The sequence below is a fragment of the Streptomyces sp. NPDC107562 genome (genome assembly GCF_055657325.1).
In genome coordinates, this window is record NZ_JBVKBE010000020.1 from 55,842 (window position 1) to 107,700 (window position 51,859).

48 protein-coding genes (1 of these 48 running past the window's edge) are annotated in these 51,859 nt (G+C 72.6%); 20 read left to right on the forward strand and 28 right to left on the reverse strand.

The genetic code is table 11. The annotated features are described in order from the left end of the window. The 3 genes from ACZ7LV_RS35750 to ACZ7LV_RS35760 all read right to left on the reverse strand — a co-directional run. Positions 1–65: the 5' end (the start) of a ClpP family protease gene (locus ACZ7LV_RS35750; protein WP_471945521.1), read on the reverse strand. 538 nt of this gene lie to the left of the window's left edge; 65 of the gene's 603 nt are visible here — the first part of the coding sequence; its start codon is at positions 63–65; its stop codon lies beyond the left edge, outside the window. 2 nt (positions 66–67) lie between these two features. Then, the gene (locus ACZ7LV_RS35755) at positions 68–709 is read right to left on the reverse strand and encodes an ATP-dependent Clp protease proteolytic subunit (RefSeq protein WP_471945522.1); all 642 of its coding nucleotides are present in this window, start codon (positions 707–709) and stop codon (positions 68–70) included. Between the two features lie 196 nt (positions 710–905). Next, positions 906–2,120, reverse strand: a complete 1,215-nt coding sequence (locus tag ACZ7LV_RS35760; RefSeq protein ID WP_471945523.1) for an epoxide hydrolase family protein — start codon at positions 2,118–2,120, stop codon at positions 906–908. Positions 2,121–2,242: 122 nt separating this feature from the next. On the opposite strand from ACZ7LV_RS35760, the gene ACZ7LV_RS35765 reads away from it, so the two are divergent. Continuing rightward, positions 2,243–2,725 carry a VOC family protein gene (locus tag ACZ7LV_RS35765; RefSeq protein ID WP_471945524.1) on the forward strand — a complete coding sequence of 161 codons (483 nt, stop codon included), beginning with the start codon at positions 2,243–2,245 and terminating at the stop codon, positions 2,723–2,725. Between the two features lie 64 nt (positions 2,726–2,789). Here ACZ7LV_RS35765 and ACZ7LV_RS35770 read toward each other — a convergent pair whose 3' ends face one another. Both ACZ7LV_RS35770 and ACZ7LV_RS35775 read right to left on the reverse strand, forming a co-directional pair. Further along, positions 2,790–3,680 (reverse strand): aminoglycoside phosphotransferase family protein, encoded by an 891-nt coding sequence (locus ACZ7LV_RS35770; RefSeq protein ID WP_471945525.1) that lies wholly within the window; start codon positions 3,678–3,680, stop codon positions 2,790–2,792. A 97-nt stretch (positions 3,681–3,777) separates the two neighbouring features. After that, positions 3,778–4,719 (reverse strand): SGNH/GDSL hydrolase family protein, encoded by a 942-nt coding sequence (locus ACZ7LV_RS35775; RefSeq protein WP_471945526.1) that lies wholly within the window; start codon positions 4,717–4,719, stop codon positions 3,778–3,780. Between the two features lie 161 nt (positions 4,720–4,880). Here ACZ7LV_RS35775 and ACZ7LV_RS35780 point away from each other — a divergent pair, with 161 nt between their 5' ends. After that, positions 4,881–6,080: an esterase-like activity of phytase family protein gene (locus tag ACZ7LV_RS35780; protein ID WP_471945527.1), complete on the forward strand. Its 1,200-nt coding sequence runs from the start codon at positions 4,881–4,883 to the stop codon at positions 6,078–6,080. A gap of 42 nt (positions 6,081–6,122) precedes the next feature. Here ACZ7LV_RS35780 and ACZ7LV_RS35785 read toward each other — a convergent pair whose 3' ends face one another. Further along, positions 6,123–7,127 (reverse strand): zinc-binding alcohol dehydrogenase family protein, encoded by a 1,005-nt coding sequence (locus ACZ7LV_RS35785; protein ID WP_471945579.1) that lies wholly within the window; start codon positions 7,125–7,127, stop codon positions 6,123–6,125. A 187-nt stretch (positions 7,128–7,314) separates the two neighbouring features. On the opposite strand from ACZ7LV_RS35785, the gene ACZ7LV_RS35790 reads away from it, so the two are divergent. Together ACZ7LV_RS35790 and ACZ7LV_RS35795 are read left to right on the forward strand one after the other, a co-directional pair. After that, positions 7,315–8,115: a VOC family protein gene (locus tag ACZ7LV_RS35790; RefSeq protein ID WP_471945528.1), complete on the forward strand. Its 801-nt coding sequence runs from the start codon at positions 7,315–7,317 to the stop codon at positions 8,113–8,115. A gap of 36 nt (positions 8,116–8,151) precedes the next feature. Beyond that, on the forward strand, positions 8,152–8,853 hold the full coding sequence (locus tag ACZ7LV_RS35795; RefSeq protein WP_471945529.1) for a ribonuclease H family protein: 702 nt from the start codon (positions 8,152–8,154) through the stop codon (positions 8,851–8,853). Between the two features lie 66 nt (positions 8,854–8,919). On the opposite strand, the gene ACZ7LV_RS35800 is transcribed toward ACZ7LV_RS35795, so the two are convergent. Together ACZ7LV_RS35800 and ACZ7LV_RS35805 are read right to left on the reverse strand one after the other, a co-directional pair. Then, positions 8,920–9,342: a hypothetical protein gene (locus tag ACZ7LV_RS35800; protein WP_471945530.1), complete on the reverse strand. Its 423-nt coding sequence runs from the start codon at positions 9,340–9,342 to the stop codon at positions 8,920–8,922. A 412-nt stretch (positions 9,343–9,754) separates the two neighbouring features. Next, a complete protein-coding gene (locus tag ACZ7LV_RS35805; protein ID WP_471945531.1) occupies positions 9,755–10,471 on the reverse strand; it encodes a CAP domain-containing protein in 717 nt (238 codons plus the stop codon). A 549-nt stretch (positions 10,472–11,020) separates the two neighbouring features. Here ACZ7LV_RS35805 and ACZ7LV_RS35810 point away from each other — a divergent pair. Together ACZ7LV_RS35810 and ACZ7LV_RS35815 are read left to right on the forward strand one after the other, a co-directional pair. Then, complete coding sequence (locus tag ACZ7LV_RS35810) at positions 11,021–12,589, forward strand: M1 family metallopeptidase (RefSeq protein WP_471945532.1); 1,569 nt, start codon at positions 11,021–11,023, stop codon at positions 12,587–12,589. 226 nt (positions 12,590–12,815) lie between these two features. Then, positions 12,816–14,801 (forward strand): N-acetylmuramoyl-L-alanine amidase, encoded by a 1,986-nt coding sequence (locus tag ACZ7LV_RS35815; RefSeq protein WP_471945533.1) that lies wholly within the window; start codon positions 12,816–12,818, stop codon positions 14,799–14,801. A 49-nt stretch (positions 14,802–14,850) separates the two neighbouring features. On the opposite strand, the gene melC2 is transcribed toward ACZ7LV_RS35815, so the two are convergent. Next, on the reverse strand, positions 14,851–15,678 hold the full coding sequence (gene melC2, locus ACZ7LV_RS35820; protein ID WP_471945534.1) for a tyrosinase MelC2: 828 nt from the start codon (positions 15,676–15,678) through the stop codon (positions 14,851–14,853). Positions 15,679–15,710: 32 nt separating this feature from the next. After that, entirely contained in the window at positions 15,711–16,130 is a 420-nt protein-coding gene (gene melC1, locus ACZ7LV_RS35825; protein ID WP_471945535.1) for an apotyrosinase chaperone MelC1, read from the reverse strand. A 362-nt stretch (positions 16,131–16,492) separates the two neighbouring features. On the opposite strand from melC1, the gene ACZ7LV_RS35830 reads away from it, so the two are divergent. Next, positions 16,493–17,701 (forward strand): FAD-dependent monooxygenase, encoded by a 1,209-nt coding sequence (locus ACZ7LV_RS35830; RefSeq protein WP_471945536.1) that lies wholly within the window; start codon positions 16,493–16,495, stop codon positions 17,699–17,701. A 6-nt stretch (positions 17,702–17,707) separates the two neighbouring features. On the opposite strand, the gene ACZ7LV_RS35835 is transcribed toward ACZ7LV_RS35830, so the two are convergent. Continuing rightward, positions 17,708–19,432 carry a cholesterol oxidase substrate-binding domain-containing protein gene (locus ACZ7LV_RS35835; protein ID WP_471945537.1) on the reverse strand — a complete coding sequence of 575 codons (1,725 nt, stop codon included), beginning with the start codon at positions 19,430–19,432 and terminating at the stop codon, positions 17,708–17,710. Between the two features lie 138 nt (positions 19,433–19,570). Between ACZ7LV_RS35835 and ACZ7LV_RS35840 the strand changes: the two genes are divergently transcribed. Together ACZ7LV_RS35840 and ACZ7LV_RS35845 are read left to right on the forward strand one after the other, a co-directional pair. Next, positions 19,571–20,554 (forward strand): aldo/keto reductase, encoded by a 984-nt coding sequence (locus tag ACZ7LV_RS35840; protein WP_471945538.1) that lies wholly within the window; start codon positions 19,571–19,573, stop codon positions 20,552–20,554. A 63-nt stretch (positions 20,555–20,617) separates the two neighbouring features. Then, positions 20,618–21,124 carry a DUF6328 family protein gene (locus ACZ7LV_RS35845; RefSeq protein WP_471945539.1) on the forward strand — a complete coding sequence of 169 codons (507 nt, stop codon included), beginning with the start codon at positions 20,618–20,620 and terminating at the stop codon, positions 21,122–21,124. 12 nt (positions 21,125–21,136) lie between these two features. Here ACZ7LV_RS35845 and ACZ7LV_RS35850 read toward each other — a convergent pair whose 3' ends face one another. The 6 genes from ACZ7LV_RS35850 to ACZ7LV_RS35875 form a co-directional block, all read right to left on the reverse strand. Further along, positions 21,137–21,802 carry a DUF2238 domain-containing protein gene (locus ACZ7LV_RS35850; RefSeq protein WP_471945540.1) on the reverse strand — a complete coding sequence of 222 codons (666 nt, stop codon included), beginning with the start codon at positions 21,800–21,802 and terminating at the stop codon, positions 21,137–21,139. An 81-nt stretch (positions 21,803–21,883) separates the two neighbouring features. Further along, complete coding sequence (locus ACZ7LV_RS35855; protein WP_471945541.1) at positions 21,884–22,309, reverse strand: SsgA family sporulation/cell division regulator; 426 nt, start codon at positions 22,307–22,309, stop codon at positions 21,884–21,886. A gap of 122 nt (positions 22,310–22,431) precedes the next feature. Next, positions 22,432–23,403 carry an LLM class F420-dependent oxidoreductase gene (locus ACZ7LV_RS35860; RefSeq protein WP_471945542.1) on the reverse strand — a complete coding sequence of 324 codons (972 nt, stop codon included), beginning with the start codon at positions 23,401–23,403 and terminating at the stop codon, positions 22,432–22,434. Between the two features lie 68 nt (positions 23,404–23,471). Then, complete coding sequence (locus ACZ7LV_RS35865; protein WP_471945543.1) at positions 23,472–25,088, reverse strand: serine/threonine protein kinase; 1,617 nt, start codon at positions 25,086–25,088, stop codon at positions 23,472–23,474. A 195-nt stretch (positions 25,089–25,283) separates the two neighbouring features. Continuing rightward, entirely contained in the window at positions 25,284–25,961 is a 678-nt protein-coding gene (locus ACZ7LV_RS35870; protein WP_471945544.1) for an AIM24 family protein, read from the reverse strand. 54 nt (positions 25,962–26,015) lie between these two features. Next, a complete protein-coding gene (locus tag ACZ7LV_RS35875) occupies positions 26,016–27,371 on the reverse strand; it encodes a CAP domain-containing protein (RefSeq protein ID WP_471945545.1) in 1,356 nt (451 codons plus the stop codon). A 225-nt stretch (positions 27,372–27,596) separates the two neighbouring features. Here ACZ7LV_RS35875 and ACZ7LV_RS35880 point away from each other — a divergent pair, with 225 nt between their 5' ends. Genes ACZ7LV_RS35880 through ACZ7LV_RS35895 form a run of 4 tightly spaced genes read left to right on the forward strand, consistent with a single transcriptional unit; the run spans position 27,597 to position 34,315 of the window. Then, positions 27,597–28,778: an ROK family protein gene (locus ACZ7LV_RS35880; protein WP_471945546.1), complete on the forward strand. Its 1,182-nt coding sequence runs from the start codon at positions 27,597–27,599 to the stop codon at positions 28,776–28,778. Between the two features lie 43 nt (positions 28,779–28,821). After that, on the forward strand, positions 28,822–30,660 hold the full coding sequence (locus ACZ7LV_RS35885; protein ID WP_471945547.1) for an alpha-galactosidase D: 1,839 nt from the start codon (positions 28,822–28,824) through the stop codon (positions 30,658–30,660). A 59-nt stretch (positions 30,661–30,719) separates the two neighbouring features. Continuing rightward, on the forward strand, positions 30,720–33,083 hold the full coding sequence (locus ACZ7LV_RS35890) for a glycosyl hydrolase family 95 catalytic domain-containing protein (RefSeq protein WP_471945548.1): 2,364 nt from the start codon (positions 30,720–30,722) through the stop codon (positions 33,081–33,083). Continuing rightward, positions 33,080–34,315, forward strand: a complete 1,236-nt coding sequence (locus ACZ7LV_RS35895) for an SGNH/GDSL hydrolase family protein (RefSeq protein ID WP_471945549.1) — start codon at positions 33,080–33,082, stop codon at positions 34,313–34,315. Before ACZ7LV_RS35890 ends, ACZ7LV_RS35895 begins: the two co-directional genes overlap by 4 nt. Positions 34,316–34,330: 15 nt before the next feature. Here ACZ7LV_RS35895 and ACZ7LV_RS35900 read toward each other — a convergent pair whose 3' ends face one another. From ACZ7LV_RS35900 to ACZ7LV_RS35910, 3 genes are read right to left on the reverse strand one after another with little or no spacing between them, the layout of a single operon-like run. Then, positions 34,331–34,687, reverse strand: coding sequence for a UBP-type zinc finger domain-containing protein (locus ACZ7LV_RS35900; RefSeq protein WP_471945550.1), 357 nt, complete (start codon positions 34,685–34,687; stop codon positions 34,331–34,333). After that, complete coding sequence (locus ACZ7LV_RS35905) at positions 34,684–36,144, reverse strand: ATP-binding protein (protein WP_471945551.1); 1,461 nt, start codon at positions 36,142–36,144, stop codon at positions 34,684–34,686. Before ACZ7LV_RS35905 ends, ACZ7LV_RS35900 begins: the two co-directional genes overlap by 4 nt. Beyond that, positions 36,141–37,817: an NAD(P)/FAD-dependent oxidoreductase gene (locus ACZ7LV_RS35910; protein WP_471945552.1), complete on the reverse strand. Its 1,677-nt coding sequence runs from the start codon at positions 37,815–37,817 to the stop codon at positions 36,141–36,143. Before ACZ7LV_RS35910 ends, ACZ7LV_RS35905 begins: the two co-directional genes overlap by 4 nt. Positions 37,818–38,041: 224 nt before the next feature. On the opposite strand from ACZ7LV_RS35910, the gene ACZ7LV_RS35915 reads away from it, so the two are divergent. After that, entirely contained in the window at positions 38,042–38,911 is an 870-nt protein-coding gene (locus ACZ7LV_RS35915; RefSeq protein WP_471945553.1) for a universal stress protein, read from the forward strand. Between the two features lies 1 nt (position 38,912). Here the strand turns inward: ACZ7LV_RS35915 and ACZ7LV_RS35920 are convergent, their stop codons facing one another. Genes ACZ7LV_RS35920 through ACZ7LV_RS35930 form a run of 3 tightly spaced genes read right to left on the reverse strand, consistent with a single transcriptional unit; the run spans position 38,913 to position 41,588 of the window. Continuing rightward, the gene (locus tag ACZ7LV_RS35920; RefSeq protein WP_471945554.1) at positions 38,913–40,148 is read right to left on the reverse strand and encodes a DUF4032 domain-containing protein; all 1,236 of its coding nucleotides are present in this window, start codon (positions 40,146–40,148) and stop codon (positions 38,913–38,915) included. 9 nt (positions 40,149–40,157) lie between these two features. Further along, positions 40,158–40,904, reverse strand: a complete 747-nt coding sequence (locus ACZ7LV_RS35925; protein ID WP_471945555.1) for an MBL fold metallo-hydrolase — start codon at positions 40,902–40,904, stop codon at positions 40,158–40,160. 54 nt (positions 40,905–40,958) lie between these two features. Further along, positions 40,959–41,588: an alpha-ketoglutarate-dependent dioxygenase AlkB gene (locus ACZ7LV_RS35930; RefSeq protein WP_471945556.1), complete on the reverse strand. Its 630-nt coding sequence runs from the start codon at positions 41,586–41,588 to the stop codon at positions 40,959–40,961. A gap of 135 nt (positions 41,589–41,723) precedes the next feature. On the opposite strand from ACZ7LV_RS35930, the gene ACZ7LV_RS35935 reads away from it, so the two are divergent. Next, on the forward strand, positions 41,724–42,398 hold the full coding sequence (locus ACZ7LV_RS35935) for a TetR/AcrR family transcriptional regulator (RefSeq protein ID WP_471945557.1): 675 nt from the start codon (positions 41,724–41,726) through the stop codon (positions 42,396–42,398). Continuing rightward, positions 42,374–44,047 carry an FAD-binding dehydrogenase gene (locus tag ACZ7LV_RS35940; protein ID WP_471945558.1) on the forward strand — a complete coding sequence of 558 codons (1,674 nt, stop codon included), beginning with the start codon at positions 42,374–42,376 and terminating at the stop codon, positions 44,045–44,047. The genes ACZ7LV_RS35935 and ACZ7LV_RS35940 overlap by 25 nt, the downstream gene beginning before the upstream one ends. Before the next feature lie 23 nt (positions 44,048–44,070). On the opposite strand, the gene ACZ7LV_RS35945 is transcribed toward ACZ7LV_RS35940, so the two are convergent. Both ACZ7LV_RS35945 and ACZ7LV_RS35950 read right to left on the reverse strand, forming a co-directional pair. After that, positions 44,071–44,421, reverse strand: coding sequence for a DUF488 domain-containing protein (locus tag ACZ7LV_RS35945; RefSeq protein ID WP_471945559.1), 351 nt, complete (start codon positions 44,419–44,421; stop codon positions 44,071–44,073). Between the two features lie 146 nt (positions 44,422–44,567). Continuing rightward, positions 44,568–45,464, reverse strand: coding sequence for a LysR family transcriptional regulator ArgP (locus ACZ7LV_RS35950; protein ID WP_471945560.1), 897 nt, complete (start codon positions 45,462–45,464; stop codon positions 44,568–44,570). A 98-nt stretch (positions 45,465–45,562) separates the two neighbouring features. On the opposite strand from ACZ7LV_RS35950, the gene ACZ7LV_RS35955 reads away from it, so the two are divergent. Further along, a complete protein-coding gene (locus tag ACZ7LV_RS35955; RefSeq protein ID WP_471945561.1) occupies positions 45,563–46,180 on the forward strand; it encodes a LysE/ArgO family amino acid transporter in 618 nt (205 codons plus the stop codon). 127 nt (positions 46,181–46,307) lie between these two features. Next, complete coding sequence (locus tag ACZ7LV_RS35960; protein ID WP_471945562.1) at positions 46,308–47,606, forward strand: MFS transporter; 1,299 nt, start codon at positions 46,308–46,310, stop codon at positions 47,604–47,606. 26 nt (positions 47,607–47,632) lie between these two features. Here ACZ7LV_RS35960 and ACZ7LV_RS35965 read toward each other — a convergent pair whose 3' ends face one another. The 3 genes from ACZ7LV_RS35965 to ACZ7LV_RS35975 all read right to left on the reverse strand — a co-directional run bounded on the left by ACZ7LV_RS35965 (position 47,633) and on the right by ACZ7LV_RS35975 (position 50,082). Beyond that, positions 47,633–48,088, reverse strand: coding sequence for a cyclic nucleotide-binding domain-containing protein (locus ACZ7LV_RS35965; RefSeq protein WP_471945563.1), 456 nt, complete (start codon positions 48,086–48,088; stop codon positions 47,633–47,635). Positions 48,089–48,335: 247 nt separating this feature from the next. Next, positions 48,336–49,808, reverse strand: a complete 1,473-nt coding sequence (locus ACZ7LV_RS35970) for an aminotransferase class I/II-fold pyridoxal phosphate-dependent enzyme (protein ID WP_471945564.1) — start codon at positions 49,806–49,808, stop codon at positions 48,336–48,338. 52 nt (positions 49,809–49,860) lie between these two features. Continuing rightward, entirely contained in the window at positions 49,861–50,082 is a 222-nt protein-coding gene (locus ACZ7LV_RS35975; RefSeq protein WP_365449305.1) for a hypothetical protein, read from the reverse strand. A 156-nt stretch (positions 50,083–50,238) separates the two neighbouring features. Between ACZ7LV_RS35975 and ACZ7LV_RS35980 the strand changes: the two genes are divergently transcribed. After that, positions 50,239–50,682 (forward strand): ATP-binding protein, encoded by a 444-nt coding sequence (locus ACZ7LV_RS35980; RefSeq protein WP_471945565.1) that lies wholly within the window; start codon positions 50,239–50,241, stop codon positions 50,680–50,682. Between the two features lie 186 nt (positions 50,683–50,868). After that, complete coding sequence (locus ACZ7LV_RS35985) at positions 50,869–51,726, forward strand: SigB/SigF/SigG family RNA polymerase sigma factor (protein ID WP_471945566.1); 858 nt, start codon at positions 50,869–50,871, stop codon at positions 51,724–51,726. The last annotated feature ends 133 nt before the right edge of the window (positions 51,727–51,859 follow it).

Consider the following 51,859-nt stretch of genomic DNA (forward strand, 5'->3'; position numbering starts at 1 on the left):
ACGTCGTAGGACCGCTCGCCCCGCGGGGTGCGCTCGACCACGTTCGGAATCGTGTACGTCCCCATGACTACAGCCCCGTCCGTCGCCGTGCGTCGGCCGGGCGGATGTCGGCGAACGACTCCACGACCCGGTCCACGAGGCCGTACTCCCGTGCCTGCTCGGCCGTGAACCAGCGGTCCCGGTCGCCGTCGCGCGAGATGGTCTCGGGGCTCTGCCCGGTGTGCTCGGCGGTGATCCGTTCGATGGTCCGCTTGGTGAACTCCAGGTTGTCCGCCTGGATCTCGATGTCGGCGGTGGTGCCGCCGATCCCCGCCGACGGCTGGTGCATCATGATGCGCGCGTTCGGGAGCGCGAACCGCTTGCCCGGCGTGCCGACGCCGAGCAGGAACTGCCCCATGCTGGCGGCGAACCCCATCGCCAGCGTCGAGACGTCGTTGGGGATCATCCGCATGGTGTCGTAGATGGCGAGTCCGGCGTGCACCGAGCCGCCGGGACTGTTGACGAACAGGCTGATGTCGGTGCGCGGGTCCTCGGCCGACAGGATGAGCAGCTGGGTGCAGACCCGGTTGGCCGAGACCTCGTCGACCTGGGTGCCCAGCAGCACGATCCGCTGGCCCAGGAGCTGGGCGGCGAGGTGGTCGTCGAACCGGGTGGGCTGCGTCCCGTCCTCCTCGGCGCGGGGCAGTGACGGGGCGGTACGTGGAGACATGCGCGCTCCTCGGGTCGTGGGAGTGGAAGCGGGTGGTGCGTTCTCCACTCTCGGCCCGCGGCCCCGCCCGTGGTGGTCCGCTCTGCCCGCGGCAGATCGGCCCACGGCAGAGGCGCACGCACCGGGCACGGGCGCGGAGCGCCTTCGAGCGCGCGCGGCCCCCGCCGCGGCCCCGTCGCGGCGGCGCCGCCCCGGCTCAGCCGCCCTGCTTGTCCCGCAGCTGCCGGAAGCACGCCCGGACGTCGTCCACCAACAGGTCCGGCTGCTCCATCGCCGCGAAGTGCCCACCTCGGTCGAACGTCGTCCAGCGCACGACGTTCTCGGTGCGGGCGGCCCGGTGGCGCAGCGGGATCTGGATCTCGGCCGGGAACACGGCGACGGCGGTCGGCGCGGTGGACGGCTGCCGTGGCTCGGCCCTGCGCGCACCCTCGGCCGCGTGGGCCCGCTCGTAGTAGATGCGGGCCGACGAACCGGCCGTCCCGGTCAGCCAGTACAGCATCACGTCGGTGAGCAGCCTGTCCCGGTCGACGGCCTCCTCGGGCAGCTCCCGGGAGTCCGTCCACTCCCGGAACTTCTCCACGATCCAGGCGAGCTGACCGACGGGCGAATCGCTCAACGCGTACGACAGGGTCTGCGGCCGGGTGGACTGCAACGCGGCGTACCCCGTGCCCTCCCGCGACCACACGCTCCAGCGGCGCCACGAGGCGAGCGTCTGCTCGCGCTCCTCGGCGCTCAGCCCGGCCAGCTCCTCACCCGTCGGCTCGGTCGCCGCCGAGGCGCCCGGCAGCAGGTTGAGGTGGACTCCGAGCACCCGCCCGGGATGGGCACGGCCCAGTTCGCGGGAGATCGCCGCGCCCCAGTCACCGCCCTGTGCCCCGAACCGCTCGTAGCCGAGCCGGCTCATCAGTTCGGCCCATGCGTCGGCGACCCGGCCCGCCTCCCAGCCGGTGTCCCGCGTCGGCCCGGACAGCCCGAAGCCGGGGATGCTCGGGAGCACGACGTGGAAGGCGTCGGCGGGATCCCCGCCGTGCGCGGCCGGGTCGGTCAACGGCCCCACCACGTCCGAGAACTCCACGATGGAGCCGGGCCAGCCGTGCGTCACGATCAGCGGCGTGGCGTCCGGCTCCGGGGAGCGGACGTGCGCGAAGTGGACGTTCGCGCCGTCGATCGTGGTGGTGAACTGCGGCCACTCGTTGAGTCGTGCCTCCGCCGCACGCCAGTCGTAGGTGTGCCGCCAGTACCCGGCGAGCTCGCGCAGGTAGTCCCCGGGCACGCCGTACGCCCAGCCGACGCCGGGCAGCTCCTCGGGCCACCGGGTGCGGTCGAGGCGGTCGTGCAGGTCGTCGAGCTCACGCTGCGGGATGTCGAGGCGGAAGGGCCGGATGCCGTCGGCGGGCGAGGACGTGGTCATGGTCGCGATGCTAGGCCTGCCGTCCGGATCAGGCTCCCGCAAGCAGCCCGGACGCGACCGATGAGTTTCGCGGTCCCCGCCGGTCGATAGAGCTGACCGCGTTCCCCGCACAGGAGGTGCCCATGGCCACCGACGGATTCACCACATGTCTCTGGTTCGAGGACCAGGCCGAGGAGGCCGCCCACTTCTACGTCTCGGTCTTCAAGAACTCCAGCATCGGCTCCCTCGCCCGCTACGGCGAGGGAGCCTTCCAGCCCGCCGGCTCGGTGATGACCGTGGAGTTCACGGCGAACGGCCAGAAGTTCGTCGCGCTCAACGGCGGCCCGCAGTTCACGTTCAGCGAGGCGGTCTCCTTCCAGATCCTCTGCGCGGACCAGGCGGAGGTCGACCACTACTGGGCCAAGCTCACCGAGAACGGCGGCGAGCCCGGCCCCTGCGGCTGGCTGAAGGACAGGTACGGCCTGTCCTGGCAGGTGATCCCGGAGGGACTGACGGAGCTGATCACCGACGCGGACCCGCAGAAGGCCGCCCGTGCCACCCAGGCCATGATGGCGATGGGCAAGCTCGACATCGCCGCCCTGCGCAAGGCCCACGCGGGCGAGTGATCGCGGTGTCGGGGCAGGCGCCCTCGCCGGCAGCGCGGCGGGGGCCCCGCGCGAGGGCGCTCTCTCACACCGCCTCGGCCAGGACCTCCTTGATCACATGCCGTGAGCTCGCGGCGAGCGGCGGATTGGTCTCCCAGTAGTACGGCAGCTGGATCAGCGAGATCGACAACGCCCAGCCCCGCCCGCGCGCCCACTCGGCGTCGTCCGCGCCCACCAGGGCGCGGAAGGTCTCCCGCGCCCTCGGGGGCAACAGGTTCCACGCCACGATCAGATCGACGGCGGGGTCCCCCACCCCGGCGAGTCCGAAGTCGATCACACCGCTGAGCCGTCCTTCGCGGACCAGCACGTTCCCGGGGGAGAGGTCACCGTGCGCCCACACGGGCGGGCCGGTGTACTCCGGCGCCCGCAGGGCCTCCTCCCACAGCGTGGTCATCGCGTCCGTGTCCACCCGGCCCGCCAGCTGTCCGACGGCCGCCCGCGTCGGCTCGTCCCGGGCGGCCAGCGGCACGCCCCGGCGGTTCGGCGGCCCGTCCCCGGCGTCGACCCGGCGCAGCGCGGTGACGAACTCCGCCAGGTCCGCGGCGAGCAGGTCCGGCTCGTCGAGCGCCCCGGCGACGGGATTGCGCCCCTCCAGCCAGCGGTACACCGACCAGGGGAACGGGAACCCGGCACCCGGCTCGCCCCGCCCGGCCGGCCGAGGGGTGTCCACCGGAACGTGCGGTCCCAGTGCGGGCAGCCAGGTCAGCTCGTGCCGGACGTCCCCCACGGTCCCGGGCCGGCGGGGCAGTCGTACGACCAGCTCGTCGCCCAGCCGGAACATCGCGTTGTCGGTTCCGGACGACTCCAGCCGGCGCAGCGGCAGCTCCGCCCAGCGCGGGAACTGGCCGGCGATCAGCCGCCGGACCAGGGGCACGTCCAGGTCGACCTCGTCCGCATGCATTCTCACGGCACACATGGCGGCCATCCCACCGGAGCGGGCCGGGCCGTGTCGACGGGTTTTGCGGGCCGGCGACCGTCGGACGACGAGGGGCGGCGGGGCCCAGGGCGGGACGTCAGCGCGAGCGGGCCGCTTCCCCGACCACCCGCGTGATCTCCCGGGCGATCCGCGCGACGCCCGGGGACCGCACCGGACAAGGCTTCGGGGTGGACGTCGTGGGGGCCAGACAGAAGTGCAGGTGGTCGTCGTCGCGGTGGAGCGCGGTGCGGTCGCTGCCGGGCTGGGTGCAGTAGTCGGGACGGGCACGTTCGTAGGGGGTGCAGGGCAGGTACTGCGTCCAGGAGTAGCGGGCCCCGGCGGCGCTCACCGCCCGGCCCGCGTCGGCGACCAGGTCGCCGGTGGCGGCGGCCCGTTCCTGGTACACGGCATTCACGCGCCGGACCCGGTCCGGAGTGATCGGGTCCGGGCCCTGCAGCACCCAGACGACGCGTGGCCGGCGGTCGCGGCCGGCCGCGTCGATCTGCTCGGCCAGCCGCCGCGCGTCGGCGGCGTACCGCTCCAGATAGCGGCCGCGGGAGGCGTCGTACGTGATGCCGTCCATGCATGGCGTGTAGCCCCAGGAGTTGCCCCAGAACTGCAGCACCACGAAGTCGGGCCGCACGGCGCGCACCAAGGCCGCCGCCTTGTCCGCGTCCGGCACCAGGGACCGCTCGCCGGTGCCCTCCAGGTAGTCGCACAGCGTGGTGCCGGAGTAGGGGGCGCTGGTGTAGTGCGCCCGCAGGTCCCGGCGGAGTTCCTGGCCGAGCACCCGCTGGTTCTCGGTCGCCAGCGAGTCCCCGAGATACAGCACGGTCGGCGCCTTGGCGGGGGCGCGCGGCGCGCTGTGCCGGGTGGCGCCCGGCGTCCCGGGCGCCGAGGGCCCCGGTGGCGAGGCCTGCGACTGTCCGGGCGCCGAGGGCGCGGGCCGCGCCGCCTGCGGTCCGGACGCCGGATCGCCACAGGCGCCGAGCAGCACGGCACCTGCCAGCAGCACCCCCGTCACCCACCGTCCGCCCATCCGGCACCCCCGCCCCGCCGCCGACAAGGCCACCCAGGCAAGCACAGCCCGGCGGCAGGGGGAAGGCACGCGCCGGACAGCGGAACCGCGACCGCACACGTGTCCGGATTCGTCTCTCCGTGTTGGCGCACCGGTCATTCGGTGTCCCTACGGTGCCCGCCATGAGAAGACCTTCGATCTTGCTCAGCGCCGCCCTTCTGACCGCGGCGCTTGCCTCCCCTGCGGTGGCCGGGAACGGCCCCGCGCACGCCGACTTCGGGCGTGCCACCCTCACCGGGTTCGCCTCGCTGCCCGCCGAGACCTTCGTCCCGGGCAGCGAGCCGTCCGGCGCGCTCATCGGTGCGGGCCCCATCAACGGCGTCGCGGCGCCGTTCGCCCACCAGCCGGTCCAGGGTTTCAGCGGTGTCGTCGACCGGCACGACGGCACCTTCGACGTCCTGTCCGACAACGGCTACGGCAACAAGGCCAACAGCGCCGACTACCTGCTGCGCGTCCACCGCATCAAGCCGGACGTGCGGACCGGGAAGGTGCGGGTGCTGGGCGGCTTCGACCTGAGCGACCCGTACCGCAAGGTGCCGTTCGGGCTCACCCGTGCCGACCGGAAGCTGACCGGCGCCGACTTCGACGTCGAGTCGATCGTGCGGGTCGCCGACGGCACCTACTGGATGGGCGACGAGTTCGGCCCGTTCCTGCTGCACTTCGACGCCAAGGGCCGGCTCCTCCAGGCACCCGTCGCGCTGGACGGCGTACAGGCCCCGGAGAACCCCTACCTCGGCGGCGCGCAGCCGACCGTCGGCAGCAGCAAGGGCTTCGAGGGCCTGGTCCGCTCCGTCGACGGCCGGCGTCTCTACCCGCTGCTGGAAGGGACCGTCACCGGCGACACGCCCGGCGACCTGCGGTTCAGCGAGTTCGACCTGCGCGAGCGCGCCTACACCGGCAAGCGGTTCGTCTACCGTCTGGAGTCGACCGCGAACGCGATCGGCGACGCCGTCGCCGTGGACCGGCACCGTTTCCTGGTCATCGAGCGCGACGGCGGCCAGGGCGACGACGCGAAGTTCAAGCGGATCTACCTCGCCGACACCCGGGACCGCGACCACGACGGCGTGATGGACAAGACGCTCGTCGCCGACCTGCTGGACATCGCCAACCCGAAGGGGCTCGGCGGCTTCGGCGAGACGTTCCGCTTCCCGTTCACCACGATCGAGGACGTCGTCCTGCTCGACGACCGCACGCTGGCCGTCCTGAACGACAACAACTTCCCGTTCTCGACCGGCCGCACGCCGGGCAAGGCCGACGACAACGAGTTCATCACCATCCGGCTGACGGACCGCCTGCACGCCGACCGGCGCGCGTTCCGCTGACCCACCCGCGCCCGGCCAGGACCGGCCGCCCCGTGCGGCCGGTCACCCGTCCTCCACCAGCACCGCCGCCCCGTCGAAACGGCCCGCCTTCAGATCGGCCAGCGCCTGGTCGGCCCGCGCCATGGGGTAGGCGTGCGTGGTCGCCCGCACGCCGTGCCGCACCGCCAGCGCCAGGAACTCGCGTGCGTCCTCGCGCGTGTTGGAGGTGACGCTGCGCAGTTCCTTCTCGTAGAACAGCTCGCTCTCGTAGCGCAGCGGCGGGATGTCCGACAGATGGATCCCGGCGACGGACAGCACCCCGCCCCGGTCCAGCGCCCGCAGCGCGACCGGGACCAGATTGCCGACCGGGGCGAACAGGATCGCGCCGTCCAGCGGCTCCGGCGGGGCCTCGCGCACGTCCCGCGCCGACGCCGCCCCCAGCTCCAGCGCCAGCCGCCGCGCCGCCGCACCCCGGGTGAGGACATGCACCCGGGCGCCCTGCGCGATCGCGATCTGCGCGCACAGATGGGCGCTGCCGCCGAAGCCGTACAGACCGAGCCGGCCGCCCGGCGGCAGCGACACCCGCCGCAGGGCACGGTGGCCGATGATGCCGGCGCAGAGCAGCGGCGCCGCCGCCACGTCGTCCAGGCCGGGCGGCAGCCGGTGCGCGAACGCCGCCGGTACGGTCGTGTACCCGGCGTATCCGCCGTCCGCGTCCCAGCCCGTGTACCGCGAGGCCGGGCACAGGTTCTCGGCGCCGCGCGCGCAGTAGGCGCAGGTGCCGTCGGTGCGGCGCAGCCAGGCCACGCCCACCCGGTCCCCGGCCGCGAAGCCGCGCACCGCGGCACCGGCGCCGGCCACCACCCCGGCCACCTCGTGGCCCGGCACGACCCCGGGCCGGTGCACGGGCAGGTCTCCCTCGGCGACGTGCAGGTCGGTGCGGCACACCCCGCAGGCCCGCACCCGCACGAGCAACTCGTCCTCCGCGGGGACCGGCACCGGCCGGTCGAGGCGCCGCAGTCCGCCCGTTCCCACCGGCCCCGCAGTCACCACGGACCACGCCCGCATCGTCGTGTCCACCACCGTCATGGCGCGCCCCGCCTTCCGCAACGTCCCCGCGTCCCCGGCCCGAGGCCCCGTGCACCGGGAGCCCCCTCCAGTCTGGGACGGAAGCCCACGTTCGGCGCGCAGGCGAACTTTCCGATGACTAGCGTGAGGAATCGGACAACCCCATCGAACCGGAAGGGCCGCAGCCATGGCCGGAAAACCCGAGGGAACCCCCATCTGGGCCGACGCGATGTTCAGCGACGTCGAGGGGGCGAAGACCTTCTACGCCGACGTCCTCGGCTGGACCTTCGGCGAGGAGTCGTCGGAGTTCGGCAACTACACGCAGGCCTACTCCGGCGGGAAGGCGGTCGCCGCCGTCGTGCCCCCGATGCCCGGCCAGGAGGGCCAGTCGCAGTGGTGCCTGTACTTCGCCTCGCCCGACGCGGCCGCGACGGCCGGGCGCATCCGGGAGAACGGCGGTCAGGTGCTGATGGATCCGATGGGGGTCGGCGACTTCGGCAGCATGTGCCTGGCCCGTGACCCGAGCGGTGTCGTCTTCGGTGTGTGGCAACCGGGCACGCACGAGGGGTTCGAGGCGCCGATGGACCAGCCGGGCGCGTACTGCTGGGCGGAGGTGTTCACCCGGGAGCCCGAGAAGTCGGACACCTTCTTCTGCGCCGTCTTCCCGTACACGGCACAGCAGCTGGAGGACGACGGCGTCGACTTCCGGATTTTCAACCTGGAGGGCGGGCCCGTCCTCGGCCGGATGAGGATGACCGAGGAGTTCCCGCCCGAGGTGCCGCACTACATCAACGTCTACTTCGCCGTCGCCGACTGCGACGACGCCGTCGCCCGGGCCGCCCAGCTCGGCGGAGTGCTGCGGTACGGGCCGACGGACAGTCCGTTCGGCCGGTTCGCCGCCCTCAGCGATCCGCAGGGCGCGAACTTCTCGGTGATCGACACCAAGACGACCGTGGGGGAGATGCCGGACCTGAGCGACCCGTCCTGAGCGACTCCCCGATCAAGGGCCCCGCCCGCTCGTGGCATGATCGGACGCATGCGTGAACGAGTGGTGGCCGCGTGCGACGGGGCTTCCAAGGGAAACCCCGGACCGGCGGGCTGGGCCTGGGTCGTGGCCGACGAGAGCGAGTCCCCCACGCGCTGGGAGGCGGGACCCCTGGGCAGGGCCACGAACAACGTCGCCGAACTGACCGCGCTGGAGCGCCTGCTGACGGCGACGGACCCGGGCGTACCGCTGGAGATCCGGATGGACTCCCAGTACGCCATGAAGGCCGTCACCACCTGGCTGCCCGGCTGGAAGCGCAACGGCTGGAAGACCTCCGCCGGCAAGCCGGTCGCCAACCAGGACCTCGTGATGCGCATCGACGCACTCCTCGAAGGCCGTGCCGTCGAGTTCCGCTACGTCCCGGCGCACCAGGTCGACGGCGACCCGCTGAACGACTTCGCCGACCGGGCCGCGAGCCAGGCCGCGTCCGCGCAGGAGGCCGCGGGCAGCGAGCTCGGCTCACCGGAGCCGCCGGCCTCGCCGGACACCCCGCCGACCGGCGCGCGCCGCCGGCCGGCGGCGGCCAAGGCGGGCCGGAAGGGCGGCGGTTCCGCCCGCACGATCAAGGCGAAGTTCCCCGGCCGCTGCGTCTGCGGACGCCCCTACGCGGCCGGCGAGCAGATCGCCAAGAACGCCCAGGGCTGGGGCCACCCGGAGTGCCGGACGGCGGACTCGGCGTGACACCGCGGTGACGCCGCGATGCGCGACCCCCGAAGGGAGCCGCGCATCGCCTGGACAGTACGACTGTCAGTGGCCGCCTCCGCCGCCACCGCCGCCGCCGTGGCCACCGCCACCGCCGCCGCCGTGACCGCCGCCGCCACCGTGACCGCCGCCGCCATGACCGCCGCCGCCGTGACCGCCGCCACCGTAGCCACCGCCGTCGCCGTGACCGCCGCCGCCGTAGCCACCGCCATTGCCGTAGCCGTCGCCGTCGCCGTTGCCCCAGCCGCCGTTGCCCCAGTCGTCGTCGTTGTCGTAGCCGCGGTATCCGCCGCCCCACCCGTCATCGTCGTCGTCGTCCCACGAGTCGTTGCCGTAGGAGTTGCTGTACGTGTGCCCGGTCGGGACAGCGGCCGAAGCCGTGCCCGCTGCGCCGATCGCTGCGCCGCCCGCCATCAGAACGGTGGTGGCAGACGCCGCGATGAGACGCCTCGCGCGAAGTGATCGCATGGTTGTACCTTTCCTTCCATCGTCTCGCGCAGTACCCAGCACGAGATGGATGGCCGCACCCAGCAGTGAAGCGAGCGGCACGGTCATGTGCGTTGCCGCAAGAATGGAGAAGCACCTCTCGGCCGCCGGCGCCGCTGTCAGCTTCCGCACTGTGTCAGGCGGGTGGCGCTACGGTCGCGGTCCTCATTGTGCAGGAACCTAGCCGACCGGGGTGTGCCCCGGTTTGCGGCTTTCATGAGAGACGTTAGTCCCGCGCGCCTACCGCGGCATCTTGAAACGGGCTATTTTTTGAAATCGTTCAAATAGGGCGCATAGCCGTGCAAGTACCCGTATGGGACTGCAGGGATGGGCTTGTTCCGGACACGGCGACGCCGCCCCGGGAACAGTCCCGGGGCGGCATCCGGCGGGTGCGTCAGCGGGCGGTGCCGAAGTCCTGCGTCCAGTAGTTGCCGGGCTGCGCGAGCCCGACCCCTATCTCCTTGAAGGCGCAGTTCAGAATGTTCTTCTTGTGCCCGGGGCTGGACATCCAGCCGTCCATGACCTGCTCGGGGGAGCTGTAGCCGTAGGCAACGTTCTCGCCGTACGTCCGCCAGTCGTACCCGGCCGCGGTGATGCGCCGGCCCGGGTCCGAGCCGTCCGAGCCGGTGTGCGACATGTTCCGGTGACTCGCCATGTCGGCGCTGTGGTCCTGTGCCGCGTCGGTGAGCTTGGCGTTCAGCTTCACCGCGGAGCAACCGGCCTTGCCGCGCTCGCTGTTCACCAGGGTCACGATGCGCTTCACGGCGCTGGACGCCGTGGCCGGTGCGCCGGAGTCGCCGGACGGTGTGGCGGCGGGGGTGCCACCCTCGGGCGCCGTCGTGCCCGGCGTCGTGGTGCCCGGCGTCGTGGTGCCCTGGGGTGCGCTGCTGCCGCGCCAGGGCGAGGCGCCGCCTTGGGAGGCGCTCCCTCCCTGCCAATGGGCCGCGTTCCTCCAGTGCTGCCACTGCCCGTCGGGGCGGGGGGTCTCCCCGGCCTGGGCGCTGCCGTCGTTCAGGCAGGCCATGGCGGCGGACGGCACTGCCAGTGCGGTGAGGGCGACGGCGGCGACGGCTATGTGCCGATGGCGCGTCTTCCTGCGGTGCTTCCTCATGGGACCTCGCTCGGTCGTCGTCGCTGGTCGCCTCCGCGGCAGGCACGGCGTGGGCGCTGTGTCTGACCTGCGGTGACGCCTTGTCGGGCCGTCATTGTTAAAAGGGGCGTGAGGAGGGGGCAACGAGCATGACTACTACCCGGCCTCGTAGGCGCCGAAGGCCCTTGAACACGGCGCGCGGGTGTGCACACCCGGCTCAGGGCGCGGACGGCCGTCCCTGACGCGCCGTCAAGGCCGTGCGTGCGCCGGGCAGGTGGTGCGAAAGGGGCGAGTCGGTCCCGTCCGACGCTCTCGCGGGTGCTGTATGTCTGTTTCCGGCTGGCAAGTCCGCGTATATCGCCCGAGGGTCATGTACTACCGCGCCACGTGGATACGGCACGGCCACGTGAGGGATGTCACTGTGTGCCGCTGCAACCATTTCCGAGGAGCCTTGTAGCCCGCACGGATGGAAGGCGCGCGCATATCAACAGATTTGCTGACATCTTGCTGGCATAGTGCGCCCATGACGATCACGACTGCCGGTTGGCGCGACGTCCGACGGTTGCACCCGTGAAGGGGCCGTTCGCGCACCCTCGGGCGGAACCGGCCGGGAGGCGCCGGCGCCGCGGGGCGCTCGCCCTCGCGGTCACCGGAGCCGTCGGCATCACCGCCGTCGCCGCCCTCACGGGCACCTTCCCCTTCGGTGATCAGTCACCCACAGGCCGGCGCGACACCCCGGCGGCCGGTCCGGCCGGCGCCTCGTCGGGCCCCGCCCCCGCTCCCGGGGCGCCGGGAGCGGGCGATCCGCTGCTGCCGCTCGACGGCAACGGCGGCTACACGGTGCGCCGCTACACACTCGACCTCGACTGGCGCGCTCCGCGCACCCCCTTCGCCGCCGGGACCACCATCAGCGCCACCGCCACCCAGGCACTGTCCCGCTTCAACCTCGACTTCGCGGGCAACACACTGCACACGGTCACCGTCGACGGCGTGGCGGCCGGAACCGAACGCGACGGCGACGAACTCGTCGTGACCCCGGCGAAGCCGATCCCGAAGGGAGCCGCCTTCACCGTGCGGGTCGGCTACACCGCCGATCCCACCCAGCAACGGGAGCGCGGCGACGCCATCCAGACGTACGGCTGGGTGCCCACGCCGGACGGCACCGTGGTCTGCGCGCAGCCCAACGGCGCCAAGATGATCTTCCCGGTGAACGACCACCCCAGCCTGCGGGCCCCGGTCACCTTCCGCATCACCACCCCGCCGGGCCTCAGCGCCGTGGCCAACGGCCGGCTCGTCGAGCGCGTCCGGCGTCCGGACGGCCGGACCCGGTGGACGTACGACTCCGAGCATCCGCTCGCGGCCCAGCTGATCCAGCTGGCGATCGGGAAGTTCTCCTTCGTCGACCGCACCGGCCCGCGGGGGCTGCCCGTGCGGGACGTGGTCCCCGAGGGCCTGGTGACCGACACCGAGGAACATCGCGCACTGACGTCCGACCATCTGACCTGGCTGGAGGAGCGCCTCGGCCGCTACCCCTTCCGTCGCTACGGCGTCCTGGTGGGCGACACCGATCTGCCGGTGGCGCTGGAGACGCAGTCGCTGTCCGTGGTGCCCAAGGCCGCCCTGCTGGGCGACCGGATCGACGCCGAACGCGATCTCGTGCACGAGCTGGCCCACCAGTGGACCGGCAACAGCGTCGCCATCCGGCGCTGGTCCGACCTGTGGCTGAGCGAAGGGCACGCCCGCTTCTACGAGCGGCTCTACTCCGACGCGCACGGCGGCGTCGCCCTCGAGGACGCGATGCGGGCGGCGTACGCACAGCACGACCAGTGGCGGCACGACGACGGGGCCCCCGCCGAACCCACCGAAGAGACCCTGTTCAAGGTGATGCGCTACGACGGCTCGGCACTGGTGCTCCACGCCCTGCGGGAGAAGGTCGGCGAGGAGACCTTCGACAGGATCGAGCGGGCCTGGGTGACGAAGTACCGCGGCCGGGTCGCCGGCACCCGCGACTTCGTCGCGCTCGCGTCCGAGGTGGCCGGCGAGGATCTGACGGCGTTTCTGACGTCCTGGCTCTACGGGGACCGCACCCCGCCGATGCCGGGGCACCCCGACTGGGAGGTGGACCCGGTCCAGGACTGAGCGGGGTGCGTGGGCGCCGGGCGGTACCCGTCGGTAGGGGGAGCCCGGGGCTTCCGCCGCCCGGACGGGCGGACTGCCGCTGACCGGGTGGCCTGTGACGGGCGGCTGGTCCAGCTCGGTGACCCTTGGCGCGACGTGGCGCTCCGGGCACGGAAGCGTACGAGGGGTGACGTGGAGAGCGACTCCGCTGTCGTGGTAGCGCCGAGCATCACCGGAGGCCCTTGCAATGACAGATCCCGCCACCCCCCGTGTCCCCGACGCAGTACGGCGGCGCCGCCGACGGGTCGTCTGCGTGACCGCGTCGGTGGCGCTGCAGGTTCCGCTGCTGGTCACGCTGCTGAGCCTGCCGCATTCCGACAGTGGCCCGGAGGTCGAGAACAGCGCGACGAAGCACCGCCGTCTGCAGGACGTCTTCACGGCCGCGGCGGCCGAGTACGGCGTGCCGCCCAGTGTGCTGATGGGCGTGTCCTACCAGCAGTCCCGGTGGGACTCCCACCTCGGCGCGCCCAGCGTCGCCGGCGGCTACGGCCCGATGCACCTGGTGGACCGGCCCCACGTCCAGGGCGCGCTGCCGGGAACGGGCGGCCTCGCGGGTCCGCAGTCCGGGCCGGGCAAGCAGACCGGCCGGGGCAGCCGCTCCCTGCAGCCCGCGGACCTGCAACGCGCCGCCCGCCTCATCGGGGTGCCGGTGGAGCAGCTGCGCACCGACCCGGCCGCCAACGTGCGAGGCGGCGCGGCACTGCTGGCGGCGATGCAGCGCGAGCTCGGCAAGCCGCTCAGCGCCGACCCGTCGGACTGGTGGGAGGCGGTGGCGCGCTACCCCGGCATGGGCGACTCCGTGTCGGCGAACACGTTCGCGAGCGACGTCTTCACCGTGATCCGGCGCGGCGCGCGCCGCACCACCGACGCGGGACAGCAGATCACCCTCCCCGCGAGCCCCGGCGTGAAGGCCCCGCCCCAGGACCCGAAACGGCCCAAGGACATCGAGTGCCCGCCGGAGCTGTCCTGCTCCTGGGTCCGGGCGCCGCACGTGGAGATCGGGGACGGCGAGTACGGGAACTTCGACCCCGCCGACCGGCCCAACGACCAGAAGGTCGAGTACATCGTCATCCATGACACCGAGGGCCCGCTGCCGGCCATGCTCCAGACGGTCCAGGACCCGACCGAGGTGTCGTGGCACTATTCCGTCCGCTCCAGCGACGGCCATGTCGTCCAGCACGTGAAGACCAAGGACGCGGCACGCCATTCCGGCAGCCAGTATGTCAACGCCCGCTCGATCGGCATCGAGCACGAGGGGATCCTCGCCCAGCCGGACACCTGGTACACCGAGCAGATGTACCAGGCCTCGGCCCGCCTGGTGCGCTACCTGGCCAAGAAGTACGACGTCCCGCTCGACCGGCAGCACATCTTCGGTCACGACAACGTGCCCTCCCCGATGGGCGTGACCATCCCCGACATGCACGACGACCCGGGCCCCTACTGGGACTGGGAGCACTACTTCGACCTGCTCGGCGCCCCGCTGCGCGGCCGGGCGGGACGGGACAGCGACATGGTGGTCATGCTGCCCGACTACGACACACACAAGCCGCTGTTCACGGGGTGCAAGGCCAGCGGCGTGCCGTGCGCGCCGCACGGTTCCAGCGCCGTCCGGCTGCACACCGAGCCGCGCGACGACGCCCCGCTCATCCAGGACCCCGGCCGCCGCCCGGAGGGCGACCCCTCGACCGAGGACGTCAACGACCTGGGGTCGCGGGTCTCCACGGGCCAGGTCTTCGCGGTCGCCGGACGCAAGGGCGACTGGACGGCGATCTGGTACCAGGGCAACCAGGCCTGGTTCAAGAACCCCAGGACCCGCCCGACGGCCATCGGCACGACCGGCCGGATGGTGACCCCGAAGGCGGGGCTGAGCGAGATCCCGGTGTACGGGCGCGCCTACCCGGAGCCGGACGCCTATCCCGACGACGTGCCGGTGTCGGACGACGCGCCACTTCCCTACAGCCTCCTCGCCGGTCAGCGCTACGTGACCCAGGACCGCGTCGCCGGTACCTATGTCGACAAGTCGGGTTCCGACAGCGCCTTCCGGGTCGTCAAGGGCGACGACGAGTACTACGAGATCCAGTTCGGTCACCGGCTGGCCTACGTCCGCGCGAGCGACGTGGACGTGGTGAACGGGTCGGCCACGGCGGGAGCGCCGTCCGGGTCGGGCAACTGACCGCTGCCCGGCGCGGCGCTCCCCGTCCGCCGGGGCCCCCGGACAGGCCTTAGGCGTCCGTGTCGAACGTGTAGTGGGCGGTGTGGTCCAGCAGGTCCGCCGGGGTGACGTCGTTCCACGGCTTCATGGGCTCGTCGAGGTCGATCACGTTCGGCGTCCCGGCCGCCGGGAGGTAGCCGGACGCCGGGTGCCTGCGCCGCCACTCGGCCCAGAGCTTGTCCACGAAGGCGTGGTGCAGCCAGAACACCGGGTCGTTCGGGGAGACGCCGGTGCCCATCTGACCGCCGACCCAGACGTGCACCCGGTTGTGCAGATTGACCCCCCGCCAGCCCTCCAGGTGGTTGCGGAACCCGTCCGAGGCGCTGTTCCACGGCGCCATGTCGTACGTCGCCATGGCGAGGACCGAGTCCACCTCGGCCCGGGTGGGCAGCTCCCGGACCGCGCTGCCGAGCGACCGGCGCAGGAACGTCCGGCCGTCGACGCGCACGTTGATCGGCCAGTTGCCGCTCGCCTCGGAGAACGGCCCGTCCGACACGCGGCCGTCCCGGGCCCGCCCGGTGCCGCCGAGGAAGTCCGGACCCCACAGCGAGGAGCGCACGGAGCGGTCGGCGGTCCAGTCCCAGTAGGGCAGCGCCACCGACGCGTCCACCGACTGCAGCGCCCGCTCGAACTCGAGCAGGAATCTGCGGTGCCAGGGCAGGAAGGACGGTGAACGGTGCCCGGTGCGCTCGCCGTTGTCGGTGTCACCGAGGATGAAGGCGTTGTGCGTCGTGACGAACTCGTCGTAGCGGCCGCTGCGCTTGAGTTCCACGAGGGCGGCGACGAAGCGCCGCTTCTCGTCGGTGGACAGGCTCGCCTGGTTCTTGCGGACGGTCATGTGCGAAGACTCCAGATGTGGTGCGGGGAAGGTCAGTTGGCGGGGAACGGAACGAGCCGGGCGCCCTGGAGCTCGTCGACCGCGGCGCGCGCGGCGGCACGCGGGGTCGCCACCGGGTCGTAGTGGCTGACCACGCTGATCCAGGTGCCGTCGGCGTTCGGCATCACATGCAGTTCCGCGCCGTCGACGAACACGGCGTAGCCGCCGCCGTGATGTGCGTGACCGCCCCCGGCGACCGGGTGGCCCTGTATGCGGCGACCCTTGTAGACCTCGTCGAAGGGCGCGGGGGAGTGGTGGCCGTGCTCGTGCCCGGCCGCTCGCGGCGGCCCGGGCGTGGGGGTGGCGGTGGCGGCGTCGGCCGCCGCGCCGGAGGTGACGGCCGCGGTGGCGCCGGCGGTCGCGGCGAGTGCGGCCGCGGCGGTGAGCGCGCGGCGACGGCTGAGTTCCGGCATGCGGACCTCCAGGGTTCGATGAGGCTGATTCGGCAGGTCGTTCGATCGACGACCCCGCATGCCTACCGGCCGGTGGGAGAGCGGGAGAAATCGCCCGGGTGTGGTTGGCTCCGATCCGGACAAGCAGCCATATCTCGTGCAAGGTTGAAGCAAGCTGATCTTGCCGACATGGCTGCCGGGACAGCCCGGAAGGGGGAATTCCTTCCCCTTGTCGCGATCTTGGCGGCGATCCTTCGCGGGCCGCCGCACCCCGCGTGGCCTGGCTCACTCCCGGAAGATGACGCGTTTACGAGAGGCGGCCCGGACCGCGACCCGCCTGCTACCCTGCGTCGCGAAATGATCGCTTTGAGTAATTCCTAGGGGTGTGCGTGAAGGTCGCCTGTGTCGGTGGCGGGCCCGCCGGCCTGTATCTCTCGATCCTGCTCAAGAGGCAGGACCCGTCCCATGACATCACCGTGCACGAACGCGACCCGGAGGGTTCGACCTACGGCTGGGGAGTCACCTACTGGCGCGGGCTGCTCGACACCCTCCACGCGCACGACCCCGAGTCGGCCCGTGCTCTCGACGCGCACTCCGTCCGCTGGGACGAGGGCGTCGCGCACGTACGGGACCTGACCACCCGGCACCCCGGCGACCAGGGCTTCGGCATCGGCCGGCACCGGTTCCTGGAGATCCTCGCCGACCGGGCCCGAACCCTGGGCGTCCGCGTCGAGTACGAGCGTGAGACCACCCCGGACCTGCTGCCCGACGCCGACCTGGTCGTGGCCGCCGACGGTGTCGGCAGCGCCCTGCGCACCCGGCACGCGGGTCACTTCGGCACGGAGGTGACGACGGGCCGGAACTCCTACATCTGGCTCGGCACCACCAAGGTCTTCGACTCCTTCACCTTCGCCTTCGTCGAGACCCCGCACGGCTGGATCTGGTGCTACGGCTACCCGTTCGACGACCGGCGCAGCACCTGCGTCGTGGAGTGCGCCCCCGAGACCTTCCACGGCCTCGGTCTCGACGGCGCCGACGAGGCGGACGGACTGGCACTGCTGGAGAAGCTCTTCGCCGTCGTCCTCGACGGCCACCGGCTCATCTCGCGCTCCTGCGCCCGCCCCGGCGCCCAGTGGCTGAACTTCCGCACCCTCACCAACCGCACCTGGTACCGCGACAACCTCGTCCTCGTCGGCGACGCCGCCCACACCACGCACTACTCCATCGGCGCCGGCACCACGCTCGCCCTGGAGGACGCCATCGCGCTGGCGGCGGCGCTCCGCGAGCACGCCCGTCTGCCCGAGGCCCTCGCCCGCTACGAGCGCGAACGCAAGGCGGCCCTGCTGTCCACGCAGAGCGCCGCACGCTACAGCGCCCAGTGGTACGAGAACCTGCCCCGCTACATCCACCTGCCGCCGGAGCGCATGTTCGCCCTGCTGGGCCAGCGCCACTCGCCCCTGCTGCCCTACGTCCCGCCGCAGTTGTACTACCGGCTCGACCGCGCGGCCGGGCAACTGGAGGCGCTGCGCCGGCTCAAGCGCTGGCTGGGCCCGCGGCTCGCCCGCACGGCGCACGGCCGCACCCTGAAGTAGTCCCCCTCAGCCCAGCAGCCGCCGCAGGAAGGCGTTGCTGAACACGTGGTGCGGGTCGAGCCGGTCCAGCACGCCGGCCGCCCGCCCCCACACACCCTCCCCGAACGACGCGGGCACCGCGGTGCCGATGACGTCCTCGTCCTGCCACGCGCCGGAGTCCGCGTACGCCCAGCCCTTGGACCACTCGACCCGCGCGAGCGCGTACCCGCCGCCGCTCCGGCCGTCGTAGCCGCCGAGCAGGAACCGCTCCAGCTCGCGCAGGAACGACTCCGCGTGCGGCGTACCCGGCAGCGTGAGCACGTCCAGCCAGACCGCGCAGTCCCACTCGGGACGGTCCTCGTCCGGCCGCACCGCGGACAGCGACGGGGCGCGGGCGCCCGCCAGTTCGGCGTCGGCAGGGTCGTCGAGGCCGGTCACGCGGATCTCCACCGAGCCGTTGACCGGGAAGCGGCCCCGGGACGCGTAGGACGCGAGCAGCTCCCGGTAGAAACCGGTGAACTCGTGGATCACCCGCTGCACCTGCCCCCGTGAGGTGAGCACGGCGTAGCCGTCGGCGTGCACCCGCAGGGTGGTCGGACGCAGATACAGCAGCGTGTTCTTGGAAGGCCCCCAGATGTCCCCGGACAGCGTCGCCGCCAGCCCGAGCGCGGCCACGTCGTACTGGAGGTTCCCCAGCACCGGAGCCAGCGACCAGGCGCCCTCCGCCACGATCCGCCCGACCAGATCCGCCACCGGTCGCGGAACGCTGTCCGAGAACGGGTAGTTGTACGGCCCCGAGACCCGCCGTGAGGCCGGCGGCCGCGTCGGGGCCACGCTCCACACCTTCAGCCAGGGACGCTCCGTGAAGGCGAACCAGATCGCCTCCACCCGCCCGGAGGCGTCGAGGAAGCTCTCGAAGGTGCGCCCGCCCGAACCCGGCGCGGCGAACAGCTCACCCGCGGGGATGTCGACGCGGCTGACGCACCGCAGCGGGGTGTCGGCCCCCACCCGCAGCACCACCTCCGTCACCAGTGCCCGCCCCAGATGGGTGAGCAGCGCGGCGCAGTCGGGCTCGTCGCGCCGGAAGGTGCGCAGCACGTAGGCGTCGCTGCCCTCGTCCCACACCACGGCGGTGAGCGACAGCACCAGATTGCTCAGCGAGCCGTACGTGTGCCCGGGCAGCCGCCGCTCGCCCCGGGCCGGCACGGCCGTGCCGTGTCCGTCGACGGCCAGGACGCCGCCCAGGGTGAGGTCGCCGGGCGCCGGTACGGCGGTGAGGCCGAGCCCGTGCCGCTCCAGAAAGGTCAGCAGCGCCTCCATAGTGACGCCGGTGCCGGCGCGCACGGCGGTCCGTCCGTCGACGGCGAGGCCCGTGAGGTGCCGGGCCATGTCGACGAGCAGGACGGGAGCTTCGGGGCGCGTCCCCTCCGGGATCGTCAGCGGGGACCAGCCGTGCGAGGCGCCCCGGGCGCGGACAGTCCAGCCCTCGCGCCGGGCCCAGTTGACGACGGCGACCACCTGTAGCGGCCCGTCCGGGGCACAGGCCCACAGGCCGGTGGCGGTGATCTCGCCGGTCCAGTTCCGGTACGCCGTCCGGTACAGGTCGACGTCTTCGGGGAATCCGGGCAGCTCCCGCGCGGCGGCTGCCGGATCGGGCACCAGCACGGCCGGTACGGCGGACAGGGCGGCGGCGGTACGCAGGAAGCCGCGCCGGGTGGGGAAAGGGGGCTCTTCGGTCAAACCGTCGGTCACGTGTGCACGCTAGGGCGGTTCGGGCGTGCACCGTCCGCCCGCCCGTGTTCCCTCACTCGTGTGAGTGAGGGATGCGCGGGTGGGCGCCCGGGACGACCGCCTCCGTGCGCGCCACCGGCAGGTGACAGACTGATCCCCATGGAAGAACGTGAATTCGGCAGGTCGGGTCAGCACGCGTCGGTCGTCGGTCTGGGCACCTGGCAACTGGGCGCCGACTGGGGAGACGTCGACGACAAGGAAGCCCTCACGGTGCTGGAGGCGGCGGCCGAGTCGGGGGTGACGTTCTTCGACACCGCCGACGTCTACGGCGACGGGCGCAGCGAGCAGACCATCGCCACGTTCCTGAGCAGCCGGCCGGACCTGCACGTGCTGGTCGCGACCAAGATGGGCCGCCGGGTCGAGCAGATCCCCGAGAACTACGTCCTGGACAACTTCCGGGCCTGGAACGACCGCTCCCGCCGCAACCTCGGTGTCGACCGCGTCGACCTGGTGCAGCTGCACTGCCCGCCCACCCCCGTCTACTCCTTGGACGAGGTCTTCGACGCCCTCGACACCCTGGTCGAGGAGGAGCGCGTCGCCGCGTACGGGGTGAGCGTGGAGACCTGTGCCGAGGCCCTCACCGCGATCGCCCGGCCGAACGTGGCGAGCGTGCAGATCATCCTCAACCCGTTCCGGATGAAGCCGCTGCGTGAGGTGCTGCCCGCCGCCCGGGAGGCCGGCGTCGGCATCATCGCCCGGGTGCCGCTCGCTTCGGGCCTGCTGTCCGGCAAGTACACGAAGGACACCGTCTTCCCGGAGAACGACCACCGCACGTACAACCGGCACGGCGAGTCCTTCGACCAGGGCGAGACCTTCTCCGGCGTCGACTACGCCACCGGCGTCGAGGCCGCGGCCGAGTTCGCCGCCCTCGCCCCCGAGGGGTGCACCCCGGCCCAGCTCGCCCTGCGCTGGATCGTCCAGCAGCCCGGCGTGACCACGGTGATCCCCGGCGCCCGCTCCGCCGAACAGGCCCGCGCCAACGCCGCCTCGGCGCACCTTCCGGACCTGTCCGAGGACACCCTCGGCGCGATCCAGGACCTCTACACCGCGCGCATCAAGGGGCAGGTCGAATCTCGCTGGTAGCGGCGCCGTTCCCGGGGAACCCGGTGGGGAAGAGTTTTCGGACGTTCTCGACCAGGAGGAACCGTGACGACCGCGGAAGGCAGTGTGCAGCGGCACAGAGGGCGGGACGAGACCGAGGAGGAGCGGGCCGACCGGATGTGGGGCGAGCTCATCCAGGAGGTCCGGATCGCCCAGATGGGCGTCCAGATCCTGTTCGGCTTCCTGCTGACCGTGGTCTTCACCCCGACCTTCGCGGACCTCTCGGACCTGGACCGCAGGATCTACATCGTGACCGTGGTCGTCGGCGCGGCGGCGACCGGCGCGCTGATAGGCCCGGTGTCGCTGCACCGGCTGGTCGCCGGCCGCCGGGTGAAGCCGCAGGCGGTCGCCTGGGCCTCGCGGCTCACCTTCGTCGGCCTGATCCTGCTGCTCGTCACCATGGTGTGCGCGCTGCTGCTGATCCTGCGCGTGGCGACCCACGACCCCTACGTCCCGTGGATCGTGGCCGGCATCGCCCTCTGGTACGCGCTGTGCTGGTTCGCCCTGCCGCTGTGGACCCGGCATCGCCACACGAACAACTCCAGCCACTGAGGCCCGCAAGGGTCACTGACGGGTCAGTGCGCCCAGCTGCCGGTCGTGGAACCGGCTGAGCAGGAGCAGCGAGGCGGTGGCGCCCACCAGGGCGCAGAACATGTCCCACTGCGTGTCCCACACATCGCCCTGTGTGGCCAGGAACGCGTCCGCCGCCTCGCCCCCGGTCACGGCCGCCGCCCACTCCAGCATCTCGAAGACCGCGCTGAAGGCCACGCACGCGCACACGACGAGCGGCGCCAGCCAGCGGCTGCCGCGCAGGGGCGAGGTGCGGACGAGCAACTCCCGTACCAGGACGGCCGGTACGAAGCCCTGCATGAGGTGACCGAAGCGGTCGTAGGGGTTGCGGTCCAGGCCGAAGGTGTCGCGCACCCAGTCGCCGAGCGGGACCTGCGCGTAGGTGTAGTGGCCGCCCACGATCAGGACCAGCGCGTGCGCGGCCAGCAGGCAGCACAGCAGGCCCGTCATCGGGAACCGCCGCCAGGTCAGGAACAGCACCGGCAGTCCGACGATCACCCACACCGTCTCCAGGAACCAGGTCGCCCGGTCGTGCGGCTCCCAGGCGGACACCGCGAGGGCCACGGTCACCAGTCCGGCGAGCAGCAGGGGCAGGCGCCGGCCGGTGCGGGCGGCGGACAGCGGGGAGATCCGGCGGGGGTCGGGACTGACAGCGGACATGGGCGCACTCCTCTTCGTGGGAGCCCCATCGTGTCGGCGCCGCCGGACCCGGTCATGAGTACGGCTACTCACGGCGGCTACTCAGCCGTCGGCGATGACCTCGGCCAGGAAGTCGTCCACCTCGAACTGCTCCTGCCCGGGCGGGACGATCTCGTGGGTGCGGCGCAGGAAGGAGTCGACGGCGGCGGCCCAGGCGAACACCACCGCGTGATGGCGTTCCCCGTCCGACCGGGCGTCGCCGAAGAACTCCATGCGCAGTTCGTCCCACATGCCCGTGGACACCGGGCGGAAGCGCACGTCGCCGAGGCCGACGGGCCGCCGCAGCCCGTCGAGGACCATCTCGCGGTCCAGCCGCCACCGGGCAAGGACATGGCCGTCATGGCTGAACACCATGGTGACGGCGAAGGGGTCGTCGGCCTCGTAGCCGAGGTGGGCGAGCACGGGAAAGCGGTCCGCGGTGCCCGCCTGGAGCTGCATGACCAGGGTCTTGTGCACATTGGTGTTCACCAGAGGGCCTCCGAGGAGAACGGTCGTGGAGACCCTCTAGTACCCCCGTCGTGCGTCTGATGCTCAGTCCTGAGGGTGATTCTCCGGCGCGCCGTGCGACGCGGAGAGCGGCGGAAGCACGTTCAGCCGAGGGCGTCGCGCAGCGCCGGCAGCAGGGTCTTCGCCGACCACTCCAGGTACTCCGGCTGCGAGTCGCCGCCGATCTGCACCAGCGCGATCTCCGTGAAGCCGGCCTCGGCGTACGGGCGCACCGCCGCAACGAAGTCCTCCGGGTCGGAGCCGCACGGGATCGACGCGGCGACGTCGTCCTGGGTGACGAACTGGGTCGCCGACTCGAAGGAGTCCGGGTGCGGCAGCTCGGCGTTGACCTTCCAGCCGCCGCCGAACCAGCGGAACTGCGCGTGCGCCCGCTTCACCGCCGTGTCGCGGTCGGGGTCGTAGCAGACCGGCAGCTGGCCCACGCGCGGCTTGCCGGTGCCGCCGTGCCGGTCGAAGGCCTCCAGCAGCCCTTTCTCCGGTTCCGTGGCGATGACGAGGTCGGCGAGCCGCCCCGCCAGCGCGCAGGACTGTTCACCGGAGACGGCGATGCCTATCGGCGGCGGCTCGTCGGGCAGGTCCCACAGCCGGGCCGACTCCACGTCGAAGTGCGTGCCGTGATGGTTCACATGACCGCCCGCGAACAGCGCGCGGATGATCTCGACGGCCTCCTCCAGCATCTCGTGCCGCACGTCGGCGGACGGCCAGCCGCCCCCCACGACATGCTCGTTGAGGTTCTCGCCCGACCCGAGCCCCAGCCGGAAACGGCCCTGGGCCAGCAACTGCATGGTCGCCGCCTTCTGCGCCACCACCGCCGGGTGGTAGCGGACGGTCGGGCAGGTCACGTAGGTCATCAGCGGGATGCGCTCGGTCGCCTGCGCGGCCGCGCCGAGCACGCTCCACGCGTACGGCGAGTGACCCTGGGAGCGGAGCCACGGAAAGTAGTGGTCCGAGGTCACGGAGAAGTCGAAACCGGCTGCCTCGGCCCGCACCACGTGGTCCACGAGATCGCGGGGACCGGCCTGTTCGGTCATCATCGTGTATCCGATTTGCACCATAGGGGGCGAGTTTCCGTGACCGGCCGGGGGAAACGGGGCAGGGCCCCGTGGATCTCGGCCGGCGGCGTTCAGCCCCCGCCCGGCCGGAAGGTGCGCAGGAACGTCTCCAGGGCGCGGCGGTTGCTCGCGTCGTCCCACACGTCGGCCGGGGTCGTCCAGCGCAGTGAGTAGCCGCGTCCGCCGCCGATGAGGAAGCCCCGGCCGAGGGTGCGGACCCGGCTGCCGTCGGCGTCGGCCAGCCACTCCATGTCGGCGGCGGCCTGCCCCTGGTAGGTCGTCGCGCGGATGTCGCCGATCCGCCGGTAGTCCCCGGCGGTCTGCCGCAGGTCCGGTTCGACGTCGTCGCGCCAGACCGCGACCGGGTCCGGTCCGACGCGCGCGCTGTACGTCACCGCCAGCGTGCGCGTGTCGCCGGGCGCGCCCAGCACCACGCGGTAGGCGAGATCGGACGCGCGTGTCGTGCTCAGGGGTTTCCAGCCCTCCGGGAGGGCGACGGAGAAGCCCTCGGGGGAGCGATAGGTGCGAAAGCCCGGTGGCAGGGCGGGGGCCGAGGGTGACGGGGCGACATCGGCGGGCGGCTCGGCCGGCGTGCTCGGCGCCGGGGCGGTCGGCGGGGGCGCGGGGGTGGACGGCCGGTTCGGGTCCGGGGCCCCGGCGGAGGCCGGCGGGCGGGTCTCGCCGCCGGAGGCGGACGTGTCCGTGCCGGACGGGTCACGGATCACCGCGAGCACCGCGACCGCCACCGTGACGAGGGCCAGTGCCGTTCCGGCGACCATGGTCCGTCTGCTCCATCCCGGGTCGGTGACGTGCAGGGCGGTGGCGTAGGCGCGGCGCAGCCGGGGGACGGGAGCGGGGGAGGGGGCCGCGTCGGCGGACTCGCCGACCACCCTGGTGAGCGCCTCGCGCACCACGGGCCGGGTGAGGCGCTCCCGGCCGTCCTTGCGCAACAGGCCCTGCACCACCTGGGCGAGGGGCCCGGCACGCAGCGGTGTGCGCAGCGGAAGCCGGTCCACGCCCTTCAGCGTGGCCTCGGGCCGCTCCCGCTCCCGGAACGGCGGGCGGCCCTCGACCATGGTGTAGAGGATCGCGCCCAGCGCCCACAGGTCGGCGGCGGGTCCGATGCGCTCGTCGCGGGCCTGCTCCGGCGAGGCGTACGACAGCGCCGTGAGCCGGGGGGCCAGCGTCGCGCCCGCCAGCCCGAAGCCCGCGACGACCGCCGGCCCGTCGTCGCGGACGAGGATCTGCCCCGGGCTCAGCTCGCCGTGCGTGATGCCCTCGCCGTGCGCGACCTCCAGCACGTCGAGCAGTTCCAGCCCGATGCGGGCCGCCCGCACGTAGTTGAACGAGCCGTTCCCGGCGAGGAGTTCCCCGAGCGGTGTACCGCCGAGCCACTCCGTCACCGTCCACAGCGCGCCCTCCTCCGCGACCGCGTCGATCACGCCCGCGACCCGGCCGGGACACAGCCGTCCCATCGTCTCGGACGTGCGCATGATGCGGCCGACGGTCCGGCGCGCGGCATCCCCGTCGGGCTCGCCCGGCAGCCCGACCCGGGTCAGCAGGCAGGGGCGGGCGGCCTCGACGTCCTCGCCGTACCAGCACACGCGGTTCGACTCGCGATGGACGGTCTCCAGGAGCCGGTACCTCCCGGCGACCAAGTGGTGTGCGGAGACGTACGCCTTGCTCATGGTCATCCCTCTGAACGCCTGGCTGTCACCTTTCCCAGAGGTACGCGGGGCGCCACGGAGTGTGTTCAACGTCCGGGGCGCCTATTCGCCCGGCGGACCAGTTTTGACGTCGCGTCAGTGCGGGACGGCTTGTCCCGGCGCACCGGACGCCCTGGCCCAGGGGCCAGGGCGTCACTCGTGCGGGACCCGGTCCGCTCAGTGCTGCTGGGCCTTGTGGGGCGAGGCCTCGCTGGGCCGCACGACGACGTACCCCTCGCCCTGCAGCATCAGCTGGACGGCCTCACCCGAACCGCCGCGCAGCATCGAGCCGATGGACTGCGAGCGGTGCAGGGAGGTCTGCAGCCCGGCGGTCCAGCCGACCACCGCGTCCGTGTCGACGTACACCGGGTACTGCCCCGAGACCGGGATGACGAGCGGACTGCCGTCACAGACCAGGCCGAGCCTGCCCTGCCCGCTGAAGACGCTGTTGAACAGGCCGCCGCCGGTCATGCCCGCGCCCTTCACCGTGGCGATCCGGTACGACAACGTGGCGTCGAAGCACAGGACGTTACGGCCGTTGACCGTGAACTCGTCGCCCGGCTCTACGTCGACGACGAAGCAGTTCTGCGCCTCGTTCGCGAACCAGGCCTCGCCCTGGCCGCGCACCGCCATGAGGGGCAGCCCCTCACCCGTGACCGCGCGCTTGAGCATGCCGCCCATGCCCTGGCCCTTGCGCTCGAAGGCGAGGTTGCCCCGGTAGGCGATCATCGCACCCTGCCGGGCCAGCATCTCGCCGTTGACGGCGTATCTGATGCACTTGGCGTTCTCGACGGTCATGCCCGGCGCCTGCGCGGGCTGGACCATGTGCTCACTGGAAAAGAGGTCACCCTTCATGCGGGCATCCTGTCCGGTGTATGCCGTTCTGCCAACATCGGCCGCCGAACCGGTTCAGCCGCCGAACAACTGCGTCCAGTACGTGCCCGACCGGCCGCCGCCCGTGAACCCGACGCCGATGTGCGTGAAGCCCGGTGCCAGGATGTTGGCGCGGTGCCCGGGGCTGTTCATCCACCCGGTCACCACCTCGGCGGGGGAGCGCTGGCCGCAGGCGATGTTCTCGCCGATCGAGCGGCGGGCGGAGCCCGCGGCGGCGGCCCGGTCCCAGGGGCGACTGCCGTCCGGCGCGGTGTGGGAGTAGAAGCCGCGGGCCACCATGTCGTCGCTGTGCGCCTGCGCGGCCCTGGTCAGCACCGGGTCGGGGGTCAGTTGCGGCAGGCCGGCGCGGGCGCGCTCGTGGTTGGTGAGGCCGATGACGTCGGCCCTCGCGCGGATGAGACCGGCCGACGTGAGAGGCGTCGCCCACAGCGCGGTCCAGAACGTGTCCCCGGACGGGCCGCCCACGGCAAAGGCGAGCCCGGCGTGGGTGAAGGCAGGCTCGTGCAGGGTGCGGCGCAGGCTCTCGGTGCGCAGGCAGTGGTCGACGAACTCGGCGAGGGTGCGCGGGCCGGAGACCAGGTGTTCGCCGACCGTGAGGTACGCGAATCCGGCGGCGGTCACGCGCTGGTGGACCGCGACACCGTCGCCGCCCTCCACGCCGAGCCGGCCGGCGGCGGCCATGGCGAGGGCATGGCGCCGGGCCGCGTCGGCCAGGCGCGCGTCGAGCGAGACGGGCGGCGAACCGGCGCGAGCACGGGCGGAGTTGACGAGGGGGAGGAAGCCCGGCGCCTCCGCGTCGGACGGCGGGCCGGGCGGGGCGGCCCGACGCCCGGCGCTCGGTGCCCCGGCCGGGACGGGTGCCGAGGGGGCCGAAGGGGCCGACGGCGCGCCGTCGTCCGCGACGTCGACGCCGAAGTCGCGCGCCAGGCCCGCCAGTCCGTCGGCGTACCCCTGCCCGAGTGCCCGCACCTTCCAGTCCGCGCCGCGCCGGTACAGCTCGGCGAGCAGCAGCACCGTCTCCTGTCCCGGGCGTGGGGGAGTGAACCGGGCCACGTGACGGCCGTGCGTGTCGGTGACGAAGAGCGTGGGGACCGGCAGGCGGCCCAGCGGCACGCTGGGGTCGGCGGGGCTGACGACGACCGTCACGCGCGTGGCCCCGGCACGCAGCCGCCGCGGGTCGACCGTGAGCGTGTCGCCCCGCAGCACGGCTCCTGGGGCGGCGGGCTGGTTGAAGAAGACGAAATCGCCGTCGCCGCGCACCTTGCGACCGTCGTCGGTGACGAGTGCGGACAGGTCGAAGGGACCCGGCACGCGCACGGTCACGGCACCGCCCGGGAGCGGTGCGTTGCCTCCGGGGACCAACTCGCTCATGCTGCCGCCCTGTCGGTGTCCGTCGCGATGGAGGGTCCAGGGGTGTCGTTGCCGAAGAACGCACGCCGACGGCCGGCGGTTCCCGGACCGGAGGACGCCTTTGATAGACCCGCAAGAAGCCCTATCCGGCTTTGAATTGAAACCCTGATGGCTACTCAGCTCGACCTTCTGTTGATTCCTGCTTCTTTCATTGACAGCGGAAAATAAGCCGCCTAGGTTCCCGCCATGCCCTCGACCACCCCTGCCGAGGTGTTCCCGGTCCCCACGCCGGCCGCCTCGCAGATCTTCACCACCGTCCTGTCCCACGGCCCCCTCACGCGTTCCGAGATGGCCGAGCGGACCGGGCTGTCCGCAGCCGCGGTGACCAAGGCGGTCCGGCCCCTCATCGAGGCCGGCTATCTGGTGGAGGACGTGGACGAGGAGGCCGAGGCCCGCCGCGCGCTGGGCCGGCCGGCGAACCCGGTGCGGGTCGACGGCGGCCGGGCGCTGTTCATCGGGGTCAAGGTGACCGGCGACGAGCTCATCGGCGTCCTCACCGACCTGTGCTGCCGCATCCGGGTGGCACGCCACCTCCCGCTGCCCGCCCGTGACCCCGAGCCGGTCCTGGCGCAGTTCGCGGAACTGGTGCGCGAGTTGCTCACGGAGGCGGACGGCTTCGGCGTCCCGGTGCGGGGCATCGGACTCGCGGTCTCCGGCGACGTCGACCGCGCGGCGGGTGCCGTGCGGTACTCGCCGTTCCTGGAGTGGCACGACGTTCCGCTCGCCGAACTCGCCGCCATGACCACCGGGTTGCCGGTGACCGTCGACAACGACGTCCGCGCCCTGACCGTCGCCGAGCAGTGGTTCGGCGCGGGGGTGGGCCTGTCCGACTTCGCCGTGGTCACCGTCGGCGCGGGTATCGGCTGCGGTCTCGTCGTGCACGGGCGGGTCGTCGCCGGGGCGCACGGCGTGGCCGGCGAGATCGGGCACGTGGCGATCGACCCGGCCGGCCCGCCCTGCCACTGCGGCAACCGGGGCTGCGTCGAGGCCATCGCCGGGGAGGAGGCCATCGTCGCGGGGGTCAGGGAGGCGACGGGCGTCCAGGTCGCCGACGCCGCCGCGGCCCTGGCCCTCGCCCACGCGGGCGACGCCGGGGCCCGGGCGGTGTACGCGCGCGCCGGCGAGGCCATCGGCCGCGGCATCGCCACCGTGGCCAACCTCTTCGGACCCGAGCTGGTGACCATCTCCGGCGAAGGACTGGCGGCCTACGACCTGTTCGCCGAACAGATCCGCGACACCTTCGCGGCCGCCGCCTTCGGCTCGGCCGCCCGATGCACCGTACGGACCCGCCCGCTGCCCTTCGAGGAATGGGCACGCGGCGCGGCCGCGACGGCGATCCAGAGCTTCATCACCACGGACCAGAACTAGCCCGACCCACCCGCTGTTGTACCGAGCCCAGGAGATACGACCCATGCGGTCACCCTCGCATTCCGTCCTGCCCGCACGCGGCCTGAGAGCCGTCGTCGTCCTCGCCCTCACGGCGGGCCTGGCCACGGCCGTCCCCGCGGCCCAGGCCCAGTCACCGGCCAGGACCACCGCCCCGGACCGGGCCGCGGCGGCCACCACCGCCCCGGCTCTCGCCGCCAAGCCCTACATGGGCTGGTCGAGCTGGAGCATGCAGTCGTCGAAGTACCCGGGCCTCAACCCGGACGGCGACTACAGCTATCTCACCGAGGCGAACGTCCTGAAGCAGACGGACGCCATGGCCTCGAAGCTGAAGCGGTACGGCTACGAGTACGTCAACATCGACGCCGGCTGGTGGCGTGACAAGGCGTGGAAGCCCTGGTTCGACGACTACGGCCGCCAGAAGGCCGACCCGGACCGCTTCCCCCGCGGCATGAAGGCCGTCGCCGACCACATCCACGCCAAGGGGCTCAAGGCCGGTATCTACCTCCCCGTCGGCCTGGAGAAGGAGGCGTACGGCGAGGGCAAGGTGCCGATCTGGAACGCCGAGGGCTGCACCACCGCCGACATCGTCCACGACGACCTGCGCACCACCAACGGCTGGGACAGCGCCTACAAGATCGACTTCTCCGATCCCTGCGCGCAGAAGTACATCGACTCCCAGGCACAGCTCTTCGCCGACTGGGGCTACGACTTCCTCAAGCTCGACGGCGTCGGCCCCGGCTCCTTCAAGAGCGGCGAGAACTACGACAACGTCGCCGACGTCGCCGCCTGGCAGAAGGCCATCGCCGCCGCCGGCCGGCCGATCCACCTCGAACTGTCCTGGTCCCTGGACATCGGGCACGTCGCGGACTGGAAGAAGTACTCCAACGGCTGGCGCATCGACACCGATGTCGAGTGCTACTGCAACACCCTCGCGACCTGGGAGAACAGCGTCGTCGACCGCTGGTACGACGCCCCCGCGTGGTCCCGGCACGCGGGCCCCGGCGGCTGGAACGACCTCGACGCGCTGGTCGTCGGCAACGGCGAGATGGGCGGCCTGACGAAGGCCGAACGGCAGAGCCAGGCCACCCTGTGGGCCATCGCCAAGTCCCCGCTGTTCAGCGGCGACGACCTGACCCGGCTCGACTCCTACGGTCTCTCCCTGCTGACCAACCGCGAGGTCATCGCCGTCAACCAGGCCGACGCGCCGGCCGCGAAGCTCCTCACGCCGTCCGACCCGCAGCAGGTGTGGGCGGCGAAGAACCCCGACGGCACCTACACCGTGGCCCTGTTCAACCTCGGCGACGCGCCGGCCGCCGTCACCGCCGACTGGGGCATGCTCGGCTTCACCGGCAAGGCCGACGTGCGCGACCTGTGGAACCGCGAGAACCTGGGCGCGCACCGGGGCGGCATCACCGAGGCCCTGCCCGCCCACGGCTCCCGGCTGTTCACCGTCACCCCGCGCGGCACCGCCGTCACGACGACCGCCTACGAGGCCGAGTCCGAGGCCAACACCCTCGGTGGCAACGCCTCCGTCGCCGACTGCTCCGCCTGCTCCGGCGAGCGCAAGGTCGGCAACCTCTACCTCGGCGGCAAGCTCACCTTCAACGACGTGGTCGTCGCCAAGGCCGGCACCTACCAGGTCAAGGTCGCCCACGTCAGCGGTGACCCGCGCACCCTCGACGTCTCGGCCAACGGGGCCGGCGCCGTGCGCCACAAGTTCGCCTCCACCGGCGACTGGGGAACCGCCGCCACCGTCAGCGTGCCCGTGAAGCTCGAGGCGGGCGCCAACACGATCACACTGGACAGCGGCACCGGCTACGCGCCGGACATCGACCGCATCGACGTACCGAAGTCGCTCTGAAGCCCGAGGGACCCGGCGCCGGCCGGGTCCCTCTCCCCCCTCGCACCCGGAGCCGCCGTATGTCCGAACCCAGCAGAAGAACCCTGCTTTCCGCCGCCACCACGGTCGGCCTCGCCACCGCCCTCGCCGGCCTGCCCGCCTTCACCGCGACCGCCGCCCCCCGGCGCCCCGCCGCCGACGCCGCGCTCCCCACCGGCACCGCGCGCGACACCCTGTGGTGGCGGGCCCCGGGCGACGCCCACTCGATGATCGAGCAGGGCCTGCCCGTCGGCAACGGCCGCATCGGCGCCCTCGCGAGCAACGACCCCGGCCGCGAACTGCTGCTGCTCACCGACGCCACGATGTGGACCGGCGGCCTCAACGACACCCTCGACGGCGACGGCCAGTTCCCCTACGGCCGCGCCGACTTCGGCTCCTTCACCCTGCTCGCCCGGCTCACCGTCGACATCCCCGACCACGACCTGTCGGCCGTCACCGACTACCGCCGTTCCCTCGGCCTGGCCCAGGGCGTCGTGGCCTCCTCGTACGTGCGCTCCAGGGTCACCTACCGGCGGCAGATCTTCGCCAGCCGGCCCGACGACGTGATCGTCCTGCACTTCACCCAGAGCGGCGGCGGCCGGTACACCGGCTCCATCACCCTGGACGGCACCCACGGCGAGAAGCCGGGCGCGGAGTCCTTCGGGTCGGCCCTGGCGAACGGGCTGCGCTACGGCGCCGCCGTGACCGCACGCGGCAGCGGCGGCCGGGTCGCCGTGAACGGCACCCGGATCGACTTCGCCGGCTGCGGGGAACTCACGGTGGTCGTCAGCGCGGGCACCGACTACGCGCCCGACGCCCGCACGGGCTACCGTGATCCGTCCCTCGACCCCGAGCGGCTGGCCCGGACGAAGGTGCGCGACGCCGCCGCCCACTCGGCCGGTACCCTCCTGCGCACGCATGTCGCCGACTACCGCGACCTGTACGGCCGGCTGGACCTCTCCCTCGGCGAGTCGAGCGCCGAGCAGCGCGCGCTGGACACCTGGGAGCGGCTGAAGGCGCGCGCCCGCGACGACGTCCCCGACCCCGAACTGGAGGCGGCCTACCTCCAGTACGGCCGCTATCTGATGATCTCCGGCTCCCGCGCCAGTCTCCCCCTGAACCTCCAGGGACTGTGGCTGGACGGCAACGACCCGGACTGGATGGGCGACTACCACACCGACATCAACGTCCAGATGAACTACTGGATGGCCGACCGCACCGGACTGTCCTCCTGCTTCGACGCGTTCACCGACTACTGTCTCGCCCAGCTCCCGTCCTGGACCGAGCTCACGCGAAGACACTTCAACGACCCGCGCAACCGCTACCGCAACTCCAGCGGGCGGATCGCCGGCTGGACGGTGGCCTTCTCCACCAACCCGTACGGCGGCAACGGCTGGTGGTGGCACCCCACAGGCAACGCCTGGCTCTGCAACAGCCTGTTCGAGCACTACGAGTACACCCAGTCCGGCGACCACCTGGCGAAGATCTACCCGCTGCTCAAGGGTGCCTGCGAGTTCTGGGAGACGCGGCTGCTGACCGCCACCGCGCCGGGCACCTCCCGAGAAGTGCTGATCGCGGACAGCGACTGGTCGCCCGAGCACGGCCCGCAGGACGCCAAGGGCAACACCTACTCCCAGGAGATGGTCTGGGCGCTCTTCGGCAACTTCTGCGAGGCGTCCGCCCGGCTGGGGAAGGACACCGGCTACGCCGCCACGATCGCGGGCCTGCGCAAGAAGCTGTACCTGCCCGAGGTGAGCCCGAAGACGGGCTGGCTGCAGGAGTGGATGTCGCCGGACAACCTGGGCGAGACGACCCACCGGCACCTGTCCGGGCTGGTCGGGCTGTTCCCGGGCGACCGCATCCGCCCCGACGGATCCACCCCGAAGGAGATCGTCGACGGCGCCACCGCGCAGCTCACCGCGCGCGGTATGAACAGCTTCGGCTGGGCCAACGCCTGGCGCGCGCTGTGCTGGGCCCGTTTGAAGAACGCCGAGAAGGCCTACCAGCTCATTGTGAACAATATGCGTCCGTCCACCGGCGGCACCAACGGCACCGCCTTCAACCTCTTCGACATCTACGAGGTCGAGCAGGGCCGCGGCATCTTCCAGATCGACGCCAACTTCGGCACCCCGGCCGCCCTGAGCGAGATGCTGCTGTACTCGCGCCCCGGCCACCTGGAGGTCCTCCCGGCCCTGCCCCCGGCCTGGGCCGCGTCCGGCCACCTCAAGGGCGTCGCGGCGCGCGGCGGCTTCGTCGTGGACCTCCAGTGGCGGGACGGGCGGCCGACCTCGGTCCGGCTGCGCAGTGTCGGCGGCCGGAGCACGACCGTGGCGTACGGGAGCACCTCCCGCACGGTCACGCTGAAGCCGGGCGAGTCCGTCACGCTGAAGGACCTCGGCCGGTGAGCGGCCGCAGGGCACGCCTGGGAGGCGTCATCGGCGTCCTGCTGCTGGCGTCGGTGCCGCAGGTCCCGGTGGCCGCGCAGGCAGCGCCTGCCCGGCACGACGTCGTCACCTGGGGAGCCGGCGCCGACCGGCTCGGTGACGCCGTCGCCGACCGCAGCTACCGGCTGGTCGTGCGCACCAGCGTCGGCGGCGACCAAATGCGCGTCCGGCTCTCCAACGCCTTCGGGGACCGGCCGGTGACCTTCGACAGTGTGCACGCGGGCGTCCAGCGGGCGGGTGCCGCGCTGGTCCCGGGCAGCAACCGGCGGATCACCTTCGGCGGCGCGCGCTCCGTCAGCGTCCCCGCGGGCGCCACCGTCCTCAGCGATCCGCTGCCCGGCAGGGCAGCTCCCGGCCTGACCCTCGTGATCAGCCTGCACAGCCCCGACGCGGCCGGTCCCGCGACCGGCCACGGCATGGCCATGCAGACCTCGTACGCGGCACAGGGCGACCACACGGCCGAGGAGGGCGCCGGTCACTTCACGGACACCATCGGCTCCTGGTTCTACCTCGACGCCGTCACCGTGCGCACCAGCGCCTCGACCGGCGCCGTGGTCGCCCTCGGCGACTCCATCACCGACGGCTGGGAGTCCAGCACCGACCTGAACCGCCGCTGGCCCGACTACCTCGCCCGCAGGCTCGCGGCGGCGCCCGGGGCGACGGTGCGGGGCGTGGCCAACGAGGGGATCTCGGGCAACAAGGTCCTGGCCGACGGGGCCGGGCAGAGCGCGCTGAACCGGCTGGAGCGGGACGTGCTGTCCCATCCGGGCGTCCGCACCGTCTTCGTGTTCGAGGGCGTCAACGACCTCAAGGCCCACACCGGCGTCACCGCGGCGGACCTCATCAAGGGCTACCGGGAGCTCGCCGAGCGGGCGCACGCGGCGGGCAAGTGCGTCGTCGGCGCCACCGTGGGGCCCTTCAAGGGCTGGTCGGAGTGGGACCCGGCCGCCGAGGCCGTACGCCAGGAGGTCAACGCGTTCCTCAGGGACAGCGGCACGTTCGACGCGGTGACCGACTTCGACCGCATCCTGCGCAACCCCTACGACCCCGAGCGGATGATGCCGTTCCTCGACAACGGCGACCACCTGCACCCCAACGACAAGGGCATGCAGGCGCTCGCCGACGCCGTGGACCTCAAGAGCCTCGAATGCGCCGCCGGGCCCCGCACGGGGGCGCCGGGGGGCGCGCACTGACCCGGCGGCCGGACCTCACTGCCGCAGCGCGCGGGCCCAGTCGGCGGGCACCCGGCCGGCCGGGCCCGGCGTCGGCTGGTCCGCGGGATGGCACACCGGCGGCGCCAGGTCGGGCCCGGCGTCGTACGCCTCCTCGGTCGCGAAGTTCCAGAACCATTGCTCGCCAGGTTCGAAGCTGCGCATCACCGCGTGCCCGGTGGCCTCGTAGTGCGCGGTGGCGTGCTGGGCGGGCGAGGAGTCGCAGCAGCCGATGTGCCCGCACTGGGCGCAGCGCCGCAGATGGAACCACCACCCTCCGGCCTCGTCGCACTCCGCGCAGCCCGCCCCGCTGGGCGGGACGCTCGGGTCGATGCCGCTGATGTCACTTGTCATGCCGACTCCTCGGGGGCCGTCTCGTCCTCGGTGGCGGTGAGCGGGAGCAGTACCTGGAACCGGGTGTCACCCGGAACGGACTCCACCTGGAGGGTGCCGTGGTGCTTGTTGACCACGATCCGCCAGGAGATGTCGAGGCCGAGCCCGGTGCCCTCGCCCACGGGCTTGGTCGTGAAGAAGGGGTCGAAGATACGGTCCCGGATCTCGGGCGGCACCCCGGGACCGGTGTCGCGGAACTCCACCAGCAGGCACTCGCGGTCGCGCGCCGTGCGCACCGTCAACGCCCCTTCACCGCCGTCGCTGTTGATCGCGGAGACGGCGTTGTCGATCAGGTTGGTCCACACCTGGTTCAGCTCGGCCGGATAGGCGGGCACCTTCGGCAGCGTACGGTCGTAGTCCTTGACGACCTTGATCTGCGGGCCGATCTTGGCCGACAGCATCAGCAGCGTGCTGTCGAGGAGTTCGTGCACATCGGCCATCCGGTAGGGGGCGCGGTCGAGCTGCGAGTACTGCTTCGCCGCGTCCACCAGGTGGGAGATCCGGGTCGTGGAGTCCAGGATCTCGTCCATCAGCAACTCGGTCTCGACCGTGTAGTTGAGCCATCCGATCGCGCCCGGCAGGATCTCCTCGTCCACGGCGGCCGCGATCTGGTCGAGCCAGTCCAGGTCCAGGCCGGCCTGGACGAAGGTGGGCGCGATCCGCCAGCCGTCGGGGATGGCGTGCTCCTCCAGCCAGTCGCCGACGGCGTCCTCACGGTCCGCGGCCTCCAGGGGGCTCAACGCGGGCGCCTTGGCGACGCGTTCCGCCGTGCGCTCCTGGATCTCGATGAGGTTGGCGAGCGCCTCGCGAGGATACGGCCCCGCCGAGATGACGCGCAGCTTGTGCCGCATCTTCGCGACCCGCTCCCGCAGCGAGGACGTCGCCCGGACCGCCGCCGCGGCGGGATTGTTGAGCTCGTGGGTGAGCCCGGCCGACAACGAGCCGAGCGCCAGCAGCCGTTCGCGCTGACCGATCATCCGCTGGGTGGTCTTCGAGCCGAAGAACAGCCCCTCCAGCAGGTGGACCGCCATCGGGAACCACTCCTGCATGATGCTCGCGAAGGTGTCCGCGGGCAGGATGAAGAAGCGCGTCGGCTCGGTCACGCGCATCGAGTTGTTGTACACCTGCCGCACCCGGTCGCCGAGGTAGGCCTGCATGGCGCCGGCGTACACCCCGCTCTGCGAGGTCCGGGTGACCTCGACGTCGTCCGCGCCGACCCGCCGGGACAGCACGACCGTGCCCTCGATCATGACGTAGAAGCAGGTGGCGGGGTCGCCCTCGGTGTACACCGGCCCGGCCTCGTACCGCTCCACCCGCCCCGCGGCGCACAGCCGTCCGAGCTGCTCGGGCGTGAGCCGCTCGAACAGGAACAGGGAGCCGATCTCCTGGGGGTTGCACGGCATCTGCCGACCACTCATGACTGCTCCAGATAACGGTGGACGAGCATGACGGCCATGGCACCCTCCCCGACGGCCGACGCGACCCGCTTGGCGGACTCGGCGCGCGCGTCGCCCGCCACGAACACCCCCGGGACACTTGTCTCGAGGTGGTACGGCGGCCGGTCCAGCTCCCAGCCCGACGGCGGCCGCCCGTCCGGCGTGAGGTCGGGCCCGGCCAGGATGAACCCGCGCTCGTCGCGCAGCACCGTGGTGTCCAGCCAGTCGGTCAGCGGCGCCGCGCCGATGAAGACGAACAGCCACTGCGCGTCGACGAGTTCGGTGTGGCCCGTCGCCGTGTCGCGCAGCGTCAACTGCTCCAGGTGGTCGGAGCCGTGCGCGGACTCGACGACCGTGCCGCAGCGCACCGAGATGTTCGGTTCCTGCTCGATCTGCTGGATCAGGTAGTACGACATCGACGCCGTCAGCGACTGCCCGCGCACCAGCAGCGTCACCGACTTGGCGCCCCGGGCCAGGTACATCGCCGCCTGCCCCGCCGAGTTGGCGCCGCCCACGATGTACACGTCCTGGCCCTGGCAGGAGGAGGCCTCGGTCAGCGACGAGCCGTAGTACACCCCGCAGCCGTTCAGCTCGTCGCAGCCCTGGGCGGCCAGCTGCCGGTACTGCACACCGGTCGCCAGGATCACACTGTGCGCGGCGATCTCCGAGCCGTCCGAGAACCGCACGACCCGCGCGGCCCCGTTGACCTCCAGCGCCGTCACCTCACGCGCGGTGAGGATCTCCGCGCCGAACCGTGACGCCTGACGGCGGGCCCGGTCGGTGAGCTGCGCGCCGGAGACTCCGTCGGGGAAGCCCAGGTAGTTCTCGATGCGTGAGCTCTGCCCGGCCTGACCGCCGGTCGCCGACCGCTCGACGAGCACCGTCCGCAGCCCCTCGGAGGCCCCGTACACCGCCGCGCCGAGACCGGCCGGGCCGCCGCCGATGACGACCAGGTCGTAGAAGTCGGCGTCGGGTGTCGTGGCCAGCCCCACGTGGGCGGCGAGTGCGGCGGGCTCCGGCTCCACCAGCGGCGTGCCGTCCGGCGTGATCACCAGCGGCAGCCGCTGCCCGTCCACCCCGGCGGCGTCCAGCAGCCGCTGCCCCTCGGGCTCCTCGGCCGAGTACCAGCGGTACGGCACCTGGTTGCGGGCCAGGAACTCGCGGATGTCCGTCGAGCGCGCCGACCAGCGGTGGCCGACCACCTTGGTGCTGGGCACCGGCCGGTAGTCGCTGCGCCGCCAGGCGTCCAGCAGGTCGTCGAGGACCGGGTAGAGCTTCTCCTCGGGCGGGTCCCACGGCTTGAGGAGGTAGTGGTCGAGATCGACGACGTTGATCGCGTCGATCGCGGCGCTGGTGTCGGCGTACGCGGTCAGCAGCACCCGGCGCGCACCCGGGTACACGTCCAGGGCCTGTTCCAGGAACTCGATGCCGTTCATCTGCGGCATGCGGTAGTCGGCGAGGATGACCGCCACCAGGTCACCGCGCAGTTTCAGCTCGCGCAGCGCGTCCAACGCGGACTCGCCGGACTCCGCGCGCACGATCCGGTACGACTGGCCGTAGCGCCTCCTGAGGTCCCGTGCCACCGCACGGGAGACTCCCGGATCGTCGTCCACGGTCAAGATGACGGTCCGCGCTGCCTCGGCGGCCTCTGCCATGCGTGCGTCTCCCACCCCGAGCGGTCGGTATCAGGACGCGGCGTCCCCCTCGTCACCGCACCCGGCTCCGGCCATCGTATGTTCGATCGCGCCGGTTCGCTCAGGCATGCCGCGGGCGACGGCGGGACCGCGCGGTCCGGCCTCCCCCTCGCCGCTCTCGTGCGGACGGGCGTGGGGAAGACTGGGCGTGACGGACGGGAAAGCCACACGAGGAGGCAGCCGGGATGACGCGCCCGATCACCGCGGGGTTCGACGGATCCGAGGAGAGCCTCGCCGCACTGGCCTGGGCGGCCCGCGAGGCGGTTCGGCGCGGGACGGCGCTCCGGGTGGTGCACGCCTGGCGGTTCGAGCCGCACGAGGCGGTCCAGGGCGACCACGAGACGCAGGCGCGGTGGGTGCGGGACGCCGTGGACGCGGGCGTACGGACCGTCGGCGGCCGGCACGCCGGCCTGGAGGTGACCACCGACGTGGTCGAGGGCGACGCCGCCGACGTGCTGGCCGCCGCGGGGGACCAGTCGCGGATGCTGGTGCTGGGGTCGCGCGGGCACGGCCGGGTCGTGGGCTTCCTGCTCGGCTCCGTGGGGCAGCAGGTGATCGCCGGGACGTCCTGCCCGGTGGTGCTGGTGCGCTCGGGCGACCGCGCCACGAGCGAGGTGGACGGCCGCGAGATCGTCGTCGGCCACGAGGGCGACGCGCAGGACGGCGCCGATGCCCTCGGGTTCGCGTTCGAGACGGCCGCCGCGCGCGGGGCGACGGTGCGGGCGGTACGGGCCTGGACGCTTCCCCCGGTGTTCGCCTACAGCCCCGGCTCGCTGAAGCTGCTGGACGAGGCGGGCGGGCCGGAGCCGTACGAGGCGAAGGCGCTGCGGGAGGCGGTGCAGCCGTGGCGGGAGCGGTTCCCGGACGTGCACGTGGTGGAGCACGTGGAGATGGGCAGCGCGGGGCAGGTGCTGCTGTCCGTCGCGGGACGCGCCCAGCTGATGGTCGTCGGCCGCCGTGCCCGCCGGACGGCGGTGGGATCCCGGATCGGGTCGGTGGCGCACGGCGTCCTGCACCACGCGCCGTGCCCCGTGGCGGTCGTACCGCCCGGGTGACTCACTCGGGTCCGGGTGCCTCCAGCGGCTCCCGGGCCCGCGGCAGGATGTTCTCGACGTAGTCCTTGACGGCGGTGTCGAGACCGATGTCGTGCTGGGCCCGCTCCGAGAGGTACCAGCGGTGTTCGAGGAGCTGGTGGTAGAGCTCGGCGGAGTCCATCGCGCCGCGCAGGTCCCTCGGCACGGCGCGCACGGTCGGCCGGAACACCTCCCGCACCCAGCGGTGGGCGAGCACCTCGGGGCGGGCGGCACCGGGGTCGCCGGGCGCGTGGTCGTCCTGGGTGGCCATCCAGCTCTCCAGGTCGTTCAGCAGCCGGCGGGCCTGGTTCTCCTCGGTGTCGAGACCGGTGAGGCGCAGCAGCTGCCGCTGGTGATGGCCCGCGTCGACGACCTTGGGCACGAAAATGACGGTGTCGCCGTTGGAGGAGTGCTCGATCTGCATCTCCGCGACGTCGAAACCCAGGTCGTTCAGGCGGCGTATCCGGCGCTCTATGTAGTGGTACTTGCCCGCCGGGTAGACGGAGGTGCGGGTCAGCTCCCGCCACAGGTCGTGGTAGCGGGCGCAGATCTCCGTGCCGAACGCGATGGCGTCGACCGAGGGGTGCAGCGCGCCGGACGCCTCCAGGTCGAGCAGCTCACCGCTGATGTTGACGCGGGCGAGGTCGAGGTCGTAGTCGCGCTGGCCGTCGCTGAGCCGGGGGTGCAGCTCCCCGGTCTCGGCGTCGACGAGGTACGCGGCGTAGGCGCCGGCGTCCCGGCGGAAGAGGGTGTTCGACAGCGAGCAGTCGCCCCACGCGAAGCCGGCCAGGTGCAGCCGCACCAGCAGCACCGCCAGCGCGTCCATCAGCCGGTGCATGGTCGCCGGGCGCATGGTGGTCTCGAACATCGACCGGTACGGCATCGAGCCGCCGAGGTGCCGGGTGATCAGTACGGACTCCAGCGGGCCGCCGTCCGCGTCCGTGCGGCCGGTGACCACGCCGAGGGCGTCCACGGCGGGGATGCCGAGCCGGTCCAGGTCGCGCAGGAGTTCGTACTCGCGCAGGGCGGGCCGCTCGGCCAGCTCCTTGACGGCGACGATCTCGCCGCCCGCGCGGGCGTAGCGCACCACGTGCCGGGAGATGCCGCGCGGCAGCGGCACGAGGTACTCCTCGGGCCATTCCGCCAGCGGCAGCTGCCACGGCAGCTCCAGCAGAAGTGCCGGGTGCTCCGGATTGGTGGCGCTGATCTGCAAAGCCATGGCGCGAGCCTAGAGGGCGCGTTCCCGTGCCCGGCGGGCGGCGTCGGGCACGGATCCCCGGTGGACCGGCCCGTGCCCGGGCAGCAGCACGTCGGCCGCCAGTCCTTCGATCAGCTCCAGTGAGGCCAGTGCCCGGACCCGCTCGCGGTGGAACATGTCGGGCAGCAGCTGCGGGCCCTTCACGCGTGTCGTCGCGTGGCCGGTGACCAGCGCGTCCCCGGAGATCACGACTCCGGCGTCCGGCAGATGCAGGACCGCGTGTCCCTCGGTGTGACCGGGCGTGTGCACCGGCACCGGCCGCCCCGGCAGATCCAGCGGCCCGGCCGCCGGGAACGGCTCGGGCGAGGCCACCGGGAGGTGGGCGGTGCCGCCGGAGCGCAGCGCGTGCACGGCCCAGGGCAGCACGCCCGGACGCCAGCCGTTGCGCAGCACCTGGCCCACGGAGACCTGGTGCAGGAACTCCCGGCGCGCGTGCGGCACCTCCGCCTCGTGCAGGTACACCGGCGTGCCGTACGTCGCGCGCAGGTACTCGGCCGAGCCCAGGTGGTCGTTGTGGGCGTGGGTGATCAGCACCGCCGCCACGGCCTCGGGCGCGCTGCCCACCGCCGCGAGCGAGTCGAGGAGCATGGGGCGGTCCCCGAGGTAGCCGGTGTCGACCAGGGTGACGGCGTCCCCGTCCTTGACGATGACCCAGTTGGTGTTGCTGCCGTGTACGAGGTGGATTCCCTCGGCGACTTCCCGCACGTCTGCCTGCATGATCGTCCCGCCTGGTGAGTTCGCGCCCGACGGGGACAGCAAATCAGATCGGGGTCAGTTCACTCCGCGGGGGCGGTACTGGATGCTGATCCGCGGCCCGGTGGCGCGGGTGGACTTCGGCACGCAGTGCTCCCATGTGCGCTGGCAGGAGCCGCCCATCACGATCAGATCGCCGTGCCCGAGCGGGCGCCGCACGGTCCGGCCGCCGCCGTGCATCGGGCGCAGCAGCAGGTCGCGGGGTGCGCCGACGGACAGGATCGCGACCATCGTGTCCTCCCGGGCCCCGCGCCCGATCCGGTCGCCGTGCCAGGCCACGCTGTCCCGGCCGTCGCGGTAGTGGCACAGCCCCGCCGTGGCGAACGGCTCGCCTAGCTCGCCCGCGTAGTGCCCGGACAGCGCCTCCCGTGCCTCGGCCAGCACCGGGTGCGGCAGCGGGTCGCCCGCGCCGTAGTACGCCAGCAGCCGGGGTACGTCGACGACGTGGTCGTACATGGTGCGGCGCTCGGCCCGCCACGGGACCTCGGCCGCCAGGTGTTCGAAGAGGGCGTCCGCCCCGGCGAGCCACCCCGGCAGCACGTCGATCCAGGCGCCCGAGCCGAGCACGGTACGGCGCAGCCCGTCTAGGGGGCCGAGCCTGACCTCGTCGGTCTGGTCGAAGAGCGATCCCTGGAGGTGCCTGGTCATGACTCCCAGCGTAACCCCGATTCGAATAAGTGTTCCAAGATGGTCGGGGCCCTTTGGATACACCGATGTATCGGATACATTCGCGTATCGAAAACGGCGGAGGGCGACACACGGAAGGACGCGAGGTGGGCAGGAGTGGACGGTGAGCGCACGGCGGGGCGCGTGACCAGGCGGCGCGTCCGCACCCGCGCCAACCTCCTGGACGCCGCGTTCGACGTGTTCGCCGCCAAGGGCTTCGGGCGGGTGTCGATCGAGGAGGTGTGCGAGGCCGCCGGCTACAGCCGGGGTGCCTTCTACTCGAACTTCGCCAGCCTGGACGAGCTGTTCTTCGCCCTCTACCGGCAGCGTGCCGACCTGATCGCCGAGCAGGTCTCCGGGGCGCTCGCCGAGGACGGCCCCGACCTCGACGTCCCCGCCGCCGTCGACCGGGTCTCCGAGGTGCTGCTCCTCGACCTGGACTGGCTGCTGGTCAAGACGGACTTCCTGGTGCACGCCGCGCGCGACGCGGCCGTCGCGCAGACCCTGCTGGAGCACCGGGCCCGGCTGCGCGGCGCGATCGCCGAACGGCTCGCGCGTGCCGTGCCCGCCCACACCCGACTGCCCGCCGTGCTGGGCGGCATCGACGCCGCCGCCCACGCGGTGGTCGCCGCGTACGACGGAGTCACCACCCAACTGCTGCTGGACAAGGACGTCGAGCACGCGCGCGTGTGGCTCCAGCAGCTGCTCACCGCGCTGCTGACCGACGGCAGCGACACCCCCCGACGTGTCAGGAAGGGACGATCGCCATGGACGCCGACGTCATCGTCGTAGGAGCGGGCCTCGCCGGTCTGGTCGCCGCGCACGAACTCACCAGCCGGGGCCGCCGGGTCGCGCTGGTCGACCAGGAGAACGCCGCCAACCTCGGGGGCCAGGCCTTCTGGTCGTTCGGCGGGCTGTTCCTCGTCGACACCCCGGAGCAGCGGCGGCTCGGCGTGAAGGACTCCTTCGACCTCGCCTGGAGCGACTGGCAGGGCAGCGCGGGATTCGACCGGACCGAGGACGAGGACGCGTGGGCGGTGCGCTGGGCACGGGCCTACGTCGAGTTCGCGGCCGGGGAGAAGCGGTCCTGGCTGGAGGGGCACGGCATCAAGTTCCTGCCCACGGTCGGCTGGGCCGAGCGCGGGAACCTGCGCGCCGACGGGCACGGCAACTCCGTACCCCGCTTCCACATCGCCTGGGGCACCGGCACCGGGGTCGTCGAACCCTTCGTGAAGTACGCCCAGCAGGCCGCCCGAGACGGGCTGCTGACCTTCCACCACCGGCACCGCGTAGACCAACTGGTCGTCGAGGAGGGCGCCGCCCGCGGCGTACGCGGCACGCTGCTCGCCGAGGACGACTCCCCGCGCGGCGTCGCGTCCAGCCGTGACGCGGTCGGCGAGTTCGAACTCACCGCCCAGGCCGTGATCGTCACCACCGGCGGCATCGGCGCCGACCACGACGTCGTCCGCCGCCACTGGCCCGAACGGCTCGGCACCCCGCCCGCCGAGATGGTCACCGGCGTCCCCGCCTACGTCGACGGACGCATGCTCGACATCAGTGCCGAGGCGGGCGTGCGGCTGGTCAACCGCGACCGCATGTGGCACTACACCGAGGGACTGCGGAACTGGGACCCCATCTGGCCCGGCCACGGCATCCGCATCCTGCCCGGCCCGTCCTCGATGTGGTTCGACGCCCTCGGCCGCAGGCTGCCCGACCCCTGCCTGCCCGGCTACGACACCCTCGGCACGCTCAAGTACCTGCGCACCACCGAGGACATCGCCGGGTACGACCACTCCTGGTTCGTCCTCACCCAGCGCATCGTCGAGAAGGAGTTCGCGCTGTCGGGCTCCGAACAGAATCCCGACATCACCGCCAAGGACCGCAAGGCCTTCCTGCGCGAACGTGTCCTCGGCAAGGGCGCGCCCGGCCCGGTGGCGGCGTTCCTGCGCCACGGCGCCGACTTCGTGACGGCCCCCGGTCTCGAACAGCTCGTCGAGAAGATGAACGGCCTCACCGACAAGCCGCTGCTCGACTCCGACGCGATACGCCGTCAGATCGAGGCCCGCGACGCCCAGTTGGCCAACCCCTACGGGAAGGACGCCCAGGTGCAGGGCATCCGCAACGCGCGCCGCTACATCGGCGACCGCCTCGGCCGCGTCGCCACCCCGCACCGGATCCTCGACCCGGCGGCCGGCCCCCTGATCGGCGTCAAGCTGCACGTGCTGACCCGCAAGACGCTCGGCGGCATCCAGACCGACCTCGACTCGCGCGCCCTGCGCGCCGACGGCCAGCCGATCGACGGACTGTACGCGGCGGGCGAGGTCGCCGGCTTCGGCGGCGGCGGCGTGCACGGCTACAACGCGCTGGAGGGCACCTTCCTCGGCGGCTGCCTGTTCTCGGGCCGCGCGGCGGGGCGGGCGGCCGCCCGGCAGACCGGCTGACACCCGCCGAGGGCCCGCCTTCCTCAGGACTCCAGAAGGCGGGCCAGCACGGCGACGTGACCCTGCTCCAGGTTCTTCGAGCCGGTCACCAGCGTCACCGTGCCCTCCGCCGCCGTCTTGCGCACCCCGTCGAGGAGCCGCGCCGCCTCGGGCTCGGCGAGCTCCGCCTCGTACCGGCGCGCGAACTCCTCGTAGGAGCCTTCGCCCGCGTGATACCACTGGCGTAGTTCGGTGGACGGGGTGAGCCCCTTGGGCCATTCGTCCACGTGGGCCTCGTCCTTGGCCAGACCGCGCGGCCACAGCCGGTCGACCAGGACGCGTACGCCGTCCTCGGGCTCCGGCGCTTCGTAGACTCGTCGGACTCGGACACTCATGCGGGCGGCCTTTCGCACGGGGAGGGGTGTGACGGGAGCGTACGCCGGGCGGGCGGACGCCATCGCGGAACCCGGCCCGGGACCCACCCGTGTCGGTCGAGGCCACCCGTGATCGGACGCACCTGCCGGTTCCCGCCCGTGCCGGGTCACCGCGGGCGCAGTGCCTCCGCCGCCGCCGCCGTCACCGCCCGCGCCACCGTCGCCAGCGCGGGGGAGTCCAGCTTCCACTGCTGCCAGTACAGCGGCACGTCCACCGCCCGGTCCGGCGCGAGCCGGACCAGGCGGCCGGAGGCCAGCAGCGGCTCGGCCTGGACCTCGGGGACCAGCCCCCAGCCGAGGCCCGCCGCCACGGCCTCGACGAAGCCGTCCGAGGTCGGCACGTAGTGCCGTACCGCGCTCGCGCCGCCACCCCGACGCAGCCGGCGGACGAACGCGTCCTGGAGGTCGTCCCGCCGGTCGAAGAGCACGACCGGCGCGTCCGGGAGGGTCTCGCGCAGCGGCCCGCCCAGATGCCGGGCGGCGAAGTCGGGACGGGCCGCGGCCATGTACCGCATGACGCCCAGGGCCCGTACCGAACAGCCCGTCACGGGCACCGACGACGAGGTCACCGCGGCCATGACCAGGCCTTCGCGCAGCAGCGCCGCCGTGTGGTCCTGGTCCTCGCGGCGCAGTTCGAAGCAGAGCCGCAGCTCCTGCGGGACGCGGGTGAGCGCCGGCAGGAACCAGGTGGCCAGCGAGTCGGCGTTCACCGCGACCGACACCCGGGTCGCCTCGCCGGCGCCGCTCATGCCCAGTTCGGCGCGCGCGTCCCGCTCCAGACGGCCCAGCTGGCGCGCCAGCCGCACGACGACCTCGCCGGACTCCGTCGGCCGCACCGGCTTCGTGCGCATCAGCAGGATCCGCCCCGTGCGCTGCTCCAGGGCCTTCACCCGCTGGCTGACCGCCGAGGGCGTCACGTGCAGCGCGGCGGCCGCCGCCTCGAAGGTGCCCTCGTCCACGACCGCCAGGAGGGTCCGCACCTGGTCGAGAGGAAGCTCCGTCATCACCGCGCCCGCCCGTGAGGCCGTCGACATTACGTGCGCTAAGGATACGTAAGAATCTTTAGCTGTACCCCGGGTGATCGTCTCCGTAGCGTCGAAGCATGTCCCCAGCTCTCTCCGCCGCGGCCGCCGGATTCGGCACCGGCCTCTCGCTCATCGTCGCCATCGGTGCCCAGAACGCGTTCGTGCTGCGCCAGGGGGTCCGCCGCGAGGCGGTCCTCGCCGTGGTCGGCATCTGCGCGCTCTCCGACGCCGCCCTGATCGCCCTCGGGGTCGGTGGGGTCGGCGCGCTGGTGGTGGCCTGGCCGGGCGCGCTGACCGCCGTGGGGTGGATCGGCGGCGCCTTCCTGATCTGCTACGGCGTCCTGGCCGCCCGCCGGGTCGTCCGGCCCCAGGGGGCGGCGCTGCGCACGGAGGGCGAGACGGCGGGTTCGCGCCGGCGGGCGGTGCTCATGTGCCTGGCGATGACCTGGCTCAACCCCCATGTCTACCTCGACACCGTCTTCCTGCTGGGCTCGCTCGCCGCCGACCGGGGGCCGCTGCGGTGGACGTTCGGGATCGGTGCCGTCACCGCCAGCCTCTGCTGGTTCGCCGCGCTCGGCTTCGGCGCCCGGCTGCTCGGCCGCTGGCTCGCCAGGCCGGCGGCCTGGCGCGTGCTCGACGGACTGGTCGCCGCCACGATGATCGTCCTCGGCGTCACCCTCGTCGCCGGCGGCTGAGTCCGCGGACCCGGCCGGCCCGGCCGGGCGGCGGAACGAGGGCACGCCCACCCGGACGTGAGCGCTCACACGGGCCTGCGATAGTGATCCCCGGATTCGAAAGATGTACCGAGCAACCGGGAAGCGCGTGGACACCAGCGAGAGCAGCACCGAGCACCCCGCGGACGATCCCGCCTCCGCGAAGCCGTCCCGCGGCGGCTGGCGGCGCTGGGCGATGGACACCCGCCCCCTGCGCCGCCCCGCCTACCGCCGGCTCTGGGCATCGACCGTCGTCACCGCGGTCGGCAGCCAGCTCACCGCGGTCGCCGTACCGAAGCAGATCTACGACATCACCGGCTCCTCCGCCTGGGTCGGCTACGCGAGCTTCGCCGGCCTGCTGCCGCTGGTGGTGTTCGCCCTGTGGGGCGGCGCCGTCGCCGACACCATGGATCGCCGCAAGCTGCTGCTGATCACCAACACCGGTATCGCCGGCACCTCCGTGCTGTTCTGGATCCAGGCGGTCGCCGACCTCGACTCGGTTGCCGTGCTGATGGTCCTGCTCGCCCTCCAGCAGGCCTTCTTCGGCCTGAACGCGCCGGCCCGCAGCGCCTCGATCGCCCGACTGGTCCCGGAGCACGAACTGGCCGCCGCGAGCGCCCTCGGCTCGACCGTCATGCAGATCGGGCTCGTCGCCGGGCCGCTGCTCGCCGGGGCGCTCATCCCCGTCATCGGCCTGCCCGAGCTGTATCTCATCGACGCCCTCGCGCTGTGCGTCGCCGTCTGGGCGGTGCTGCGGCTGCCCGCGCTGCCGCCGCTCGCGAGCGCGGTGGCGCGGCGTGCCGGGGTGCGCGAGGTCGTGGCCGGCTTCCGCTACATCGCCCGGCACAAGGTGCTGCTGCTGTCCTTCCTGGCCGACATCGTCGCGATGGTGTTCGGCATGCCCCGCGCCCTGTTCCCGCAGCTCGCCGCCGAGACGTACGCCCCCTGGGGCGAGGGCCTCGCCCTCGGCCTGCTGTTCGCGGCCATCCCGATCGGCGCGGTGGCGGGCGGCCTGTTCTCCGGCACCTTCTCCCGGGTCCGCCGGCACGGCTGGATGGTGATCGGGGCGGTGGTCGCCTGGGGTCTGGCCGTCGCCGGGTCCGGGCTGAGCACCGGTCTGTGGGTCGCGGTGGCGTTCCTGGCCGTCGCCGGCGTGGCCGACATGGTCTCGATGGTGTTCCGCGGCGCGATCCTGCTGTCCGCCGCGACCGACGAGATGCGCGGCCGCATGCAGGGCGTCTTCACGGTCGTCGTCGCGGGCGGCCCCCGGCTCGCCGACGTCCTGCACGGCACGGCGGGTTCGGCCTTCGGCGCCCGCACGGCCGTGGTGGGCGGGGGTGTGCTGGTCGTCGTGGTGATGCTGGCGCTGGCGGCGGTCGTACCGGACCTGCGGCGCTACCGCGTCTGAGGGCCGTGCGACGCGGTGGCGTGGTGCTATCTGCCGCCGCGCCGCCGCAGGGTGTACTGCTCCATGAGCTGCCCGCGGGTCGTCTCCAGCCGGTGCGCGAGGATCTCGGCGACGATCCGTACCAGGGACATGCCGAGCTGCGGGTCCTGCTCGCACAGCTCCAGCACCGGCCCCGCCTCGAACTCGTAGGCGCGGACCTGGCTGAAGGCCTCCGCGCCGAAGTCCCATCGATGCGGCGGGAACAGCCACGACCAGCCCAGCAGATCGCCCGCGCCGAGGCTGGCGACGGTCACCCGCTGCGCCGACGTCACCTGCTGGTCGAGGGAGACGGCCCCCGAGCGGATCACCCAGAAGCGGTCGGCGGCGCCGCCGGCCTCGAAGATGCGGGCGTCCTCGGGGAAGGACACCTCTTTCGCCAGCGTCATCAGGCGCTGTCGCTGGGGCGGGGGCAGGGCGGTCAGCAGTTTCGTCGCTTTGGTCATGGCGCAAAGCTCCTCGCCGACGGAAAGGACCGGTGCTCTGTCTATGCCCATTTCAGCCGCTGCGGGCGACCGGAGCACCTCGGGGCATGGAAAAGCCCTGGCTGGACGGGGGAGGCCAGCCAGGGCCGTAGGGGGTGATGTCCGGAGGAGGAGGCCCTCGACCCCGTCACCACATGTATGAACGATAAACCATCGCGGGCCGTGCCACCGCCTCACAAGCGGGTCACGTGACCCGTTTCACGCGAGCTCACCGCTGCGCCGTCACGCGAATCGTCTCCAGGCCGGGGTCGCTGGGATCAGGCAGGTTCATGCCCGCCGCCAGGCCGGTGCGCAGATAGCGCAGCACCGGCTCGTCGAGGCGTTCACCGGGCAGCACGGCCGGGATGCCGGGCGGATACGGCGTGATCATCTCGGCGGCGACCCGCCCCGCCGCCTCGGACACCGGCACGTCCTCCGTGGGGCCGAAGAAGGCGTCGCGCGGCAGGGCCACCTGCGCGAGCCGCAGCCCGGCCGGCGACGGTACGTCGACCCGGGGCGCGGGGCCCAGATCCGGTGCCGCGGCCGCCAGGTCCTTGAGCGCGCAGAGCAGTTCGCCGGTCGTGCCCGCGTCGTCGCCGTGGGTCAGTTGTGCGCCGATACGGCGGTGGTCGGTCAGATGGGCGTCCACGGCGCGCCGCTCGCGCAGCCAGTCGGCGGCCTGGAACCCGGTGATCCCGAGCCCTTGGACGTCGATGACCACGGGCAGCGGGTCGAAGTCGTCGGCGAGGCCGGGCCCGCAGAAGTCGGCACGGTCCTCGACATGCAGACCGTCGATCGCCTCGACGGCGGCCCGGAGGTCCACCGCGAGGTCCAACGTGGCGCCCATCAGCTCGTGCCCGCGCAACGCCATCTGGCGGCGCCAGCCGTCGAGCCCGGCGTAGATCAGCACCGACGGGCTGGTCGTGCTGAGCAGCCCGGCGCGCAGCTTCAGCAGCTCGGGCGGCACCAGATCGCCCCGCAGATGGAAGACGGAACCCTGCTCCAGGCCGCTGCCCATCTTGTGGATGCTCGTCACACAGATGTCGGCGCCCGCGTCCATCGCCCACGACGGCAGATCCGGGTGGAACGGCAGGTGCGCGCCCCACGCCTCGTCCACGATCAGCGGGAGCGACCGCCGGTGGCAGACCTCCGCGACGGCCCGCAGATCCGCGCAACCGCCGTACGGCGTGGGACTGGTGACCAGCGCGCCCTTGGCGTCCGGATGCGCGGCGAACGCCCGGTCGAAGTCGTCGGCCGACGGAGGGTGGGCCAGATGCCGCTCGGCGTCCCAGCGCGGATCGACCCACACCGGTTCGATGCCGGACAGGATCAGGCCCGAGACCACGGACTTGTGGGCGTCCCGCCCGATCAGGAGCTTCTCGTGCGGACCGGCCACCGCCAGCATCGCGGCCTTCACGGACAGGGAACTCCCGCACGTGGTGAAGAACGTGTGCTCGGCGTGGACCGCGTCGGCCATCAGCTGCTCGGCCCGTTCCAGCACGCGGCCCCGTTCCAGCCGGTCGTCCAGACCGCCCGACGCCAGAACGTCCCCGAGGAACACCGCGTCCCCCAGCACCTCCCGCACGGCCGGGTCGGCGCCGCGGGCCTGCTTGTGGCCGGGCGGAGTGAACGACAGCCGCCCGGTGCGCCGGTAGTCGGCGAGGGCTTCCAATACGGGTGCTCGGGTGTGATCGAGGGACATGGGGGCCGGGTTCCCGACGCCCCGGCCGGTAATCGGGGCACCCCGGTGCCTGTCAGCCCACCTCGGCGTGGCGGCCGGGGGTCAGGATCTCGTCCAGGACCCTGAGCACCGCCTCGTAGGTCAGCCGCCGTACGGCGGCCTCCCGGGCTCCGGCCGGGTCGGTCGGTTCGAGGGCCTCGCTGCGCGCCCGCCACGCGCGCTCCTCCTGCTCCGCGCAGGCCCTGCCGCGCTGGATACGCCGCAACAGCTCGTCTGAGTCCACCACATCGGTCATGTTGTCCACATACCCCCGTGTCCGTGATCGATGGCCGGATGACGGGTTTGGTGTGCCGCGAGGGGGTGAGCCGACCTATGAGGGCGGCGCGGACGGACCCCCGTCCCTTCCGGCCCAGTGGTTGCTCTACCACTCGATCGACCAGGGAGCTGAGCAGTGAGCGCGCAGCGGTGGACCGAACCCGCAGGCGGACCGGCTGACGAGGTACGCGCCTGCGGAAGCGACCTGTGCCGGCCGGCGGACGTGCGGCAGGCGATACGGCACGCGGTGGCCGGCCGGTGCCGGGACGTCGGTACCCCGTGCGACGAGAGAGGTCTTACCGACGCGCTCCTCGTCGCCTCGGAGCTGACGACCAACGCCATCCTGCACGGCGGTGGCGTGACCGGCGTCGAGATCGACGTCGTCGGTCACGAGGTGCGGGTCTCGGTGAGTGATCGCAGCGACCGGCTGCCGGTGACGAGGGCGCCATTTGACGAGCGGGGGCGCCGGCGGGTCGGCGGGCACGGCTGGCCGATCGTCTGCCGGCTGGCGTGCGACGTCCGGGTGGCCGATCTGCCGACCGGCGGCAAGCGCATCACCGCGGCGGTCCCTGTTTTCTGAGAGACCTTCGGCAGCCCGGAGTTTGTTCCTCCGGCACCCGGGCAGACGCATTTTCGTGCTTCGGACCGGAGGCGCGCCAGCGGGGAGCGGTACGCGCTCCGAGGGCCTCCGGGTGATCGGGGGGCCGACACCCTTCCCGCGGACAGTCCCTGAAGTCCCTTAAAGACCGTTCAGGAGCGATTCCGCATGCTCATCGACATGTCGACAAGCCGTCCCGGCACACCCGACTCCGCCAACTCGCCCGCCACACCCCGCCGGCGTCACGACGACGCCCCCGCGACCGCCGACCTCTTCGCCCGCCTGCACGAGCTCCAGGACGGGCCCGAGCGGGAGGCCCTGCGCGACGAACTCGCCACCGCCTGGCTGCCGATGGCCCATCGCATCGCCAGCCGCTTCCGGGACCGGGGCGAGTCCCTCGAGGACCTCAAGCAGGTCGCGGCGCTGGGCCTGGTGAAGGCGATCGACCGGTACGACCCCGCCCGCGGCGCCTTCGAGAGCTACGCGGTGCCCACCATCACCGGAGAGGTGAAGCGGCATTTCCGGGACCGGATGTGGGCGTTGCGGGTGCCGCGGCGTGTGCAGGAACTCCGCAACAAGGTGCGGCTCGCCCGCCGGGAGCTGGCCCAGAACCCGGGCGCGCCGGAGCCCACCGTCGCGGAGATCGCCACGCACACCGGGCTCACCGAGGAGGAGGTCGCCACGGGGGTGGAGGCCCTGGAGAGCTTCAGCACCCTCTCGCTCGACGCCGAACTCTCCTCCGCCGACGAGGGCTACAGCCTCGCGGACACCCTCGGCGCGCCGGACGGCTCGTTCGACGTGGTGGTCGACCGGGAGTCCGCGAAGCAGAGCCTGCGCAATCTGCCGGAGCGTGAGCGGGCCATCCTCTACATGCGCTTCTTCGAGGACATGACGCAGAGCCGCATCGCGGACCAGCTCGGCATCTCCCAGATGCACGTCTCCCGCCTCATCAGCCGCAGCTGCGCCCGGGTCCGGGACGAGGCCCTCGGCCACCGCCCGAACCAGCCCGGCGCCACCGCGCACTGACCCACCGCCACACGCGCCGGGCCCCGCGACATCGCGGGGCCCGGTCGCGTCGTGGCCCGTCGCGCGCCCGCGAAGGGCACCACGGCCCACGTACACGCACTCGGGCCCGCGTCCGGATGCCGAGCGGCATCCG

Excerpts from the sequence above, each read along its gene's own strand:
- melC2 (WP_471945534.1), bottom strand. The coding sequence starts at position 15,678 with ATGACCGTCCGCAAGAACCAGGCGAGCCTGTCCACCGACGAGAAGCGG.
- ACZ7LV_RS35870 (WP_471945544.1), bottom strand. The coding sequence starts at position 25,961 with ATGAAGGGTGACCTCTTTTCCAGTGAGCACATGGTCCAGCCCGCGCAG.
- ACZ7LV_RS35840 (WP_471945538.1), top strand. The coding sequence starts at position 19,571 with ATGGAAGAACGTGAATTCGGCAGGTCGGGTCAGCACGCGTCGGTCGTC.
- ACZ7LV_RS35795 (WP_471945529.1), top strand. The coding sequence starts at position 8,152 with ATGATCGGACGCATGCGTGAACGAGTGGTGGCCGCGTGCGACGGGGCT.
- ACZ7LV_RS35815 (WP_471945533.1), top strand. The coding sequence starts at position 12,816 with ATGACAGATCCCGCCACCCCCCGTGTCCCCGACGCAGTACGGCGGCGC.
- ACZ7LV_RS35920 (WP_471945554.1), bottom strand. The coding sequence starts at position 40,148 with ATGGCTTTGCAGATCAGCGCCACCAATCCGGAGCACCCGGCACTTCTG.
- ACZ7LV_RS35965 (WP_471945563.1), bottom strand. The coding sequence starts at position 48,088 with ATGACCAAAGCGACGAAACTGCTGACCGCCCTGCCCCCGCCCCAGCGA.
- ACZ7LV_RS35930 (WP_471945556.1), bottom strand. The coding sequence starts at position 41,588 with ATGACCAGGCACCTCCAGGGATCGCTCTTCGACCAGACCGACGAGGTC.
- ACZ7LV_RS35875 (WP_471945545.1), bottom strand. The coding sequence starts at position 27,371 with ATGAGCGAGTTGGTCCCCGGAGGCAACGCACCGCTCCCGGGCGGTGCC.
- ACZ7LV_RS35880 (WP_471945546.1), top strand. The coding sequence starts at position 27,597 with ATGCCCTCGACCACCCCTGCCGAGGTGTTCCCGGTCCCCACGCCGGCC.
- ACZ7LV_RS35910 (WP_471945552.1), bottom strand. The coding sequence starts at position 37,817 with ATGGCAGAGGCCGCCGAGGCAGCGCGGACCGTCATCTTGACCGTGGAC.
- ACZ7LV_RS35885 (WP_471945547.1), top strand. The coding sequence starts at position 28,822 with ATGCGGTCACCCTCGCATTCCGTCCTGCCCGCACGCGGCCTGAGAGCC.
- ACZ7LV_RS35850 (WP_471945540.1), bottom strand. The coding sequence starts at position 21,802 with ATGTCCGCTGTCAGTCCCGACCCCCGCCGGATCTCCCCGCTGTCCGCC.
- ACZ7LV_RS35755 (WP_471945522.1), bottom strand. The coding sequence starts at position 709 with ATGTCTCCACGTACCGCCCCGTCACTGCCCCGCGCCGAGGAGGACGGG.
- ACZ7LV_RS35800 (WP_471945530.1), bottom strand. The coding sequence starts at position 9,342 with ATGCGATCACTTCGCGCGAGGCGTCTCATCGCGGCGTCTGCCACCACC.
- ACZ7LV_RS35805 (WP_471945531.1), bottom strand. The coding sequence starts at position 10,471 with ATGAGGAAGCACCGCAGGAAGACGCGCCATCGGCACATAGCCGTCGCC.
- ACZ7LV_RS35865 (WP_471945543.1), bottom strand. The coding sequence starts at position 25,088 with ATGAGCAAGGCGTACGTCTCCGCACACCACTTGGTCGCCGGGAGGTAC.
- ACZ7LV_RS35760 (WP_471945523.1), bottom strand. The coding sequence starts at position 2,120 with ATGACCACGTCCTCGCCCGCCGACGGCATCCGGCCCTTCCGCCTCGAC.
- ACZ7LV_RS35775 (WP_471945526.1), bottom strand. The coding sequence starts at position 4,719 with ATGGGCGGACGGTGGGTGACGGGGGTGCTGCTGGCAGGTGCCGTGCTG.
- ACZ7LV_RS35975 (WP_365449305.1), bottom strand. The coding sequence starts at position 50,082 with ATGACCGATGTGGTGGACTCAGACGAGCTGTTGCGGCGTATCCAGCGC.
- ACZ7LV_RS35915 (WP_471945553.1), top strand. The coding sequence starts at position 38,042 with ATGACGCGCCCGATCACCGCGGGGTTCGACGGATCCGAGGAGAGCCTC.
- ACZ7LV_RS35970 (WP_471945564.1), bottom strand. The coding sequence starts at position 49,808 with ATGTCCCTCGATCACACCCGAGCACCCGTATTGGAAGCCCTCGCCGAC.
- ACZ7LV_RS35890 (WP_471945548.1), top strand. The coding sequence starts at position 30,720 with ATGTCCGAACCCAGCAGAAGAACCCTGCTTTCCGCCGCCACCACGGTC.
- ACZ7LV_RS35780 (WP_471945527.1), top strand. The coding sequence starts at position 4,881 with ATGAGAAGACCTTCGATCTTGCTCAGCGCCGCCCTTCTGACCGCGGCG.
- ACZ7LV_RS35940 (WP_471945558.1), top strand. The coding sequence starts at position 42,374 with ATGGACGCCGACGTCATCGTCGTAGGAGCGGGCCTCGCCGGTCTGGTC.
- ACZ7LV_RS35955 (WP_471945561.1), top strand. The coding sequence starts at position 45,563 with ATGTCCCCAGCTCTCTCCGCCGCGGCCGCCGGATTCGGCACCGGCCTC.
- ACZ7LV_RS35770 (WP_471945525.1), bottom strand. The coding sequence starts at position 3,680 with ATGTGTGCCGTGAGAATGCATGCGGACGAGGTCGACCTGGACGTGCCC.
- ACZ7LV_RS35900 (WP_471945550.1), bottom strand. The coding sequence starts at position 34,687 with ATGACAAGTGACATCAGCGGCATCGACCCGAGCGTCCCGCCCAGCGGG.
- ACZ7LV_RS35765 (WP_471945524.1), top strand. The coding sequence starts at position 2,243 with ATGGCCACCGACGGATTCACCACATGTCTCTGGTTCGAGGACCAGGCC.
- ACZ7LV_RS35785 (WP_471945579.1), bottom strand. The coding sequence starts at position 7,127 with ATGCGGGCGTGGTCCGTGGTGACTGCGGGGCCGGTGGGAACGGGCGGA.
- ACZ7LV_RS35945 (WP_471945559.1), bottom strand. The coding sequence starts at position 44,421 with ATGAGTGTCCGAGTCCGACGAGTCTACGAAGCGCCGGAGCCCGAGGAC.
- ACZ7LV_RS35790 (WP_471945528.1), top strand. The coding sequence starts at position 7,315 with ATGGCCGGAAAACCCGAGGGAACCCCCATCTGGGCCGACGCGATGTTC.
- ACZ7LV_RS35950 (WP_471945560.1), bottom strand. The coding sequence starts at position 45,464 with ATGACGGAGCTTCCTCTCGACCAGGTGCGGACCCTCCTGGCGGTCGTG.
- ACZ7LV_RS35860 (WP_471945542.1), bottom strand. The coding sequence starts at position 23,403 with ATGGTGCAAATCGGATACACGATGATGACCGAACAGGCCGGTCCCCGC.
- ACZ7LV_RS35925 (WP_471945555.1), bottom strand. The coding sequence starts at position 40,904 with ATGCAGGCAGACGTGCGGGAAGTCGCCGAGGGAATCCACCTCGTACAC.
- melC1 (WP_471945535.1), bottom strand. The coding sequence starts at position 16,130 with ATGCCGGAACTCAGCCGTCGCCGCGCGCTCACCGCCGCGGCCGCACTC.
- ACZ7LV_RS35985 (WP_471945566.1), top strand. The coding sequence starts at position 50,869 with ATGCTCATCGACATGTCGACAAGCCGTCCCGGCACACCCGACTCCGCC.
- ACZ7LV_RS35905 (WP_471945551.1), bottom strand. The coding sequence starts at position 36,144 with ATGAGTGGTCGGCAGATGCCGTGCAACCCCCAGGAGATCGGCTCCCTG.